This window comes from Moorena sp. SIO3I6 (genome assembly GCF_010672095.1).
This window is the reverse complement of sequence record NZ_JAAHHU010000004.1, coordinates 230,687-288,357: the sequence shown is the minus strand read 5'-3', so window position 1 is coordinate 288,357 and position 57,671 is coordinate 230,687. Positions and strand designations below refer to the sequence as shown.

Below are 57,671 nucleotides of genomic sequence, written 5' to 3'. Positions count from 1 at the left end.
TGGAAAAGGGGAGCATATCTGAGGCAAATTCCTCAGCAGCAGGTTCGCTAGTTGCGGCGGGACAAATGATATCTAACTTCCTGGCACTTTTAAACCGGGAAAGTTTAAAACAAGTAGTCCCAGATGTAGAAAGCTCACTCCACATCGTCAATCAAACCCTGTCGATGCTGGAAGCTCTACTGGAAAACCAAGATTTTGAGAAGGTTCTCCTGGAGATTTTGACTGCGATTACTATCAAGACGGCAGAGTTAATGAAGGCCGACCGAGTAACAATATTTTTTCTGGATGAAGACAAGAAGGAACTTTGGTCGGTAGTGGCAAAGGGAGAGGGAAACAACACCTTAGGAGAACTGCGATTTCCAGCTGATCAGGGCATTGTTGGTGAAGTAGCTACTTTCAAACGGGTGGTTAACGTTCCCTACGATTTTTATGATGACCCTCGTTCTAACACTGCCAAAAAGTCTGACAAAAAAACTGGATATCGCACCTATACCCTGCTAGCATTGCCCCTGTTGAATCGACAGGGAGATTTAGTTGCCGTAGTCCAATTACTCAATAAGGTCAAAAATTCCTATACACAGAACGCTTCCTTAAACGATAAAATTGACCGACAGGGCTTTACTGAGGAAGATCAAAAACTGTTTAAGAATTTTGCCCCTTCGATGCGGCTGGTTCTAGAATCTTCCAAGTCGTTGTACGGAGCTACCCAGAGACAAAGAGCAGCAACAGCACTGATCAAAGCTACAGAATCCCTCAATCTCAGCAGTTTGGATCTAGAAGAAACCCTCACGCGGGTGATGGATGAGGCGAAAACGCTGATGAAAGCCGACCGTAGTACCCTGTGGCTAATTGACCGAGAGCGTAATGAACTGTGGGCGCAAATTCCCCAAGCGGATGGTTCCTCCCAAGAAATCCGGATCCTAATGGGGGTTGGCTTTGCCGGCAAGGTAGCTCAAAGCGGTGAAGCTCTAAATATTCCTTTTGACCTATATGATCATCCCAATTCTGACAATTCTAAAAAAGTTGATCAGGAATCTGGTTATCGCACCTGTAGCCTGTTGTGTATGCCAGTGTATAACTCCAATCAAGAGTTAATAGGTGTAACCCAGCTAGTCAACAAGAAAAAGACCGGTGATAATGATCCTTACAATCCGAATGATTGGCCTGAAGCTCCGGAATGCTGGCAAGCAAGTTTTAATCGGATTGATGAAGAATACATGAAAGCCTTCAATATTCAAGCTGGGGTAGCCATACAGCGAGCGAAACTGTTTGCCACCATCAAACAGCAGGAACAAATTCAGCGGGATATGCTGCGCAGCCTCAGTAATGGGGTTATTTCCACCGATAAAACCGGTAAGATTATCGCTACCAATGAAAGTGCCAAGAAATTGCTGGGGTATGACCCTGGAGACAGCTTGGAGGGGTTATCGGTTAGTCAGTTTATTAACATCAAAGGGGGAAATTTTGCTCAATGGCTCCAGAACGCTTTAACTGCCAAGACAGCAAAAGACAGCCGTCAGTACTACCCCGACCAAACCCTGATCTCCCAGGGGTTAGAATCAAGCAAGCATTGTGTGAATCTTTCGATTAACTCTATTGCTGATGCCAGCGATCAAACCCATGTCTATGCTGCATTGGTAGTCATGGATGACATTAGTGATGAAAAACGCCTCAAGACTACCATGTATCGCTATATGACCCAGGAGTTAGCAGAGGAATTACTTAAGCTTGATGACCATAAATTAGGAGGCGATCGCAAAGAGGTATCCGTTCTGTTCTCCGATATTCGTGGCTATACTGCCTTGACCGAAAGTTTAAAGGCAGAAGAGGTCGTGCGTATGCTCAACGACTATTTTGAGTCGATGGTGGATGCAATTTTTGAATATAAAGGTACCCTCGACAAATACATTGGCGATGCGATTATGGCTGTTTTTGGTTCGCCCTTGCCCCAAGAGGATCATGCTTGGAGAGCAGTGCAAACAGCTTTAGAGATGCGCCGCCGTCTCAAAGAGTTTAATCAGCAACGTGTTGAAACTAATCGAAAACCTTTAAAGATCGGCATTGGGATCAACTCCGATAGCGTCATTAGTGGTAATATCGGTTCAACTAAACGAATGGAGTTTACCTCTATTGGTGATGGAGTCAATTTAGGTGCTCGCTTGGAAACAGCTAGCAAGCAGTACGGTTGTGACATCCTAATTAGTGAAAATACTTACAGAGCCTGTCCTGAACAGATCTTGGCCAGGGAATTGGACAAGGTAATTGTTAAGGGCAAGACCAAGCCAGTATCCATTTATGAATTGGTGGGTCTAAAATCTGAACCGATTTCGGAGTACAAAGAACGAATCATTGAACATTACGATAAAGGCCGTCAGTATTACCTCCAGCGACAGTTCGCCCAAGCCATGGGTGAGTTTGGCACCATTATAGAAAAATATGACAAAGATGACCAAGCCTCTTTATTGCACCTGAGCCGTTGTCAGCGTTTTCTTCAAGAACCTCCTAAGGATGACTGGGATGGTGGCTGGAAGTTGTTAGAGAAATAGTCGTTAGTCCTTAGTAATTGGTAAAAGGATAATTGCGGGTTATAGCAATTATCAGCAGCGTTTGAGCAACATTGCTTATCCTTTTAAGGCAAAAGGCAAAAGGCAAAAGGCAAAAGGCAAAAGGCAAAAGGCAAAAGGCAAAAGGCAAAAGGTAATACTAAAGAGGGTTTTAAGCGATGCAGCGCCGACCTGAAGGGAGCCAGTGCCTTCATGATGGGCTCCCCCCCATGAGCAACGGTTGTAGTTTCCACGGGGCTTACAGGGATGTAGGGCGGACGCAGGTGACCCAAACAGAACCCAAACCATGAGCGACTGCATCCCTGTTCCCTGTTCCCTGTTCCCTGTTCCCTGTTCCCTGTTCCCTGTTCCCTGTTCCCTGTTCCCTGTTCCCTGGACTAATCGATTAACGATTAGAGAACCTTGTGAGTGTACTCGTGCTGTTTGACATTATCTTCCTTAGTAACAACTCGCTGCATATTTAGCAACCGCTTGCGTTCTGTGGAAAAGTTGAAGTTATCAAACGTTGTGCCGAGGGGAATATGAGCGATCGCTTCTGGACAACTCTTATAAGTGCGTGCAGCGGCGAGAGCTCGGTTAGTAAAATCATCGCAAAACTGAGCATCTTCTGGGAACTCAGCGGGTTTGAGAAGGCTATCCCCTGAGATTACTTTACCTAGAGTCGTACCACAAGCCACTGAGTAAGATGTAGGAACGCTTTTAAGCAATGCTTCTAGGGAGGCTGAGGGGATGGGTTCAATAATTTGAACTTGATGGACTTCCCCCTCTTCTTTGATAAAGCAGGTGGCTAAGCCCACCACCAGGTAGTTATCGGTAGATAAATCGGGAGCATTAGCTAAGGGAGTTACAGCGGTCATAAGACGATTTCAGTAAACGATTTCAAACCAAGATATATCACGCGCCAAGATATATCAAATCAATAGCTTTGGTGGCATTCTATCAGCAGAGCAGGTCAGCTGATACCGATTAATCCAACAGCCGGTCACCTAACTCTTTTCTAAGTCTTTTATTAGAGTGATGGCTTTTTGGGATTAAAGCAACCGTAATATTACCCAACCAGGAACCATATTTGACTGGAGGTGGATGACTTATAACGGATTGAGCTGTTATTTGTAGATTTAAGGATGGCTGGGGTAAACAACCTGGAAGCGTTATGATTAGGTTTCAAAAAGCAAAAGCAGCTTTTGGCTACCTGCCATTATGTGTTTTTGTTTATACCGTTGATGATATGGCGTTGGAAAATATATAGTAAAGTATAATGCTACGTGAACATCATGACATAACACTACTAAAGTTGCGCCAGCAAGTTGGCTTAACTCAGCGAGAACTTGCTGAGGCTCTTGGAGTAACCCAAAAAACCATTTCCATTTGGGAAAGGGGTAAAATGCAGCCTAAGCTCTCCTTTTGGCAGACTAAGTTAATGATGGAAAAGCTCAACTGCACCCTTGATCAGCTAATCATTGCCACTGAGCTGAAACACCAGAATGAAAATGAAATTAAATCACCCCCAGTGGTACCACATAATCCCAGATTTTTCTAAAACTCAAGGGTGGAATCTTGGCCTTTGGCTAGGTCTGAATGATGTACCTTGGGGGGCTGACTGCATATAATGGGTTGACTAGCGTCAGCACTAGGGCGCTAGTCGTTTGAATCTATGAGGATTAGCACAATGCTGGTGCCCTTTGGACAATCGTCCTTTGGAATATAGCTGAGTAAAAACCATGTCGTTACCAAAACTGTTACGAGCACTATGCCCAAGGTTAGCGTACTCTACGATCAAATGTAGTTAATGCTCCTTAGACCAGTCTAAAAGCTGTGGAACTCTTAGTCCCATGGCTTTTTGTTTGTTCTCAACTACAAAACCCCCTTAGAGCTTGGAATCATCCCTGCACGACGAGGATCAATTTCCACAGCCATGCGCATTGCTCTGGCAAATGCCTTGAATGTCGCTTCAATAATATGATGTGAATTGATCCCATCTAGTTGGCGGATATGTAGGGTGAGCTGACTATGGTTAACCAGTGCGACAAAAAACTCCCGCACCAGCTGGGTATCATAGGTTCCGACACGCTGGGTAGGAATTTCTAAGCCATAGCTTAAGTGAGGACGCCCAGAAAAATCTAGAGATACCAGAATCAATGCCTCATCTAGGGGAGCCAGGAAATTCCCGAAGCGGAAAATTCCTTTGCGATCGCTTAATGCTTTTGCCAAGGCTTGCCCTAGGGTAATCCCAACATCTTCGTTAGTGTGGTGATCATCAATTTCTAGGTCCCCATTTGCCTGCACCTCCAAGTCAATCAGTCCATGGGAAGAGATTTGATGCAGCATATGGTCTAAAAATGGGATGCCTGTATTAGCGGTGCAGATACCTGTACCATCTAAATTCAGTGACACTTGTACATCAGTTTCCCCAGTAGTACGCCTGACTGAGGCTGTTCGCGCCTTTAACTTAGACTCTTGGGTGTTGAGAATTATCGCTCCGCTCTCGATCTGCGTCGGGTTATCGCTTACTTGCATTACATCTGTGCTCCTGTCTAACTTAGCTTCATCCGCTCAATTGCCTCACAACGAACATGCGCAGCATGAGTGTGAGATCAATTGCGGACAGGGTTTATATCGTTTATACTAGATATAGTAGGGAATATAAATTAAGAGCTAACCGCCACCTACGTGCTTAAAAATAGAACATATAGTATTGTTCCGGCGGGTCGGGGCATCCTGTGTCGTTAATAAAGTAACCCGTGTATCCGTGCGCCATAGCTGGAGTTGGTAAAAAGCCCACACTGAACCGTGCTTGTCAGTGTGGGAGTATGTCACCTACATCCCCATTATTTCGTAACCAGCGTCTACATATAAAACCTGACCAGTGATGCCACTGGCTAAATCACTACACAAGAAGGCAGCTGCTTTACCCACTTCTTCCTGAGTAACAGTGCGGCGCAGTGGTGCTACTTTCTCTACATGATGAATCATATCCATTATCCCCCCAACTGCTGAAGAGGCTAAGGTCCGGATTGGTCCTGCGGAGATAGCATTGACCCGAATCGTTTGGGGTCCGAGTTCTGCTGCGAGGTAACGAACACTCATTTCCAGTGCTGCTTTGGCAACACCCATCACATTATAATTGGGAATTACTTTAACCCCGCCAAGATAGCTGAGGGTGACAATGCTACCCCCATCAGTCATCAAGTGTTTCCAAGCTGCTGTTAGTCGATTGAGGGAGTAACTGCTAATGTCTAAGGCTAGGGAAAACCCCTCACGGGATGTCTGACTAAATTCTCCCGATAGATCTTCTTTATTGGCAAAGGCTAAACAGTGAATCAGGATGTCCAGTTTGCCCCATTGTTTTGCGATCGCATCCGCAATCGCTTCAATTTGGGCATCGTTTCGGACATCACAGGGCATGATAAGGCTAGGCTCGAGCGGCTCTACCAGGTCTCGAACTTTTTTCTCATAGCGACCTTTTTCGTCAGGCAAAAAGTTCACACCTAAATTTGCCCCCGCGTTGTGCAACTGTTGGGCGATCCCCCAAGCAATGGAGCGGTTGTTGGCGATGCCAGTGACAAAAGCATTTTTTCCGTTGAGATCGAGCATGGTTTTGAGGTTGAGTCGCGCTATGAGTCAGGGTTGAAGGTTAGTTAGCCATCTATGACAGCCCAGTTATTATATCCCTGAATGCAGCAACGTTGAGTTTTTCAGCTCCATCTCAACTAGTAATAGGTAATTGTGAGCCCAAGTCTGGTCAAGTATTAAATTGTTATAATTTTTATTATAAATTTTCAGTATAAACGTTTATTATCGTTTATAAGCAAGCGTGCCAGGTAATAAAACTACCTCTATCGGCGATCTGCAATCACCCGGAAGCGAAATAGCGACTAACTCCCCAAGTTAATAGGGATGGGTTATGGCAAGTTTGGTGAGGTTACTCACCCGACTAGAACCAGGGAAATGGCTATTGTGCACCCCATACCCGTTCGCTCCACACCCCAAACCGGGTCTCCTGTTTACCCTTCAGGCTTACCCCCTGAGGTCAGCACCAATCATGACCCCTGAGGTTTTTAGTGTTTGGTAGCAATTTTTACAAAAAATTAGCTCAGATTGATATTAAGTAGTGGGAATTGACACTCACCGGCCTGTTCGCGTAGCGTGGCCAAAGGCCAAACGCGAACGGCTTTGCCAAAAGGCGCGGGGATTCCTAGATCTACGAGCCGCCGTAAACCGCCGAGTTCCTATTTTTGACGCCGCCAAAAACAAGACAATACAAAACCCGCAAATCCGTGAAAACACCAAATTCCCAGTCAATTCACGACCGACCTAGAGGGCAGTTCTCCTTAGGCGTTCAAGTACTTGTTGGAAGTGCCTTAAAAGTCCGTTTCCCTTCCTTTTCCTCAAGTTCCGGTGTGCCCCACCGTACTTTGTTTTATCTCAAAGGTTATTCTTCTAGGTTCACACGCCAACTGTTGATTGACGATTGGGTTTTTAAAGAGGACTTTCCCAGAGACGAAACCTTAGTAGAGTGGAGCCTTACTACAAAACCTTTTCCCTATGCTGCATAACCTGCCGACTATAAAGGCTCCACTCTACTTACGGTAACTTCAAGCCCTCTAGGCATTACTTCTTTATGGGCAATCAATTGCGGATCTCTCTTCCGGTTGAGCCAACGGTTTCTCAGCCTGTACCTATCTAGATTATACACCAAACAGACGTGGATTTTCAGAAAGCCGTCCTAGAAGGACGGGGTTTTAAACCCAATATTTTTGATAAATTTGTCGATTCCACGATGATTGGTACTAATCGCCGCTTCTCCCCCCAGGGGTTAAGTAAGAATCAAGCCAAGAGCTTGCTAAAATATAGACTAGCAGTTAATACTGTTGGCCTGTTGGCAAATTAGCTCAAAACTTGCCCGGTGCGGTTACAGTCGTCGAATTAAATTCGCCACGGGTCGCACCGCCGAAATTGATGGGCAAGGGGAATTGGAAACGGTTGTAGCAGTTCACAACAAACTAAATAAAACTGTTTAAAATCCGCTAAAATAGCCTAAATATACCAGATTAATGAGCTAATCCGTGGCTTAACATCCCCGGAAGTCTCTTAAATGTAAATAGATAGGGGCATTTGTACAAAGAAATAGATATGGATAGGGTTGTGACGCAGGATACACCACTAGCGGCTGTGTTTCGTCAGATTGGTAGAGGAGCGTTTCCACCAGTCGTAGAAACCTATGAGCGAAGTAAGACGATTTTCTTTCCAGGAGATCCAGCTGAACGGGTTTACTTTTTGCTAAAAGGTGCTGTAAAACTTTCTAGAGTATACGAAGTAGGGGAAGAAATTACTGTAGCACTGCTGCGAGAAAATACGGTTTTCGGTGTTCTATCCCTGATTACTGGTCACCAATCTGATCGGTTCTACCATGCAGTTGCCTTTACAACTGTAGAGTTACTCTCTTCCCCGATTGACCAGGTCGAAAAAGCACTGAAGGAAAACCCGGAATTATCAATGTTGATGTTACGGGGGCTATCGTCTCGGATATTACAGACGGAAATGATGATCGAAACCCTAGCTCATCGGGATATGGAGTCTCGATTGGTGAGTTTTCTATTAATTCTCTGCCGTGACTTTGGGATACCCTGTGGCGATGGCATTACCATTGAACTGAAGTTGTCCCATCAAGCGATCGCAGAAGCTATCGGTTCGACTCGGGTGACTGTCACCCGTCTACTGGGAGACCTACGGGAAAAAGAAATGATTTCGATTCACAAGAAAAAAATTACTGTCCACAAGCCAGTGGTTTTGAGTCAGCAATTTACTTGAAAATTAGTGATTGCAACAACAATAAACCTGATTGCGACCATTAGATTTAGCAATCCGTAGGTTCTCGTCAGCAGATCGCAGTAGGCTTTCCCCTCTATGGTCGTCCGTATGGTTAAGGGAAGCAACACCCAAGCTAATGGTAATTCCGAGCACCAATCTTCCATCAATCTGAAACGGTTGATCGCTAATAATATGTCGCACTCGATTAGCCACTGCTAGGGCTTCTTCACAGTCAGTGTGACTAAGAATGATCACAAACTCTTCTCCACCATAGCGAAAGAGGGAATCTTGAATTCGTAGGTTATGTTTGAGACGACTTGCCAGTAGCTTGAGAGCGCGATCGCCTACCGGATGTCCGTAGTTGTCGTTGATGGACTTGAAATAGTCTACATCTAGGATAATCAGACTCAGGGGCGTTGATTGACTAAAGGCATTTTCGACTTGTCGGGGTAACTCCCATTCCATTGCCCGACGATTGCTCAATTCTGTCAAGGGATCAACCAATGCTATCCTAGATAGGAAATCATTAGTGTGCATTGCTTGCCGGTATAGTCGCACTCCTCGTAACCCTGCCTGAATTTGTGCCTTAAGCAACCGATTTTCTGCTACAGCTATGGCTGAGTCTTGATTACTGATTGAACTGATCCGTAAGTAGGCATCTGCACCGTTTTCTAGGGCTTGAGCACATTCTCTTAACTCCCAGTTTGGGTCTCGGCCCATTTTTGTAATCGCTATTTCGGGCAAGTCATTGATCAAAATGCAGTATATCCAACCGAGCAGCTTTTGTTCTTTAATATGACGACATATTTGTAAACTAGCCACCTGGGTTGCCTGCAAAATTAAAATAGCGGGTTGTCTAGTCTTGATGAGTTGTATGACATCATCAAGTTCCCAAGATACCTCGACAGTGCTAGACCTTATATAGCAAGTCCGCTTCACAAATGCAGTGATAAACTGTTTATTTCCTACTACTAATATAGAAGTATCGTTTTTATTTATAGTTAGCTCTACAGAGCTAATACATTCACCAGCAATTAATAATCTTAACACTGCTACTTCTTCAAGAAAGTATTAGCTAATACGTTTGGCTCTAAATTCACCAGTCTATGGGATTGGCTATGGGATAGATAGATTCTAGATAACTAGATAAATTTCTCCTATTGCTGACTATCGTTTGGGAGCTCAAGTACAGTTGGATCAGTTACCAATTTCCCATTGCCGATTCCCGATTCCCCGATATGGATTGTGAATCACGAGCTGTGGAACTCTTGATAAATTAGGTAATTTGATATTATAACAATCATTTTTAAACTATCTTATTGTATATAGCAATTATAAATAGGTTGTGAAATATCAAGCGGCCAGGATGCCAATAATACCATGATTTTGGGTTTATAGATTTTCACAACTCGTTTACAATTGTTATATCGTTTTTAGTTTAACTAGTTTTATTGAACATAAACCTGAATAACAATAAAAATTAGTTTAATCCCCGATGAATCCAAAGCCAACTTAGGCACAACTTAGGCACAACTTAGGCACATCTTAGGCACATCTTAGGCACATAGTTAATTAGGGGTTACTCAGCCGAAGCTGAGCACAGGGATTATTCTATTTATACTTTCCTCTAATACTCTCTTGTTTTTATCACAAGTGGCAGTAGCAATTTCCTGGTATCCAGGTAATTTTTCTAAATCTTTATCGAAGATGGTGAAAACACCTAACTGTTCAACTGAGTGAGAGCATTATTATTCCCACTAACCTCTAATATCAAGTCAGGTTGAATACCCATAATTAGAGGGAGGGTGGGGAGATGGGGAGATGGGGACCCACCCCTAACCCCTCCCAGGAGGGGGAGATGGGGAGATGGGGAGATGGGGAGATTTTTATTAAGGGTAATTATTTCGACATGATCTAAAAAATTTCTTGCAGCCGGAGAGCCTGTGGTCTGCTGCTTAATTAGGATGAAAACTAGCTACAGAATTTATCCCTGTATTTCCTTGAACTCAATGACCATCTTTGTTCCCACCTAAGATAGACTACATTCCCTACATCGTTAACCAACACCTAAGCTGGTATTCATTTAAATTCCATTGTTCTGACAGCAGGTGAGCAAGGGAGCAGGTTTTTTTATAACTGAATAATATCCAATTTAAATGCGCAACACCTAGTTAACCAACACCTAGTTAACCAAAATAATATAACTTACTGATGTATTGTCGTTCGCGTAGCGTCGGCTTTGCCGAAAGGTTAATGTTTGAAGGTTGATAGTCAAAGGTTAACCATTAGCCGTTCGGCAATTTTGATTAAGCTGTCACCCATCTAATTTGCATACTTAGAACGAGGGGGAGAGTGGCAGAGGGATTGACGACTTTTTCCGTTCGCGTAGCGTGGCCATTCGCACCTCAAGCAGCGTGGCAAAAGGCCAAGCGTGGCCAACGGCCAAGGCCTTAAGTAGCAAATCGGCCAATCAAATCACACTAGCTTACTTGGTAGCTTACTCCACGGTGTGACCGACAGTCGTTATGATCTGTCTAATTGAATCTTCAGAGGCTTCGGTTTCAACTCTAACTGTCTTTGATGTTACATCCACTGCGACTTTAGAATCTGGCTCCTGTTGGAGTATACCTTCGGTAATGGTCTTAGCACAGACATCACACGCAATACTGGGAACTTTTAACTGTACTACTGCCATAGTCAATACTCAATCAGTTTTTCTGACACCGGTTAATCAGCTTCCCCTTAAAGCTCGCAGCCCAAGCTAGCAAGGTTAATGCTTACCAATAACTTAGCTCGATTGACGATAATACTCAATGGGCCTAGCCAGGATTGACTAGACCCATTCGAGTGGAAAAAGACAAATTTTCAACGAGTTAACTTTCTGACTACCAGTTTTGAATCACTACTATGGTTGGCAAACTACACAGATACACCTAATACTACATCTCACACAGTCGTGTCTTTCCGGACTTTGGTTTGGCTTACTCCAACTTCTGTTGGTTTTTGGCCACTTGATGCTATGTTCGATTGGTGCCTACTGTGGCTGGGTCATAGACCGCTAGAAATCATCTTATCTATGCCCATTTAGGTTTTGGCTTCAGGTTTTTCTCTGAAGGATGACTTCCACTCTTTAAATCTAACACGACCTTCTGGAGATTCCGAATACTTGTTGTTAAAGTTAAGGAGTCTTTACAAACTGCAACGATTAGATGAAAAATTATGAAGGGTCTGGGATTTCCCCAATAGGTTGCACCAATACTCAAAGGGCCTAGCCAGGATTGACTAGACCCATCTGAGTGGAAAAAGACAAATTTTCAACGAGTTAACTTTCTGACTACCAGTTTTGATCACTATGGTTGGCAAACTACACAGATACACCTAATACTACATCTCACACAGTCGTGTCTTTCCGGACTTTGGTTTGGCTTACTCCAACTTCTGTTGGTTTTTGGCCACTTGATGCTATGTTCGATTGGTGCCTACTGTGGCTGGGTCATAGACCGGTAGAAATCATCTTATCTATGCCCATTTGGTTCTTAGCTTCAGGTTTTTTTCTGAAGGATGACTTCCACTCTTTAAAGCTAACACGGCTTTCTGGAGATTACGAATACTTGTTGTTAAAGTTAAGGAGTCTTTACAAACTGCAACGATTAGATTAAGAAGGTTGAAGGTTGTTCGCGTAGCGTGGCCAAAGGCCAAGGTGACAGGTTGAAGGTGACAGGTTGAAGGTTACAGGTTACAGGTTGAAGGTTACAGGTTGAAGGTTGCAGGTTGAAGGTTACAGGTTGCAGGTTACAGGTTGAAGGTTACAGGTTGAAGGTTACAGGTTGCAGGTTACAGGTTGCAGGTTATATGTAACAGGTTTAACGTTACAGATTGCTAGTTATACATCCGGCTTTCAGTTGTTAAGCCTCTAATCTTCAACCATCCAACCTTCAACCATCAAACCTCCAACCAACCAACCTCCAACCATCCAACCTTCAACCATCCAACCTTCAACCATCCAACCTTCAACCAACCAACCTCCAACCAACCAACCTCCAACCATCCAACCTTCAACCATCCAACCTTCAACCATCCAACCTTCAACCATCCAACCTTCAACCTATCAACCTTCAAGCTATCAACCTTCAACCTCCAAGCATCACAATGGTTTGCTCTCCTATAAAGGGTGGGCTTTCACCTTCGGTTCTATGTCACAATAGATCATAGGTAAATTAATAAATATAGCGATAGGGGTTTACTTCCCATAAGCCCATAGCCTAAAGCTGACTTGTAGAGAACCATGCCCGATATCCCTAATTATTTGCGCGGTAACGAAATCCGGCAAACTTTCCTCGATTTCTACTCCCAACGGCAACACAATGTATTGCCAAGTGCTTCGTTAGTACCGGAAGACCCGACGGTGTTGCTGACAATTGCGGGAATGTTGCCGTTTAAACCGATTTTTCTAGGACAACGTCAGTCGGAATTCCCTCGCGCCACCACCTCCCAAAAATGTATCCGCAACAANACCTGGTCATACAATTGTGACTGTACTTTGTGATGGCGGTGGTCGTTATCAATCACGGCTATTCAATCGGGAATGGTTGGTATCTAAAGGACTTTCTGTGGGTGATTGCACCTCTTGAGGAAAAAGGCTCAAGGGTTCATAATCTTTGTAAGTATTCAGCCAATGGCAACGGGAAACGGGGAACAGGGAGCATAAAGGACTTCTTGACACTTTTTACCAATCTTTAAGCATAACACAAATAAAAACAAATAAAAGTACCCTTTCGAGTACTGTCACAGATGCCAGCAAACTTGGTATTGTAATTGATATGGATCAATATCAAGCCTTGCTCTGTGAGCACCTTGAGCACCCTAGGCACCACGGATGTCCCTAAAAAGACACCTACAGACACTGGTGCCAAGGCTTTCGTAAGCATTCAGCCGTCAGCTGTCAGCTGTCAGCTTATTTTATTCAAAAGCACCGATCTAGTAGCGTGGGTGTAGCCCATAAACTGTTCCCGTAACGTAGCCATTCGCGTAGCGTGGCCAACGGCCAAGGCTAATGGCTGATAGCTGATAGCTGATAGCTGAGTGCTTACAGGCTTTCCACTTTGGAAAGACACCTCAAGTAAACTGAGCTTTTGGTTATCAGTCGAACCTAAGCTCCTTGGCTGTAGGGGCATAGGGGCTGATACCTGTTTGCATAAAGTGTAGCATGGGCGTCGCGCCTTAGCTGAACGCTCAAACTCGATCAGTGTCACAAATCAAGACTTAATTCTCATTATTTATTAAGAATAATCATGAGGCTTCTTCAAGAAAAACTGAAGTAATAAGCCTCAACTTGGTATGTTGATTTTTCTAGAGGAAGTACACCAGATGCAAACCCAAGACCTCCTAAAATCCCCTAATCGTCAAAAATTTGATGCAGTAGTTGATTCTAGCTGGAAACAAAAAGAAAACTCTGAGGTATATACATTTATTAAACGCCAACTCAAGTACTTCAATCTTGAACAGGAACTTGATATAGGCCAGATACTTTTTGAAGGCTGTCTTCGTGGTGTTAGCAAAATTGAATCTGGACAAGATATTCAAGACCCCTCAGACTGGCTAAAATCTACCTGCTTCTACATAATCCTAGAGCATATCCGCATCACTTACGTCTACAGCAGTTCTGACTGGCAGCTGACTACAAGCAATTGGGAGCAAGCATCGCCGACCCACGCCATGGGCACCTACAACTAATGTGGCAACTAATGTGGCAACTGATGTGGTAATTCTTTGATGATCATAAGGGCTATAGTCATTAGGGTCACTCTTGGACAAATGTAAGTAGGGGCATACTAAAACACCGCTATGGAAAGATTTTTTATGCCAATTTGGCAACACAGCTCCGTAACCTCATTGTTTCATGGTTATACCCTTGATCAATTTATTTTCCCCTACCTACTTATCAATGTCACAAATCGAGACTTAATCGTCACTAAGTGAGTAATAGTGATCATAAAGTTTCTCAAATACAATTGAAAGTCAGGGGCATTATCTGCTTTTAGTTTTACTGAGTAACTACACTATATGCAACCTATAAAACCTCCAAAGTCCCCTAATCGTAAACAATTTGATGCCGCTGTTAATTCTATTTTAAACCAAAGAGATAAATCTGGACTTTTTGCATTTATTGAATTCCGACTCAAGCAGTTCAACCTTGAACACAAATTTGATATCTTTGACATCTTTATCGAAAGCTATATTCGCGGAGTTAGCAAAATTGAATCTGGACAAGATATTGAAAATCCATCAGCTTGGCTAAGAACAACCTGCTTAAATGTGATTAGAGAGCATTTTGCCAAGAAAGGAAAGCATTGGAAAAAAGAACGTGAGTTTAGCTCTATAGAATACCAGATTAGCTCCAATGATGGTTCCGATTATTTATCGGATGAATATGTCAAGGAAATACTGTCAGATATTAGACAACTAGTAAGTCCTCTAGATTTTGATATTTTTGTGTTACGAGTGATGGAGGAATTGTCCTGGATTCAAATTGAAGAACGCCTGAACTTGGCAAGTAATACAGCCTTGCGAAAACGATATCAGCGTATGAGGAAAGTTTTGAGAGACTATTTTTTTGATATCGACAACTCTATGCTCGAAGACTATGGCTTATCCTGAAAGGCAACTTCCGACAAGGGCACAGTGAATAGAAGAGAATCCTTGAAACTTCTTAATCAAGTAAATTTGGTTAACTTGATTTATGTCCAGGTATAGCAAAGGGCTGACGGGCTAAAGGTTAAGTTAATCAAGGGCTTGACAACGGATTCAACGGTTGTATTCAGTTTAACCTTTGAAAAAAGCTAAGTCTACTGCCTGACCAAGTATAGTATCTCCGGTAGACCCGAAGTCCCTAACTTTACCCGTTTCCTAATTATCAGAACCGATATACCATCGTCAATGAATATCCACCAACGCGATTAAGATGGCGTCTAGACTTAGCTTCCACAAATCCAAAACGTTGATAAAGATTAACTGCAGGATTATCTAGCCGCACACTCAGTGATATGGCAGGAAAGTTTCCTCGTGCAACTGCAATAATTTATGTTAAGAGCTCCTACTTTGCCCCAGCCAGCTACGTACTTAAGCAGAATAGGGTGCGTCTTTACAGCTTTCCGCGAGGTTTCATGAGCCGCATATACCAGCATTTGCCACAAAAATGGTTCATCTTCAGGCATAACTGGATTGAGCGCAAGTTTCATATCTATTGCTTAACTGCAACAATGATGGATATTTTAGATCAGGGAAAGCAAATAAAGCACTATCCTTGAATGTATCCTTATCAATGAAGGGTCAAAGAACTGAATTCCATTTTGTTCATAGGTTTTGTAGTCGATCTCAGATATTTTATGAAATCCTAATCTTTCGAAGATTCGACACGAAGACTCACTTGCAGCACAGACCTTTATGAAGGAAACTCCACTGTTTTTAGCAGATTTTATGACTAACTGTGTTCCCAGTCCTTTTTTACGGTAGTTTGGCGCGATCGTTAATTGAAGAAAAGATATACCAGCCTGATTTGGATCAGTGATATCCTGGCCTAAATCTGCGAAGAAACGATGTCGCTTTTTTAATCCTGTGGACTTTTCAATTAGTTTCCTCTCTAAGGAGACTGTATCAATATTGGGATATGGCTCACTAAGGCGGAAACCAATTATTTCACCGCTACTCGCACTTTCAATAACCAAAGAGCATGGATTGGTGATTACAGAAGGGTGCGTGTGTGTCTGAATAATGTATTCGATCAATTCCTGTTTTGGAACAATTTTAGAGGCTACCATCAATTGAAACTCTGGATCATCATTAACCGAAACCGAGGTTAGGAGATGGGAGATACCTGGTACGTCAGCCAAAGTTGCATTGCGTAATATCTCTGTCATAGATAATCGCCCTAAATTAAATAGATCATGTCATTTTTGTTTTCGGGGCTTAAGTAGCGGTCATGAGTTATTTTAGTACATTTGTTCTGCGAAGACCTGCTCCCTGGCCCATTCCCTATGCCCAATCCTAATCAAGCAATCCCAGAAGATTTATGACCAGCATTAAGAACAGCGTTAATTACTTCTTTTACATCTTCAAGTTTAGCATTGGGGTTCAGTAGGGTAAACTTCAAAAAAGTATTGCCATTAAACCGTGTCTCACCAATAACTATGCCTTCTCCCATCAGAGTCAAGCGAATTTTTCTATTTATAGTATCAATATCTTTATTACCAATAGGTTTATATCGAAAAACTAACGAAGAGAGTTCTGGCTCATTTAACAGTTCTATCTGATCCAATCCCTTAAGGTATAAAGCAACAGCACGAGTAAGATCAAGTAAACCTTGAAGTATATCTTCTATACCAGACTGTTTCATCCCTTGGATCGTGAGCAGAAACTTCAAAGAATCAAACCTCCTAGATGTTTGCAGTGACTTCTCAACAAGGTTCTTCATTCCCACCTCAAAATCTTCTTTTCGATTCAGATAGTCTGACTCAAAATTTAGATTTTGTATAGATTCCTTCTTGTTGCAGAGAAATAAACTTGAAGAAATGGGTTGAAAAAGCATTTTATGCAGATCGATAGTAATAGAATTTGCCAAGGACAAATAGCGAGTCCACTTCACTTTTGGATTAAATATCATTGCTCCACCATAAGCAGCGTCTATATGGTGCCACATGCGGTATTCCTCAGCAATTTCAGCTATTTCTTTAATCGGGTCAACACTTCCATAGTCAGTTGTGCCAGCAGTAGATACAACACAAATTGGAATACAATTATTAGAAATATCTTTGACAAGCTGTTCTTGGAATTTTTTTAGATCAATTTTGAATTGTCTATCAACATCAAGCTTGACAACACTCTGTTCACCTAGACCTAATAACCAAGCACTTTTTTCAATTGTAAAATGAGAAACACTTGAACAGTAAATTCTAAATTTACTTTCTAGCTGACCTAATGACTCTCGCCTTGAATCAATATTATATTCTTGCCTCTTGATATCTCTAGCCAACAATATCCCCATCAAATTTGATTGACTTCCTCCGGAGGTAAAAACTCCATCAGAACGATGGTTTTTACCAAATATATTCTGTAGAAAAAAGCTAACGACAAGTTCATCAATTTCAGTGGCAAAAGGAGCTTGATACCATGAATCAAGGGAAGGATTTAAAAGCCCAATCAGATATTCCCCAATAACTGTTTCTATAGATACAGTACTATGAAGGTGAGCCATGTATAAAGGTGAATATATATTGACTGAATGCTCAATATATAGATTAGATATATCTTCTATAATAGAATCTAGACTTTTATCCGACTCAGTCGCTAAGTCAATACCTGAGATGAGTTCTTGCAACTGTTTTGGATCGACTCCAGAAAAGCAATGCCTGTCATTTTTTAACCGTTCAGCTAGTATTTCATTGATTCTAAGGATGCTTTTACTGATGGCATCCAATCCTTCACTATTATTGATGCCTAAGAAATGATTAGTTTTCATTAATGAATTTTTCAATTGTAGACACTACAGTCGCTAAACCTTTTTCCAGTTCTTCAATACCGATCGTTAAAGGTGGCAAAACTTTAAGAACTTGGTCGTTGATTCCTGCTGTTTCGATGATTAAACCCTGGCGAAAACATTCTCTGGAAATAATTTTGCTGAGTTTTTGATTAAAGCATTCAATGCCCCAGATGAGGCCACGCCCTCTAACTGCAAGCTTAGTATCAAAGCTTTCAAGAAGCTTAGTTAAGGTTTTTTTAACGATTTCTTCTCTTTTTTGTATGCCTTGAATAAACTCATCATTTACCCAGTAATAATTAAGGGCGGCTGCGGCTGTAACAAACGCAAGATTATGTCCTCTAAAGGTTCCATTGTGTTCTCCTGGAGTCCATTTATCTAAGTCCGGTTTTATTAGTGTTATAGAAAATGGAAGACCAATACCAGAGAGTGATTTTGATAAGCAGATAACATCAGGAGAGATGCCAGAATGCTCAAAGCTAAAAAACGTTCCAGTCCGACCACATCCGACTTGAATGTCATCAACAATTAGGATGATATCGTAATCGCGGCATATACTTTCAATTTCTCGAAGCCACTCATAGCTGGCAATCCGAATACCACCCTCAGCTTGAATTGTTTCTAAAATAACTGCTGCTGGGATATCATAACCGCTACCCCGATCTTCAAGATATTGCCGAAACATTTTCGCAGTATTAACTTGAGGACCATGATATCCGTCATAGGGAATAAAATAGCTGCCAACTAACTCAAGGCCAGCCCCTCGTCTTTTTCTGGCATTCCCTGTAAGGGACAATGAACCAAGTGTCATCCCATGAAAAGCATTGGTAAAGGTGGCAATCGTTGTTCTTCCTGTCACTTTTCTGGCAATTTTGATGGCCGCCTCTATTGAGTTTGTTCCAGTAGGACCGGGAAATTGAACCTTATAGTTCATGTTTCTTGGCTTGAAAATAATCTCATTAAATGCATGCAATAAGTCAGCTTTTGCACTAGTCATTAAGTCAAGACTGTGAATGATCCCATCTTCTATAAGATAGGAAATAAGTTGTTCTTTAATGTGATAATTGTTATGTCCATAGTTGAGCGCGCCAGCTCCACAGAAAAAATCAAGATATTCAGTGCCATCTTCATTAATAAGGGTTGCTCCCTTAGCTTTTTTAAAAACAGTAGGAAAAGCTCTACAGTAACTCCTAACCTCAGACTCTATCTCCTCAAAAATATTCATATTTATTTCTAATTTTATGGAATATAAATTTGGGAATTTTATGTTTCTACAGGAGTTGCCATACTAAAAAAGAGTTTATTCACCATAAAACCATTACTGGGTAATGGTTTCAGTTTAAAAAAACTGCTATACTTATAACTCTCTTGCCCAGTAATGTTTACAGATGGGCTTTAATTTAGCATAGTATCTCCGGTAAAACCGTTTTGACATAAGCTATCACAGTTTAGCAGAACAACTACCGAAAAACCAAAATTATCACAATTTCTTTAAAATTGCTATAGTTATGGCACTTCTCAATAGGCAATTGATAACTACCATAAATGGCTAATAGCTAATCCCTGACGGCTGAATGTTTAGGTTATTCTTAAGGATTTCCAGTGAAATAAGCAAATTTATGACGTAGAGTTTCACTGGTCTCAGGTGATTTCTGGGAAACAAAGATTTCTAAATACTCTTCCAACTTGGCGATTTGGTTTTTATAGGTATCAATATCATTGTCACTCAGCCAGCTAAATTGTTTGGCTATAACTAGATCAGCTTTATCTATCAACACGCTAAGGATTTGGTCAGCTTCAGCTAGTTCGAGGATCTCAGCCATACGGTTGCTGTCTGACACAGACAAACTTGGACGGGCTGCCAGTTGGCAATACTCCAGCAATAGTTCCAATCGGCGTAGATTTGATTGGGTTGGGCTTTCTCTTGAGATCGTGTACATAGAAAATCTGTTCATGTCACACCACTTGTTACTTTGATTGGGCTTCAGTCTTGATTGGGCTTCACTACATTAGTGAGATTTTTTATGTAATTAGGACACGAATCGAAAGGATTTCACAAAAGCTTTATATCTAAGAGGTTTTTTTTAAAGCAACTATGAAGCTTGATCAGGTTGAAGGTTGAAGGCTGAAGGTTGATCAGGTTGAATGTTGATCAGGTTGAAGGTTGAATGTTGATCAGGTTGAAGGTTGAATGTTGATCAGGTTGAAGGTTGAACGCGATTGCGTCGCCATTCGCGTAGCGTGGCCAAAGGCCAAGGCCAAGGTTTAAGAGGTTGAACGCGATTGCGTGGCCTTTTGGCCAAGGTTTAATAACCAGTTAACCTGTAACCAGTTAACCTGTTCCCTGTTCCCTGTTCCCTGTTCCCTGTTCCCTGTTCCCTGTTCCCTGTTCCCTGTTCCCTGTTCCCTATTCCCTGTTCCCTATTCCCTTTGCTATATGAGTTAGAATCTCTACCGTAGCTTGCCCAGTTTTTTGCCAACTAAATTCACTGGCTCTAGCAAGACCTGATTGGCGAAGATGCGATCGCATTTGAGCATCGGTTGCTACTGCTGCCATGGCTGCTGTGATTTCCTCAGGGTTGTAAGGATTGATTAATATAGCGGCATCTCCAGCTACTTCGGGTAAGGAGGAGAGATTGGCTGTAATTACGGGAGTACCGCAAGCCATTGCCTCTAATACAGGGATACCGAAGCCTTCCCAAAGACTGGGGAATACAAATGCGATCGCATGTCTAATCATGGTCGGTAATTGTTGCTGAGGAACATATCCCAGGAATTTGACCTGACTGGATATATCCAGTTCCTCCGCTTGGGCTTCCAGCAATGGTGTGTAGCGTTTATCCGTTGCGCCAGCAATCCAGAGTTGGTAGTCCTTGCAATTGGGTAGAGCAGCGAAAGCCTCAATCAGCCGATGGAGGTTTTTGTGGGGGTCTGGGCGTCCGATGTAGAGAAAATAGGGACAATTTTCCCGGTTTTCCCCATCTTTTTCCCCATCTACTGTATCCAGATAATTAGGACTTACGAAATTTAGTTGGTTTTGCCCCCCTGCCCCCCAATTCTGGGGGGTAATGATGTCAAAGTCCCCCAGAATTGGGGGATTTAGGGGGCACTTGCGTAAGTCCTGATAATAATATTGATTGGCATCGTAAGCCAGTAAGACCGGGGTAATTTTTGCGGCTGGAATCTTGAAGAAGTCAGTAAGGTCTCTAGCAGTAGCCCGAGAGTTACAGATGATGTGTTCTGCTTGAGCAAGAACTTGGGGGATATAGTAGCGTTGGTAGGTAGTTAAGGGTGAGAAACCCTGGGGAAACCGTAACCCAATCAAATCATGAACCATTACCACATAGCGGCAATTGGTGAACAGGGGAGCTTCTGGAACAGGAGAAAACAAAAGATCCGTTCGCAATTTTTTATAAATTCGCGGCAGTTGAAACTGAGTCCACAACAGACGACGAAAATGTCCTTTCGTGCCTTGTTCAGGGCTTAAATTCCCTGGAATTGGGTAGCAAGTGTAGGTAGTAGCACTACAGAAACGGCTAGACGCAGTGGAAGAAATTAGTAAGGTAGGGTCGAGAGCTTTTAAATAAGGAAAAAGATTAGCGGCATAGTTAGCAATACCCGTAGGTTGGGAAAATAGAATCGAGAGATTGACCAACAATTGGCTCATAAAAAAAGAATTAAGAATTAAGAATTAAGAATTAAGAATTAAGAATGAGCTATTTTGAAATTCTATATAAGGCAATAGTAATTATCCTTTTAAGGTAATTATCCTCAAAACAAATACTTTACATCATAAGTGCGATAAACGCTATAATTTTTGTTGACTATTTTAATAAAATTAACGTTTATCAACACCTTTATGTTCCCGATTCCCGATTCCCGATTCCCGATTCCCGATTCCCTACTCCCTACTCCCTACTCCCTACTCCCTACTCCCTACTCCCTACTCCCTACTCCCTACTCCCTACTCCCTTCACAACCAATTACCGACCAGAATAAAAGGTGCCCAAAACAAAGGTTCGTTAAACTTGGCATCTCCAATTAAATCTAGTTGGGCTTTCCTGACAGCTTCTGCTTTGGTGATTTCTGGCTGTTTTAGGTATTCGTAAAACTTGTTCATGAATATAGCAGTGGAATCATCACGCACTTTCCACAATGTCCCTAAGGTAGAACGCGCTCCCGATTTAATCGCAAAACCCGCTAACCCTAACATCGCTTGATCGTCCCCTTTAGCAGTTTGACAAGCACTCAGAACCAGTAAATCAATTTGGTCTTCTCCCAACAATTCTTGAGTACGCAGCAGTTGCTCTAATTCTTTGACATTAATTTTATTTTCCCAGGTTAGTATAAACGTCTCCTCAGCTTTGGAGCTAAACTGACCATGAGTAGCTAAGTGTATCACATTGGAGGTTTTAGTGGTTATTTCCTGGGAAACTCTATCGCTAGTGAAGTCTTGATTGAGCATGACTGAGTCTGGGTTCAACTTTTTAGCAATTTGCTCAATTTCCTGCTTCACCCCTGTAATAGCCAATCGGTTTACCGGGGGCGGAGACAATCACAGCTAAACGTTCTGGCAAAATAATCGGGTAAATTACCGTTGCTGACCTGTCAATCTGATCAATTTGGGCAACATTAGCATCTAAACAAGCTTGCCGGAAAAAGTTATCCAATTCTGCTAATTGTAAATCCTCAATGACCTGGCGTGCTTTTTTTAGATACTCTTGACTAGGATTACCTTCTAGCAACAATTATACCAGTTCTCGGTATACTGGTTCAACGCTTTTTCGGAAGGAAAACTGGATATCTGGATTAATGGAAACCAAATCACCACGCAAAGTTTTTAAGTCTTTGACTGCTTCCGTATAGGCGGCAATTGGACATAAAGGCGTAGTTGGTTGAGGCGAGTTTTAAATTTTTATTCTGGATTAGTACTCGCACTTTCTGCCCGTTTAAAGTAATCTAATGCTACTGAATTATCTCCAGCATCAAGGGCTGTATTGCCTAAACTCAACAGGATAATGCCTAATTGGTTAGTGGCTTCCAGACCCTGAGCAATAGATAAGCTTTCTTCGAGTACCTCTCTAGTAGCTTTTACATCCCCCAACACTTGTAAAGCGATGCCTAAACTTCTGAGCATTCCTACTTTAACGGCATAATTTTATGTAGTTGCTAATTGTTGATTAATCTCTTCCAGTAGACGTTTAGCACGATTATAAAATCCTAAGCTTTGCAGGGCTTAAGCTTGGTTAATTTTGCTAATCAAAGCACCAATTTTATCTCCACCTTGATTATAAGTTTGTGCTTTTTTAAATGTTTCTAAGGCAGATTGGTTTTGTCCAGTGTGGAAAAGGAGTCTGGCTTTGGTATTAAGAATTTGCGCCCACAGCAGAGGATTGTTACTGGTAGCTGATTCGACTAACTTAAGGCTGGATTCAATAGCGGTTTGGGCAAGGTCCCACTGACTGAGGTGTTGGTAAGCTAAGGATAGATAATTCAAACTCAAGGCTTGATGGAGAGAGTCACCCCGAGTTGCGTAATCTTGGGCTGCTTCCAAATTTCCGCTGCTTGGGCAAATTGTCCCCTGTTGAAATAGGCTCTGCCTTGGTTAAGTTGACTAACTTTACTAAGTTTACTGCTAGCCTGAGGAGCTTGCCCCTGCAAGGTCGGAGCAATACTGACTTGGAAGTGGTGAGGGGATGCGATCGCTAAACTAGGAGTAGCTGTCAGTGCTAGCAATAAACTGGGTAATCCGACAGTGACTAAATTTAGGATGGTTTTCATGATTCTATTGGTAATAGATTAATGATTAAAGTAGGGTGGGCAAAGTAATCGCTCTCATTAATACTCATTTGAACCAAACTGTTTTTGCCCACCTTACCAGTAATCAGTTAAAGTAGGGTGGGCAAAATACTCTAATCATTAATATTGATTGGAACCAAACTGTTTTTGCCCACCTTAGCAGTTAAAGTAGGGTGGGCAAAGTCATCTCATCATTAATACTGATTGGAACCAAACTGTCTTTGCCCACCTTAGCAGTTAAAGTAGGGTGGGCAAAGTCATCTCATCATTAATACTGATTGGAACCAAACTGTCTTTGCCCACCTTACCAGTAAAAAGTAATCGCTCTCATTAATACTGATTTCAAGCAAACTGTCTTTGCCCACCCGAAAATCTCCTTGGTGGTTAAAGTAGGGTGGGCAAAGTAATCTCATCATTAATACTGATTGGAACCAAACTGTCTTTGCCCACCCGAAAATCTAATCCTCTTTAATCGCACAAGTTGCTCGCAGAAAATCGAGCGCCTGGTTCGAGTTGACAACAGCGACTAATTCCACATTACCTTCCTCATTAATAATCCAAGCATTAGCTTCCACTATCGGTGCTTTGGTATTAGTGTGTGCTTTACGATCTTCAGCTTCGGGTATGGCGCGCACTATGGATAGATCTGATATATCCCGCACATCCGATAAAATTTGCCCACCGGGTACCATAGCACTAGGGTCTTGGGGGATGCCACCCCGTCCGGTAATATAAAAACTACTGGTAGCAGTCCAACCGCAACCTTTAGCGATTTGTTGAGTGCGATCGCGCAGTTCTGTTGGTAATTCAATTAAGCCGTTAGCGGGATCGGCGTCAGGATTGTTAATGGTAATCAGGCCATCTAGCCCAAACTCAGAACTAGCGGTAATGGCACTATCAGGAAATACAAATAAGCCTTGGGTAGTAATGGTAATATCTCCACCATTGCCTAGATTAGCATTGGCTTGGATCAAGCTACTTTCAATGAGACCTACCAAGGCTAAGGTATTGCCCGGTTGAACCTGTAATTGGGATCCAAGATTACTGCGATCAAAAGGAGTAAAAATACTGCCATTGAGGGTATGTCCTGGACCAACTACTGTAATATTTCCCGGATTTGTTCCCATCTGTAAACCAGGAGTAATATTAATCGTTAATAACGGCGCTTGGTTTGGTTCAGTAGCACTAAATTCAATCCCATCTCCAAATACTACACTCTCGGCAGTAGTGGCCAAAAATGAACCTCCTATATTCAACGAAGCATTTTCCCCAAAGATAATTCCGGCTGGATTAATCAGGAATAAATTAGCGTTACCATTGGCGCGAATCAAGCCGTCAATATTATAAATATTCCCTCCGGTGACACGGCTAAAGATATTGACAATATCCCCAGCATTGTTAAAAAAGGCTGACCCGTTGCTGGGTACAGAAAATTCCGAGAAGCTATGAAATAGATGATCCCAAGTGCGTACCCCTTTTTCAATCAAGAAATTCACCCCATCATCACTAGTCACGGTGGTAGATAAGGTGCCATCACTGCTGATTTGGGCGGTAGCAATGTTGGGGATGAGGATACTAGAGACTAAAATATGGCCGAGTAAATAGCATCGCTGAATGGTTTGATTGTAAGCATTCAGCCGTCAGCCGTCAGCCGTCAGCTTAAAATAAACCTAGAACGATAAAATTTAATAGTTCCAGATTAATCAGAACTGAAAGTCTGGGGAAAATTCCATGACTCGTGGCACAGGCTTCGAACCTGGGATGAATTAGCTGATAGCTGATAGCTGATAGCTGATAGCTGAATACTTACGTTTGATTCATCAACTTGACCCTGGTGGCTGATGTAACTTCGGTTTGAGTGGGATATGGTTATTTTTCCCATCAGCGATGGTTCAACTCACAAATCGTCAGCCGTCAGCTGAACGCGCACGCGTGCGCGTTCAGCTGTCAGCTAAAGTAGCTAAAGTAGGGTGGGCAAAGTCATCTCATCATTAATACTCATTTGAACCAAACTGTCTTTGCCCACCCTACAATCTATGGCCACGCTACGCAAACAGGAGAATTTAATAGTTCGAGATTATAGCACTACCCATTAAGGTGTTTGACATTGATACAAGCTGCCAAAGCTGTTATACCAAACTTTTGCCTTTTGCCTTTTGCCTTTTGCCTGTTGCCTTTTGCCTGTTGCCTGTTGCCTGTTGCCTGTTGCCTGTTGCCTGTTGCCTCTTGCCCTTGCGCGTAGCGCTATATTAGATTACTTCGTACCATACAAGCGATCGCCTGCATCCCCAAGTCCTGGAACAATATAGCCATGGTGATCTAATTCTTGATCAATAGCCGCCGTGTAAATCACTACATCTGGATGTTGCTGTTGGAAATAGTCAAGCCCTTGCTGTGCTGCTAATAAGCAAAGAAACTTAATTGACTTCGGGCTAACTTCCTTGAGTCGGTCAACAGCAGCAACGGCAGTATTACCTGTAGCTAACATCGGATCAACCACCAACACATCTCGCTGAGTCATATCATCGGGGAGTTTGAAATAATATTCGATGGGCACAAAGGTATGGGGGTCACGATACAAACCGATATGACCGACACGAGAGGATGGGATTAGTTCTAGAATACCATCTAACAGACCCTGTCCAGCTCGCATAATCGAGACAATCACCATCTTCTTTTCTGAAGCCAGCATCGGAGCTAGCATCGGCGAGATTGGTGTATTGATTGGTTCATACTTCAGGGGCAAATCCCGTGTTACCTCGTATGCCAACAATAACCCAACTTCTTTAAGGAGTTTACGAAATTTGGCAGTACTCGTTCCAGCCTGACGCATCAGGCTTAACTTATGCTGCACAAGGGGATGGTAAATTACTTTAACATTATTGATCATTAGTGATTGATCATCAGTGATTGGTGGCGACCTATTTGACTTTAACAGAATGTCAGGAACCTGGGAGTAGCGCAAACCCCACGGATTAAATCTGGGGGCTTGTAGCCTCAATACCTGACCAGCTTTTGTCCCAAGTGGACTCCGTTATCAGTAAGTGTTCAAATTCCTACCTTGAGATGCGTCGCTAGTCTCAAGCTCTAGAACCGGGTTGTTAAACATCTGTATCAGGCTAAGGAAGTGCAATCTGGAAAGTACCGGCTGATAACTTTGGCTAAGCGAACTTAACCCTAGCAATAGGAGTAAACGTAATTATGCGCGTATTCGTACTCGACAAAAACAGAAAACCATTAGACCCTTGTAAGCCTGCTAGAGCTAGAATTCTACTCAAACAGGGGAAAGCAAGAGTTATAAAAAGATACCCGTTTACAATCATTATCCAAGAAAAGGAGGTCAAAAACTGTGTAACCCACAAACATCAACTCAAAATAGACCCCGGTGCCAAGACTACCGGCTTAGCCATTGTCCAGGATAATCAAGTCATTTGGGGTGCTGAATTAACTCACCGGGGGTTTCAAATCAAAGATGCCCTTACTTCTCGCAGACAGTTAAGGCGGTCTCGGCGTAACCGGAAAACTCGATATCGCAAGCCCAGATTCCTTAATCGTAAACGTCCTGAAGGTTGGTTGGCTCCCAGCTTAATGTCACGAGTTCACAACATCTTGACTTGGACTAAAAAACTCATAAAATTATGCCCAATAACCGGCATTTCTCAAGAGTTAGTCCGTTTTGATACTCAGAAAATGGAGAACCCTGAGATATCTAGTGTTGAGTATCAACAAGGCACATTGTACGGGTATGAACTGCGGGAGTATTTACTTGAAAAGTGGAACCGTAAATGTGCTTACTGTGGGGCGGCTAACACTCGTTTAGAAATAGAGCATATTAAGCCATTAGCTAAGGGAGGCTCTAACCGGGTAAGCAACCTGGCAATTGCTTGTTATAAATGCAATCAGACTAAAGGAGCTCAGGAAATCGAACAATTTTTGTCGGGTAAACCCAGTATCCTAAAGCGAGTTTTGGCTCAGGGGAAAAAGCCTTTAGCCGATGCAGCAGCGGTTAACTCAACCAGATGGAAGCTTTATGAGGAACTTAAGTCCACTGGACTACCAATTGAAACAGGTAGTGGTGGGTTAACCAAGTACAATCGATGTCGTCAAAACCTCCCTAAAACTCATTGGTTAGATGCTGCCAATGTAGGCCAAGTTGATAACTTGCATATTGAAGATTTTCAACCTCTGTTAATTACAGCTAAGGGACATGGAACTCGTCAAATGTGTCGGACAGATAAGTTTGGATTTCCCAGTCGTTATGTGACCAGATTAAAATTTGTCAAAGGCTTTCAAACCGGAGATATTGTCAAGGCTATTGTCACTAAAGGTAATAAAATTGGAACCTATACGGGGCGGGTAGCTATTCGCCAGACTGGTTCATTCAATATCTCAACAAAAAATGGACTACTTCAAGGAATCAGTCACAAGTATTGCAGCACTGTACACAATAAAGATGGATACTCGTACAGCTTTTAAAGCAAAAGAAGCTGTGTCAAGCTGCTGTTTGTGTAAGGGGATAAACTCCTCCCCATACATAAATGACAGGGGTATCCGTTTCTTCCCTTACCAACCCCAATTTACTGATGATACTATTTCAAAAATGACCGGTGGCGTGGCTAATTTGTATATGGCTAATTTGTATATAAAGTGTGATTAGCACATTAATTATCACAACATCAATAATAAGATAGCATTTCCAAATATATCATGAACCAAAATGCTGATTTATCATAACACAAAAAAATCCTGGCATCCCTCTTTCCTGCTGTTCCCTATTCCCTATTCCCTGTTCCCTTTTTTAATCAATCCTATGTTTACATCTCAAATAAAAATTCGATATTATGAATACTAAATTATTGAGTTATCAGCGCCTAACTTACCTGAGCACTGCGTTGGGTATTCTTTTTCTAGGAGCTTGCACGGGAAAACCCAACCGTCTAACCCAGCAAAGCTTTGAGGTCAAATTCTTAGTCGGTAGCGCCTTAGGGCAATTCTGCGAGCAAGCAGCGGAGCAATTTAACCAACAACAGCCCAAATTAGACAATGGCAAGGGGTTCTTTCTCAGCTGCGACACTAAAAGTAGTAGCGATGTGGTAACTAGTCTGACATCCCTGGCGCAACAACTCAAATCCCGTAGCCTTAAGCGTAATGCGCCAGAATTTCCTACCTTAGTTTCCGTGGATGGGGAAATCTATCATCGTCAGTTAATCGATCAGATCAATCAGATTTTTCCAGGGAAAGATTACATTGGAGAAATTACCGATGCGCCGTTGTTAGCCCATAGCCCCATGGTATTTATGACATCCGCAGAATTAGCCGATGGATTACGCCAGCAACCGGATTTGTACAAAGCCTTGGTGAATACCAAAACCCACCAAGAACTGGATCCCAATAGCCCTCGATTGCCCATTCACCTTGTCCACACTGCTCCTACTGGCTCCAATTCTGGTTTACAAACCTTAGTGGCTCAATTTGCCAGTGTATCTGCTAAAGAACCAGAACAATTGACAGTAGCAGATGTGCAGCGTTATCAGAAACAGATCCAAGCCATACAAAGTAAAGTGATTCGCTATGGTGTCTCTACCAGTTCCTTGGCAAAGGACATGGTAAAGAATGGTTCCTTGTGGGCATCGATTGCTTCAGTGTACGAGTCTTCGGTGATTGCTGCAAATTCCAATCAGCAAGCTGGGCAAAGCCGCTATGAGGCAGTGTATCCCCAGGCCACCTTTACCTCCAATATGCGAGCAATTTTACCCAACGCTCCTTGGGTGAGTAGGCAGGAAAAGGCTGCGGCACAACAGGTGATTGACTATTTGCGATCGCCTGTTGTGCAAAAAATTGCCACAGAACTTGGTTTAAGACCAGGTGTACCAGAAGTGCCATTAGGTGCCAAGTTTTCTGCTCAATTCGGTGTTGACTCCAAGGCCAAATACGATTCCCTGAGTTCCCCTCAACCAGAGGTAGTGGCAGCAATGCTCAAGTCCTGGCAGGAATTTGCCAAAAAACCCTCACAAGTGGTGGTGCTGGTAAACTCTTCCGGTTCTATGTCGGGGAATAAATTAGCAGCGGTTCAAAAGACCTTGCGCGCATACATCGAGAGTTTAGGACCAACAGAGCAAATTGCCCTGATTGATTTTGATTCCGAGATTCGTCCACCAGTATTGGTAGATAGCAGCCCTCAAGGACGCGATCGCGCTATGGCGTTTATTGTTAATCTCAACCCTGAGGGGGGTAATCGGTTATATGATGCTGCCCTGGAAGCCCGTAACTGGTTACAAAACAATTTCCGAGAGGGTGCCATTAATGCTGTAGTAATTTTGACCGATAGCGAAGATTCTGATTCTAAGCTTCGTCTTGAGCAACTGTCTCAAGAACTGGAAAAAAGTGGCTTTTCCAGCGAGAAGCGAATTGCCTTTTTCACTGTTGGTTACGGTAACGAAGGAGACTTTAAGCCCAAAGTACTAGAACAAATTGCTGAATTTAATTGGGGATACTACCGTCAAGGGGATCCATCAACTATTCTTAAAGTAATGGCAGATTTAAAACTGGAGTTTTAAAAAATATGACGGATTAATTGATAATAATTTACTCTAAATTATAGGGCGTTGCTTAATAATGGAATGATTTGAATAGTTTTGTGGAATGGGCATCTGGGTGTAATGGGCATCTTGCCCATTACAATCTGCTGGCAGGCAGGATGCCCACCCCACTCATATTCATTCGAAGATTCAGCAATGCAGGGGATAAATGACGGTAAACAAAAACAACACTCAGGAGTAAGCACTCAGCAATCAGCGCATATGACATAATTGAAACCGATAAGACCACCAAATCGTACAGCAATAGCAGATAATTGATTCTTGAGGACCAATAAATAATAAATAAATGATAAAGACTGCATGGGTGTTTCCTGGGCAAGGTTCCCAGGTACCAGGTATGGGAGTGGACTTATTAGACCTGCCGTCTGCAAAGGTTAAGTTTAAGCAAGCTGAGGAAATTTTAGGCTGGTCTGTCCTAGATATTTGTCAAGGGGAGTCCGATCAGTTATCTCAAACCCTCTACACTCAACCTGCCTTATACGTAGTTGAGAGTATCCTGGCTGATCTGCTCATGGAACAAGGGGAACGACCCAATCTAGTAGCGGGTCACAGCTTGGGAGAATATGTTGCCCTCTACACTGCCAAAGTATTTAACTTTGAGGCAGGGCTACGCCTAGTCCAACATCGGGCTAAATTGATGGATAGTGCTTCTGATGGCATGATGGTTGCTCTGATTGGCTTCAAACGCCCAGAACTTGAAGAAAAAATCCAGCAGATACAGGATGTTGTTATTGCTAATGATAACAGTCCTGCTCAAGTGGTAATTTCAGGTAAACCAACAGCAGTTCAGGATTTGCTGAGTCAGATTAAAGTGAAACGGGCTGTTCCTCTAAAAGTGTCCGGTGCCTTTCATTCTCCCTTAATGGCTCAAGCAGCGGCTCAGTTCCAGGAACTCTTGCTGTCTGTCCCCTTTGCTGACGCCCAGGTACCAGTATTATCGAATGTGGACCCTGTACCCACGGTCGAGGCAGCTACCTTAAAACATCAACTCCAGTCTCAAATTACTGGTTCAGTACGATGGCGAGAAATTTCTCTGAGGCTACCAGTGGAAGGGATTGAGAAAGTGGTGGAAGTCGGACCAGGTAAGGTGCTGACTGGCTTAATTAAACGGATGTGTCCCGAGTTAATTTTAGAAAACGTTAATAGCATTGCTGATCTGCAGCAATGCTTAGCAGTAGGCTAACTCGAAGCCCTAAGCTCAATCTGATTCAGGTTTTGGATGGCGGCGCGCTGCTCTTTGACGCGCCGCTTTGATGGAATCCCCCCAATAGTTATCAGAGTTTAGATATGGCAAGTGTCGGGAGATGGGGAGATGGGGAGATGGGGAGATGGGGAGATGGGGAGAGGGGGAGATGGGGAGATGGGGAGGTGGGGAGATGGGGGGATGGGGAGATGGGGAGGTGGGGAGATGGGGGGCTGGGNCCTGTTCCCTGTTCCCTGTTCCCTGTTCCCTGTTCCCTGTTCCCTGTTCCCTGTTCCCTACAACTGCCGCGAAGTCTAGTTTCAATTCAACTCTTTGGCATCAGCTAACACCGGATTGATATCATACCAACATCCGTGACCATTACAATACTCAAACACAAACAAACTCTTCAACAGGATTTGGTATTCCTCCTCACCCCTGACAGTTTTGTGTTCAGCCACATGTCTGAGCAATTGCCACTCATCCGGTGTAATTGCCCTGCTCAATTCATTGCGACGCTGACTAATCACCCTTTCTACCAAGTTACGAGATAAAGGCAGCTCATCTTTTTTGAGGCAGTTACGGAGCAGCACCAGCAAGTTCCTGACATGACCCCCACTGACTAGACACAGCCGATCCAATGTCTGTGGGGTATCAAACACTTTTGTAATTAAACTGAGCCGTTGCTCTGGCTCTACATTTGGGAAGGCTCTGGCTAAGACCATCTCTCGCAGCAAAGCAATTCCAGCATCACTGGGACTACCATCTGCTTCTTTTACCCGTACCATCGGTAACACTTGGTGCTCACAACCAAAGCGATTCCTGAGGTTTTCTTGGTCATTAGAAAATGGGGTTAATTGGTCTTGAACTGTATTGAGTTCCAGATCTTTTGTGGACAGGAGTTTGTCGTACTCTCGCAATTGCTTAGCTTGTCCGTTTAACTCCTGCTGTTTTTCCTGGAGTGCTTGCTGCAGCTGGGTCACTTGCTGCTGTAAGCGATGATTGTCCAAGCGCAGTTTTTGGGCTAAGGCAAACCATTCACCATCCTTGGCTAACTGTTCCTCAGAAACATCAGCTATCTCAGTGTCAATATCAGTGTTATCAGTATCATCAGTGCCATCATTATCGGCTTCTGTAACTGATGATGCCATGGTGGTAAGGAGAGATTCTATAGTCTGTTCTAGTATTGACTGTTCAATAAGATTATCTATATCATCAGATACTATGGTGAAATCATCAGGTACTGGTGCGAAGCTGAGCATTTTTGGGTTATGGTCGGTCTGCTGCTGATCTGGCTTCTTAGTATCCTGGTTATCCATTTCGGTAGTAGACTCAGGAAGGGGAAGGTTATTGGGGTTTTCAGATTCACTCATTGCTCTTCATCAAGGGGTTCACAATTTCACCATTGGGGCAAGGAGCCAAAAAGTCAATCGCTCAAGATGATTTTAGTCTTGAGGGGCAACTTTGGGTCAAGATGCAGACTCTCGAAAGTGCCGATGGCTTGACATTGACTTAAGTTTGGGCGCAGATGGTTGAGATTACCTTACTACTTACTAACCCAAGAGTAATGCATAAAAATTGACTGGCTAAAAATTTTGAGACAAAAAATGGATGCTGATTAGAAAACAGGAGCTAGGGAGCAACACTTTAATACAAATGTACTATCATTGAGCAATGAGCTAATGCGTTCCCGTAGCGTGGCTGTAGACCAATCGCAATTTCAGTTTTTGATAAATCTGATTACTATATACCGTTTTACTATGAAAAACTAGCAGTATTTTCAATTAGCTATTTTCCAAGAGTATAGATATTAAATTAAGTCATTTATCGTTGATAATAGCATTTTATTTATTCAATTGTCAACTAGTAAAATTTCAATCCCTTCATCTGTTTTAAAGACAGGGCAAGGGATTACAGAGAGGGCAAAGTTTTGCTTGAAATGAGACGAAGGGGGATTGATATGAGAGTCCGAAATAACCCGTGGCTGATAACCAGTGAAAAAAGCGATTGGCCTCTGGCCACGCTACGCGATTGACCTTGGCCTAAAGGCCACGCTACGCGAATGGTCACGCTACGCGAGCGCATAACCAGTATGGGGACGAACTTCTGGTGGGTGAAAGCCTAGCACAATATCTGATTTGGGAACCCCTGCGGCCACCAATTCTTCTGTGATGCCATCTTCGATACCATCCCGTTGAATCCAGATTTTTCCATCAATAATCTGAACGTGGGTAATGCAGGCGTGGACTCGACGTTTGCCATCCCAGCCAACAACCATCAGCAGAAAATGATTGTTTAGAGTATCGGTAATGGCATAACTTTGGATATCGCCGTGACTGTAACTAATCCGAGCGTAACGCTCTAGAATTTCTCGAATTAATCTGGAATACTCATCTAATCTATCCATTGGACTATTTCTTCTCCTTCTGCATCAAAAATTAGCAAATTCAACTGATTGTTATCAATAGCAATTCGAGCAATTTTATCTTGGAAAAAATCTCAAAACAATATAATATTACTTACTTACAAATTTTACACAAACCGGCAGATTTTTCCTATATTTACCTGAATTATGACTCATAACTGGAGACTGGTCAATGGGAGGATAGTTGGTTATGTCCAACTCAGGTTGTCTAGCTGGTTATAACCTAATGAGGTACACATTATTGTTTAACTGTTCCCAGATCCGCTGTTCCCTATTCCCAGATCCGCTGTTCCCTGCTCCCTGCTCCCTGCTCCCTCAAAAAATGCACCTCACCAAATTAAAAAAAACTATCCTAATCAAGCACTAATTAATCCATGGGCAAGTCCCGCAGGAAATAAAAGCAATCACTTTTACTATCCGTTTCCTTGATTCGCCCCAAGTAGCCAGTTAAGGGAGAAGAAAGCTCAATCAATATTTCGTGTAGTTCTGGCTGAGTCAAGGACTGGGGTGGATTGGAGAAGTTATAGGCTCCATAGATCATCTCTACTCCCACCGTGTGATTATCTCTATCGTCAATTAGCTTTTTCACCAGCTGGACAATATGCGATCGCAATTTCAGTTTTTCAGAAATATGATTAATATATTTTTCAACTTCCTGATCAGCTTGACCAGCTATCAAGTAATTCTTTAGTATAATTAAATCAACGGAATTGGGATACTGGCTTTGGAGTTTCACCAGCTTCTCAAGAGTGTCAGGATTAATAATTGCCATACCATGTACAATAGCTGCATCCATAAGTTGTTTAGTCGGCTCACCAGGGCCAATAATTAACTTAGCAGTTTTCTTAAGTAGTTCTTGATTGTTTAAACGTAACGTTCCTAAATTCAACAGTTGTACTGCCGTATCGTTAGGAATTTTTTTCCCAGCCTTGCACTCACCCACCAAAGGATAAGGTTTTGAACAGAATAAATCTAAACCACCAGCACCACCTTTGTGAGCATGGTCGATGGTAAATCCCAGAAACTTAAGGCTATCACGAACAATATTTTCAAAATCTGTTCCAGCTTGATAATTAGTTTTACCTTGATCCAACTCTTTGCTGCGATTTCCCAATGCTGCTATGGTATTTATCCAAGCTAAATCTGGATTAGATGAGGTTAACTGCTTGTTGCTACTCCAGCCTATAAATTTTTTGATCTCTTCGTCAAGGGCTTCAGCCGCTGGGTTAGTAATCGCCAGGTTAGCGATTTGACTCTGTAATTCTTCCAATTCCGGATACAGTGGCGGGAGTCGATTTTCTAGCTGGTGTCGCCGTTGGCTGAAAATGCGATCGCTTAATACTGGCCAATCGTCACTAACCCTAATATTATCACCTAAACTAACAAACTTCCCAAGGGGCTGACTAGTATTATTTATAGCTACTTCAAGCACTTTAGGCAACTGATAGACCCGCAAGTAAGCCAGGAAAATACCCTGTTTTTTCTCAAGTCTTGCTTGTAATCCTGCTGCTGTCCATACCGTTAACGGTGATAAGCTCTCCAAGGATTCAGTTTTATTCAGGTGTTGGCAAAGTTCACACCTAGCCCAAGCCTTAATCAAAACTGTCTCAGAATTCAGTGCCGTTAGACTTTTTTGGGCTATTTCTCTAAAACTAGGGCGATAATAGTGCTCAAGAGACAGGGGATTACTTGATGTATGATTATTACTTGATAGTGTACTACTTGATAGTGTAGACGGATATAGGGCAAATTTCCGCCCTGGATTGATAAATAGCTGAGGGATAGCAGCAATCATTCGCCCTTGGATTAAGGCTTCGATATCTGGTGCTGGTAAAAGGAGAGCTCTTGGAATTAAATCTTGCTGACTCATTATCTTACTGACTCAATAGTAGATATCTATATCACTTCCTATCAATCAATCTCATTCCTGCCTGGCATCGTCAACTTTGTAAGTCTTGTTAACTCTAGCAGTTAAAACTAAACCATCTATAAGAATCTGTGTAGGAACTGTGATAATTTTGTTTTCTTTTCCCTACTCCCTACTCCCTTTTCCCTACTCCCTACTCCCTATTTCCATATCCGCTTTTACCTATTCCCTTTGCTATATAGATCCATTGAGTTAATCATCCTTTAACTTTACGCCTCTTCATCCACTGCCTCTTCAGTAATTTGTCCCGATGGAGCACTCAAAATTTCTCGCAGTAATCGGTTATCTATAGCTAGCTTTGTGTTAGAGATAAAATCTTTAATCTGCTCTTCACTCAACTCATAGTCTTCACGACTGTCATAAACAGCGCGAATCGCAATTAAAGGCTTAACCTCCTCTGTTTTCAACGCTACGGATTTTCCTCCTTGAGCCTTAAGGTTATTCAAAGACTCTTGAGCCTTCTTGGCATTTGGACTTATCGGTTTAGAGCGGACTAAACAACCACGGGTCAGATCATATTTTTTATAATTCCCAAGATGAGATAACCCAGTCGTTACCCTGTTTCCAAAAGATGCTTGGATCACTGCTAGTCCGATTTTGACCGTATTACCTTCTTGTTTACCAACTATCTTGACGCCGAGGTATTTATTTTTTGGTTTAACGGGAGCTTCAATTTTTTCGATTGTGACTCCTTCCACTATCTGTCCTATGAGTTGCTTGAGAGCAAACTTAATAGCGTTAGTTAGTTGAGAGTCATCCTCCATGTACTCTTCATTGTCAATATTGTCAATATTTTTGATCTCGTTATTATAAGCAGAGCTAACGGGATTTATAGGAGGTCTATGGGATGAAACTTGCTGACCATTAGGTAATCCCCAGTTAGTTTGACACCATTGCAGAACCCTTCTTGCTGTTGGTCGTTGTTTCCCCAATTCTTTCAGTGTTTCTTCGGTAAAGGGATAAACCCGCTGAGGAGGAGTCAGTTTATTTTCAGCATAAAACCCTTTTAACCATAGGGAAACTAAATCAATGATCTGCTCAGAGTTGAGATAATTCAACTCAACTACTCGCTCGCCTATTCTGTCAACAACTGCCTCATCCAAAGGTAATGCTCTGATTTGATGTGTCCAAGTGTCAGGATACATAGCAGTCAGAAGCACACCCCGTTTAAGGCTACTGTATAAATCTGTTGCTAAGCTAGCAATAACTTGTGCTCTGGTAAACCCTATATCATTACATTCTATACCATCTAATTGATCAAAACATACCACCAAGGGATTGTAATCACTAATTAGAGCTAAAATTTGACAAGTTATATCAAAAGCGTCTTTGTCATCTTCCGAATCGTTGGGTAAATCCATCTCGTCAGCTTTTTTCTGAGATAAACTTTTCCCAGACAGCCATTTAATAGCATAAGGAGCATGCTGCTTTGATAATGTCCATAAAATCGCTCTGATCAGATCCGGATTGTCGATGTCGGTCTTGATTTCAAGAACTTTATCAGTCAGTTGATCAATTAGCTTAGGATTTTTAGCCAAGGCATTGTGAAATACATTGACTAACTGCTGAGATGTGTAATTTTTTTGCATCGCCTCATTGGCTAAAGCAGTTCCTAACTCTTGCCACTGAGTCACCCCCTGGCTACCAACCTCCTTAAGACTTAATGCCAGGGTCTTCAAAAATTCCGGCTTGATCCGATTAAGGTCATTGTAATCAGTCATGTATACAAACCAAGCACCGCCTTCAGCTTGAAGAATTTGATGGCGAACCCTACTGAGCAAATGAGTTTTGCCTAACCCTTTTTCCGCCTTGATGGTAATGCCAATAACGTGACGCTCCCCGGTACGCACTTGTTCAACTGCCTTAAAAACAGCGTCGGAGGCATGAGCATTGATAGAAGGAACGTCAGGAAATGCTTTTTGCCATACATTTTGCTTCTTGACAACTAGCTCTTTGTTAAAAGGGTTTTGTTTTTTGATGATATTTTGGAGTTGTTCAAGGGGAGATGAACTGTTATTCATGAGCAACTGTTAGTCATTTTGGTGTGAGGAAACGCTACAAACAGTCAACAGAGATTTATTACAATAACCAGGGCAGCCTAGGATTATAGCCGCTTAGCATAGCAGCGTAATCCACTTAGTTCTGTGGTGATGGAATCTTCAATTTTGGATGGATCGCTATCCGGTAAGCTACCACCTTGGAGTTGTAAAATCTCGTTAGCTTGCATTTCCAACAACCACTCATTAAACTGGGAACGACTGACACTATCTCCAATTTCCCGTCTAATCCGATAAATCGGTACGAGATCATCAAGGTTATAGTCCTGATTTAGCTTGTCATACACCTCCAAGACCACCGACTCAAAGGTTTCATAAGAAGCGATCGCATTTTCCCCAGTTTTCCCAGCATCAGCGCCTGCCTCAACGACCTTAGCCACTGAGCTTCTCTCTCTAATCCAATTTAGAACAGCCTTGACATCCTTGGCTCTGACCAGACTACCATCAAACTCAAAATCAGCGCTTTTGATGCCAGCGTCTAGCACTTCCAAGCCTTGCTCTGTCAAAAACACATACTCGATTCGGGCTTTTTTTGTTTTCTTGATCGTCCCATCTGTTTCCAATGTTTTAAAGATGTCAGTATAATCACCAGACCTCTCATTATTCAGTTTCACTGTGTCACTTAAGTCTTTTCTTTTCACTTCCTGCTTTGATCCCCCTAGATCCCACAAGTGTAGCAGCAGGCGAGTTGTAGCTTGGGCTGGGGTTCCTCGTAACCCTTTCTTATTTTCTTTCTTATTTTCGGGTTCAGGGTTTGTGGACATTTCCGTTTGTTCTGTTTGTTCTACTGTTGACATTTCCATTTGTTCTAGGTATTTTTTTACAGTATTTACGTAGATCAGATTATGGCTTGTCACCTCTCTATCCAGTGATAGCCTACCCAATAGTCTGATGCCAATTCGGCACGATTGAGTCAGAAGCCATAAATTTTTATGGCTAGCCTAGCCTTAGGCAAGCCAAATTAAGCCTCTGCCTTTGTATAGCCCTAAAATTGCATTTTGAGGGCTATGAGTCATAGCTAAGTCAATCACACTTCCGCAATCACAATTCCCCATGGGATTGCCCCTTGGGGTGCTGCGAAAAGCGAAATCGTACTCACTTGCCTCTAGGATCAGAATTTCCAAACTATCCAGTCTTTCCCCCCAGAAAGCGATCGCATTTACTGGGAAAATCTCCAATTCTGCTAGCTTGAGTAGAGCAAGGTAGTCGAGTCTCGATATTATATCACTTCTGTTCAGTCCTAGGTTACTTTCAACTATTATTTCTGTGCCCCCTCTGGTTCCTCTGCTCCCTCTGTGCTGATCGGATCACACTTCTCTAACTAAATAGGTTTGAGCCAAATCAGCTGGACTCATGGACTCATAAGGTTCAAAAGGCTGATGAATCCAAGGATTATCTGGCAAATAATCCACATAGTAATCAGGAGCAATCCCAGAACAGGCTTTATACCAGATTACAGCAGTACGAATCTCCTCAATTTCTGTACCATAATGACTATAAAGCCATTTAATCCCCTCTCGTAGACTAATACCAGAATCCACTAAATCATCCACCAACAGGATCCGATTACCTAATTTTGCCGTTGTCATTGCCAGGTGGCTCGAAAACGTAATCGGTCCTCGGATCCGATTGTCTGGTCCGGTATAGGAAGCAGCAGACAGAATCCCTAAGGGCTGATTGTAAATGCGGCAGAGGATATCACCAACCCGTAATCCTCCCTTAGCAATACAGACAATCTGGTTGAAATCCCAATCGGCTTGATAGAGTTTGACAGCTAGCCGTTCGATTTTTTCATAGTACTCTGACCAGGAGACGTAAAGTTCTGACATAGTTCGCGCAATTGATATTGGTTAGGTATTGTTCAGGGAATCGACCATTAGCAAAATTCGAAAACTATTCGACCATTACCAGCGGTTGTTCCGAATTTCCCAAGTTCGGAATTTCCCTACTTATACAAGAAGTCTAATGTTAGAAATGGCTTATGAGTGATTCGTTTTACTCAAAAAATCCCGATCACCACATTGCCTAGCTAAATTATCTTATCGGTTATGAGTGATGTTTCTAGTTCTGATGCCAGTAATCCTGCCCAAGTCTCCGGTGGACTCGAAAAGCTTAACTTTACCACCAAACTAGCTTATGGTGCTGGAGATATGGGTCCAGCCATGACCGCCAATCTCTTAGTCTTTTACCTCCTGCCATTTTTAACCAATGTGGCTGGTTTACCAGCGGGTTTGGCAGGGAGCATTCTGATGATTGGCAAAGTTTCCGATGCCATCAATGATCCCATGGTTGGGATTATGAGCGATCGCACTCGTTCTAGTTGGGGGCGTCGCATTCCCTGGATGCTCTTTGGGGCAATTCCGTTTGGTGTTCTGTTTTTCTTACAGTGGATTGTCCCCCACTTCAGTCATAACAATACTATCAATAACTGGTTGCTGTTTAGCTACTACCTTCTGATTGCTATTCTGTTCAACATTGCCTACACTGCAGTTAACCTACCCTACACCGCCCTAACTCCAGAACTCACCCAAGACTACAACGAACGCACTAGCCTCAACAGCTTTCGCTTTACCTTTTCCATCGGTGGCAGCATCCTAACCTTAGTTCTAGGCGGATTAATTTTTAGTGCCTATGCCGGTGATAGTGGTCAGCAATATCTAGTGCTAGGGTTAGTCACCACCTTGCTGGCGGTGGTGCCGATATTGTGGTGTGTGCTGCGCATCCAAGAACGAGGTGCACAGCCTATATTGGGAACTCAGCAGAAAAAGACTGTAGGAACTCTGCTCACCCTAATTGGACCCCTATCATTTTTCTATGGCATTGCCCGGATTATCCCAGTGACTGCCCAATTATTGGGTGCCACTAGCAACCCTGATATCACTGGTATCTTTCTCAGTCTTCTTGGTTTACTAATTACCGTCTTTGGTATAACTCTGATATTTTCTACCCCAGAACCCCACCTGAAAGATAGCTCTGCTTTCACAGAGCGCTCTGAAGCTGACACTTCAGCCTCCTTATCTTTTTTTGAGCAACTGCGGATTGTATTCAGTAACCAGCCTTTTCTATATGTGATTGGTATTTACCTGTGTTCCTGGTTAGGTGTCCAGTTAATCGGTTCTATCCTGCTTTACTTCGTAGTCAATTGGATGGGATTGCCCGAGTCTACCTTTCCCTTAGTCGCCCTTGCGGTTCAAGGTACTGCGTTATTAATGCTGTTTTTCTGGAAGATGATCAGTGAGCGATTGGGCAAAAAAACCGCTTACTTTATGGGCACTAGTATCTGGGTTATCGCTCAAGTTGGTCTATTTTTGCTACAACCTGGTCAAGTGGCCTTAATGTACTGTTTAGCTGTTATGGCTGGTTTTGGGGTTTCTGTGGCTTATCTGATCCCCTGGTCCATGGTGCCCGATGTGATTGAACTTGATGAATTGACCACAGGTCAGCGTCGGGAAGGGATATTTTATGGCTTCATGGTTTTGCTGCAAAAACTTGGTTTAGCCCTAGGACTGTTTTTAGTCGGTATTGTCCTAGAGTGGTCAGGATTCATCTCATCTACTGCTGGGCAACCAGTCCCCACCCAACCCGATTCCGCACTGCTAGCCATCCGTATCGCTATTGGACCATTGCCAACCCTATTCTTGATTGGTGGTATAGCACTCGCTTACTTCTATCCCATCACCAAGGAATTTCATGCCCAAATTCTCTTGCAGCTACGAGAGCGTGATCAAGCTACTAGGCAAGGGGAATAGGAATTGATCGGTTCTGTTGAAGATCTAGTTTGACTCAGGAGTAGTTTTCTAAAAATAGGAATGGGTCAGCCTGGGGTTAATTTGCCAATCAATGGCAATCAATGATCAAAAAGGTAGATGCGTTATAGCTTGAGTCGTAGCAATTACGATCACCATCTTGGCTTGAGTTTAAGACGCCTGCCATTCCAATTCAGGCAGACTCTCCCAGGCTTGGACAACGAGGTCATTGAGTAATACTCTTTGTGAGTGATCAAGCCAATCGTCTTCTGCTAAGACTTCGGCAGTTAAATCGTCAAGGGACTGTCCCTCTTGACGGGCAATGTGAATGACACCAGCAATCGCCACTACCACCAGTTCTTCATCAACCGGTTGTTGACGTAGGGCGACTATTTCTTGTGGACTGGCTGGAATGGGATAATTCATACCTAACAAACAAGGGCACCCTTGACTATAACTAAACTGAAATCAATGTAAAGTATTTTTACGAATATTAAACAAGTCGATACTTGGAAGCTTAGCGTATTTTCAGCACTGATTACCTCCGTCTCTCCTCTTAATGACATTTATGATCACATAACCCCTATGAAAGAGATTCTGTACGTAGAAATCCCTACACCAGACACAAAGAGTGTCTGCCACTGGTTGCAACAGGAATGGCAGCCTAAGCTCGGGGATAAGATAATCACGCCGGATGGTATCCGTCTGCAATGGGAGACTACTCCTGATGAGAATTCTAATCACAAGACTACAGTTGTAGTTTCTTTGATTCCAGAAATCTCGATTTTTGTGTGGTCCGTGCAGCGAACCACCTACCTCAAAGCCTTTCGTTGGTCCGAAAAGCCCCTGAGCGGCGAAAACCTAATTCTAAGACAGCTGACCCAAAGTCTTCGGGACCAATTCCCCTACCACTATCCAGAACCACCGGATGTAGAGTTATCTGAGCAATCCATCTTTGAAGCATTAGCACCCTATTATCCTCAGACTGTGCACTTTTTCCGGAAAATGCCTAGAGGAGAATATGACCTTAATCGAGTTTATTGGTGGGAAAAGCGCTGGCGTGAGGGGGTTCGTAACCCCCAGCAGCCCAAGCAGGTAGTGTTTAAGGGGTTGAAGGTTGAAAGTTCCCAACAGTTGAAGGTTGGCCAGTTGCAGGTTGAAGGTTCCCAACAGTTGAAGGTTGGCCAGTTGCAGGTTGAAGGTTCCCAACAGTTGAAGGTTGGCCAGTTGCAGGTTGAAGGTTCCCAACAGTTGAAGGTTGGCCAAAAGGCCACGCTACGCGAACAACCCACTAACCTTGGCCAAAAGGCCACGCTACGCGAACAACCCACTAACCTTCAACCATCTAACCTTCAACCTTCTAACCTTGGCCAAAAGGCCACGCTACGCGAACAACCGACTAACCTTGAACCTTCAACCTCTAAGTACGACGTAATCTACATCGGTGGTGCCTTGGGAGTGATCCATGCTGCAACAATGGCGCAGCGGGGTTATCGGGTATTGCTGATTGAGCGGTTAACCTTTGGGCGGATGAACCGGGAATGGAATATTTCACGGGATGAGTTTCAAAGCCTGATTGATTTGGGTTTATTTACCCCAACTGAGTTTGAAGGGATTATTGCTAGGGAATACGTTGATGGATTTAATAAGTTCTTTGATAGCAACAACCCACCCCACTTGAAAGCAGCGATATTGCACACGCCAAGGGTGCTCAATATCGCCATTGATTCTGCCAAATTTTTGCAACTGTGTGGGAAAAAGCTAAAGAGTGCTGGGGGAGAAATCTGGGATGAGACAGAGTTTATCCAAGCAACTATCACCCCAGAGGAAGTTGTGGTGGAAGTGCAACACTTACCGACTAAATCTCACCGACAAGTGAGTGGTCGTCTGTTGGTGGATGCCATGGGAACGGCTTCACCAATTGCTTGGCAACTCAATGGGGGTAGGGCGTTTAATAGTGTCTGTCCTACGGTGGGGGCTGTGATTGAGGGCTTTGAGCCTCAGGTGTGGGATCCCGATTATGGTGATGTTCTCAATAGTCATGGGGATATTTCCCGGGGACGTCAGCTGATTTGGGAGTTGTTCCCTGGTGCAGGTGAGGAATTGACAATTTATTTGTTCCATTACCATCAGATACATCCTGAGAATCCCGGCTCTTTATTAGAAATGTATGAAGATTTCTTTACTATCTTACCGGAGTACCGCCGATGTGATATAGAAAAGTTGGTGTGGAAGAAGCCAACCTTTGGGTATATTCCCGGACATTTTACGGTGGGAAGTCGCGATCGCATTGTGGCCTTTGACCGACTGGTTGCCATTGGTGATGCTGCTTCCCTTCAGTCCCCCTTGGTGTTCACTGGCTTCGGTTCCTTAGTGCGTAACCTCTATCGCTTAACCGATCTCTTGGACACTGCCTTGCGGCACAATCTTTTGAGTGTTAAGGATTTAAATCAAATTCGCGCCTATCAAAGTAATATTGCTGTGACCTGGCTCTTTTCCCAGGGGATGATGGTACCAACAGGTCGTCATCTACCACCCCAACGGATTAACGCCATGCTCAATACCTTTTTTGGGTTGTTGGCAGATGAACCACCGGAGGTACCAGATACGTTTATTAAAGACCGTTTCAGTTGGTTAACCTTTAATCGACTGGCACTCAAAGCAGCTCGGCGAAACCCTGCCCTCATCCCCTGGATTTTGGAAATGGCTGGTGCTAAGGATTTCTTGCTTTGGGTAGGCAGTTACTTAAGTTTTACTAGCAATGCCTTGGTCAGCGGGTTGCTCAAAGGTTGGTTTCCCAGTCTAGTTCGACGGTTACAGCCCTGGCTTGAAAAGCGTTCTCCACGGCTTTGGTTACAGTTGTTGGCTCAAAGTTATGCCATCACAGCTGGGATGGGGCGTCCTGAAAAAGTAAACCGTGAGCTCAAGTTCGATTGAATACTTATCATTGAAGGTTATTCGTTAATGGTTAATTAACGAATAACCAAGAATTAAAATGATGATGAGTAAAAGAAAGAGTTTAGTAATTATCTGTCTAATTTTAATCGCTGTTGTCGGTGTTGTCATTAATGTCAAACTTTTGCAAGTTTGGAACTATAACACTGAGGGACACGATATTTACTATAGCTGGGTAGAAGGGAAGCGAATTTTATCGGGGGAAAATCCCTACGCTAGAGTCTTATCGGGAAATATGAGAGAAAATCAGAAGTATGCTACCTATTTCCCCCTTTTTTATTGGCTTTCAGCATTAACTCAATTATTAGGATTCCAAGACTATTCAGACTGGATTTCCCTATGGCGACCGATATTTTTAATGGTTAATATCGGGATTGCTGGTTTAATTTTCTATCATTTGTATAACCATAACCTATTTATTTTTGGCTGGTTTGCTGCTTTATTATGGTTACTGAACCGATGGACGCTTTATGTGAGTATCGACGCTAACTTAGATTTCCTAGCCATATTTTTTCTGATTCTTTCCCTGATGTTACTGCCGAAACACAAGTCCACAGCTTTCTTGATGTTTAGCTTGTCTTTAGCGATTAAACAAATTGCTATCTTTTTACTACCACTTTATCTGATTTGGGCTTGGCAATCATCAGAGGATAATCCTGTCAAGGATACCTTCATCGCTTTATTGTTAATACTTGTTATCCCTGGGATCACCTCCCTGCCATTTATTTTATGGAATGCAGAAGGGTTCTTTAAATCGATTCTATTTTCAGCCACTAGAAATCCAGACGGACATGTTAATGCTCCTTCCTTAGATGGATTAATTACATTGTCAAATCCTGATTTCGTTGGTATCAAAGCGAAGTTGCCAATGGTGTTGGTAATGAGTCTAGTATTTCTGAGTGCCATGAAGCGACAAATTGGCATCTATACTAGTGCTTTGCTGACCATGTCCGTATTTATTCAGTTCAATTCAGTGATATTTAACCAATATTTTTGTTGGGTGGTACCTTTATTGCCTCTCACTAGTTGCGAGATACTTCTTAAGAAGGATGCCAAATGAGATATCCTTCCGTTAAACGTGATGCTCGGTACGAGCCGCTACGCGAACGCATCAGGATCTCAATAGCGAAACCCAACAAAACCATTGCCAATGTTGGGTTTAGCTACCGCTCCACCGCTGCCTATCTAAAATCAAGGGTTTTAGGAGTAAAGTCAGTCAATCACCGTCTAGCACTAGCCCCCTGCCCCCTCAAGGGTGGAGCTATACACACCAAGTGCGGACCTCAAGGACTCACAGAAAATCATGGATGTGGTGAGCCTAAGTCTGCAAGCTTAGTTTGTGTAGTCGCTACCTATGGGTTACATGCACCCATCCCTTGCCCCATTTATCATCACCCTGTCAGCCGAAACCCTTACTTATACCGCACTTCCGAGGAATTAGTTATTTTTCTACCAGATTTGTTAAGTATTGTGACCTTTCCCATGATATGATTACCTCTGGTTTGTGAAAACAAGCCAGATGACTGGACTAGCATTTGCTGCTACCGGTGAACTTGTCAGATGACCCTCTTGAGAAACCATTGACCATGGAGGAAAACACGCAAACAAGTTACTTGTCCCCTTCAACGAGTTCGTCAATGCAGGAGTATTACCAACTCAAACAAACTCTGTTGTTGGTCACCCTAGTCGCGACAGGGATTATTTTCATCTGTGTGTGGCTGGTTTACTCCCTCAACATTGCCTTAAATTATTTGATCGGGGCGTGTACTGGTATGGTTTACTTGAGAATGTTGGCTAAAGACGTAGAGCGGCTAAGCCAACAAAATAGGCGTCCGAGCATGGCTCGGTTTGCGGTTTTTATTGGGATAATTGTAGTAGCCAGTCAATGGCAAAAATTACAAATACTTCCTATATTTTTAGGGTTTCTGACGTACAAAGCCGCAATTATCGTCTATATCCTGCAAAGCCTACTAAATCCTACCTCTAAGTAAGATTTATTTAAGTCGGATTTCTTGGTAGGATAAACAGACGTTTCACCCTTGACAGAAATCTGGGTAAATCTCCAGAATGGAAATGATAAATTCTTTAAACGTTCTGAATTCTTTACCCCTTGCTTCCTTAGAAGTTGGTGAACACTTTTATTGGCGGATTGGCAATTTAACATTACACGGTCAGGTTTTTCTCACCTCCTGGGTAGTGATTGCTATTCTGGTAGTAGCTTCCCTTGCGGCAACTCGAAATGTCCAAATGGTTCCTGGCGGTATCCAAAATTTGATGGAGTACGCCCTAGAATTTTTGAGGGATTTAGCGAAAAACCAGCTGGGGGAAAAAGAATATCGCCCTTGGGTACCTTTTATCGGTACACTGTTTTTGTTTATCTTCGTGTCAAACTGGTCAGGAGCCCTCATTCCTTGGAGTATTATCGAGCTCCCATCCGGTGAGCTGGCGGCTCCTACCAATGACATCAATACCACCGTTGCCTTAGCCTTACTAACATCCTTGGCGTATTTTTACGCTGGTTTGAGCAAGAAGGGTTTAGGTTACTTCGCTGGCTATATTCAGCCAATACCAATCCTCTTGCCGATCAAGATTTTAGAAGACTTCACCAAACCCCTCTCCCTAAGCTTCCGTTTATTTGGCAATATTCTGGCAGATGAACTGGTAGTAGCCGTGTTGGTGCTGCTAGTGCCTCTGTTTATCCCGTTGCCAATTATGGCGCTAGGTCTATTTACCAGTGCAATTCAAGCCCTGGTCTTCGCTACCTTGGCAGCTGCCTACATTCACGAGGCAATAGAAGTCGAAGGCGAAGAACATTAAGGGATAACCTTATGATGGGAATGGCACGGTAGCCTTAAATTAGGAATAGTTGGAATTGATCACTCCTTCGGAGAATCCTTCTGACTAGTAGCTCTCTATTTTGTTCTTTACTCACGGATAAGAAAAATCATCATGGATCCAATCATTGCTGCTGCTTCAGTTGTCGCTGCTGCTCTCGCTGTCGGTTTAGCTGCTATCGGCCCTGGTATCGGTCAAGGAAATGCTGCTGGTCAAGCTGTAGAAGGTATTGCTCGTCAGCCGGAAGCTGAAGGAAAAATTCGCGGTACTCTCCTGTTAACCTTGGCATTCATGGAATCCCTGACTATCTATGGTCTGGTAATTTCTCTGGTACTGCTGTTTGCTAACCCATTTTCTTAGAACCTGATACTTTATGTAGAGACGTTGCAGGCAACGTCTCTACATGGTAGGTCTGATAAGGTGAATTGTTCGGTTTTATTCCGATTTGGGATTTGTAAAAAATGTTTGATTTTGATGCTACTCTGCCTCTGATGGCATTGCAGTTTCTGGTTTTGACAGTTGTATTAAATACCATATTCTATAAGCCACTGACAAAAACGCTGGATGAGCGTGACGAATACATCCGGAATCAGGAATCTGATGCCAAAAAACGCTTGTCTAAAGCCGAAGAAATGGCTAAAGAGTATGAAGAACAGTTGGGTCAAGCCCGGAAGCAGTCTCAAGCTGTGATCGCTTCTGCTCAAGAAGATGCCAGAAAAATGGCAGCTCAAGCGATCGCTGAAGCCCAACAAGAAGCTCAGGCTGAACGAGCAAAAGCTCAAGAAGAGATTGATCAACAAAAACAGCAAGCAATGGCTTCCCTCGAACAACAAGTGGATGATCTATCTGGCCAAATTTTAGAAAAATTGTTAGGGCCAGCGTTAGTAAGATAAATGGTGGCGTCTTGACCGCCTGACCCATATATTTACTAAAACTCCTAAGAGATTGGCGATGTGGGAGTACTGTCAAACTATTTCAAACTATTAATTATCTTGAGATAATTGTCTTGAAATAATTGTCTTGAGATAATTATCTTGAGAGTAGGTGGACAGGTCATAGCTTAGCAAGATTATGCGTTCAAAACAATTGTAAACGGATATGATGGGGAATTTAGTATTATTGGCAACAGAAGCTCATGGAGAAGGTGGTTTTGGATTAAACTTTAATATTCTTGAAACCAACCTAATCAACCTGAGTATTTTGTTGGGAGTACTCTACTACTTCGGAAGCAAATTAGTGGGAAACATTTTGAGTGAGCGACGCTCAAAAATTGAACAGGCGATTAAAGAAGTAGAAGCTCGTCAAAGACAAGGAGCCGAAGCCTTAGCAGATCAACAGCAGAAGTTAGCTCAAGCCCAAGTCGAGGCAGAAAACATTCGTGCTGCAGCAGAAGTTAATGCTAAAGCAGCTAAAGAGGCAATTTTGGCCGCTTCGGCTCAAGAGATTGAACGGATGAAAGAATCAGCAGTTCAGGATTTGAACTCGGAGAGGGAACGAGCCATGGCCGAACTACGCCAGCGAGTTGCTACTATGGCAATGGCTAAGGTTGATTCCCAACTAAGAGAGACATTAGATAACTCCGCTCAACAACAATTAATTGACCGCAACATCGCTCTGTTGGGAGGTGGCTCATGAAAGGTGGTTTTTTGAGTGGCCAAGTACTCGAACCTTATGCAGAAGCGTTGCTCGATTTGGCTAAGTCCGATAACGAACTCAAAGGCAAACTGAGTGAGGATGTAGATACTCTGCTGAGTCTTTTGAAAGAATCGCCACAATTGCAGGAGTTTTTAGGCTCTCCTGTGGTCAGAGCTGAGGATAAAATCGGGGTCTTGCAACAAATTGCTGGGGACCAACTTCACCCCTACACCATGAATTTTTTGAGGATTCTAGTAGACCGTGGGCGCATTGCGTTTTTGGAAGGCATTTGCCTGAAGTACCAAGAACTTCTCAGAGAGTTAGATCAAACTGTTTTGGCTGAGGTGAGTTCAGCAATAGAACTTTCTGAAGCTCAGCAAGAATCAGTTCGTGAGAAAGTTAAGTCCCTCACGGGAGCCAATCAGGTAGAACTGGATACAAAAATTGACCCGGATGTAATTGGTGGTGTGATCATTAAAGTCGGGTCTGAGATATTTGATGCCAGTCTAAAAGGACAACTCCGTCGCATCGGTATGGCTCTGACCAGTTGAAGTACGTCACGTTGGTTGTTCGCCCCGTAGTCGGTGTAGGGTAAGTTAGTTGGTTCTCTGAGGCTTACCTTTTAGGGTAGGTTAGTTGGTTAAAGATTAACCCCTTGGGACATAACCTTGAACAGTCAACAGTCAACAGTAAACAGTTAATAGTTAACAGTAAACAATTAGTTAGTTAACGATAAAAACACATCATGATTAGCATTAGACCAGACGAAATTAGCAGCATTATTCGGCAGCAAATTCAAGGATATAACCAAGGTTTTGCGGTTTCCAACGTTGGAACGGTTTTGCAAGTTGGTGATGGTATTGCCCGGATTTATGGCTTGGAAAAGTGCATGGCTGGGGAACTGCTGGAGTTTGAAGATGGCACCGTTGGCATTGCCCAGAACTTAGAACAGGACAATGTGGGTGCAGTGCTGATGGGGGATGGTTTAAATATCCAGGAAGGTAGCTCGGTTACTGCTACTGGTAAAATTGCTCAGGTACCCGTCGGAGAGGCACTGATTGGTCGGGTAGTTGATGGCTTGGGTCGTCCCATTGATGGTAAGGGGGACATTCAAAGCACTGAATCCCGTCTGGTGGAATCCATGGCTCCAGGGATTATTGCGCGGCGTTCAGTTTGTGAACCCATGCAAACGGGAATCACCGCTATTGACGCTATGATTCCCGTTGGACGCGGTCAGCGGGAGTTGATTATCGGTGACCGACAAACCGGGAAAACTGCTATTGCTGTAGACACAATCATCAACCAGAAACAGGAAGATGTAATTTGTGTCTATGTTGCTATTGGTCAGAAGGCATCTACGGTAGCCCAAGTGGTGAATACCCTCCAGGAAAAAGGAGCATTAGACTACACTGTGATCGTGGCAGCGAACGCCAATGACCCAGCTACTCTACAGTTCTTGGCTCCCTACACTGGTGCCTCGATTGCCGAGTACTTTATGTACAACGGTAAGGCAACCCTAGTGATTTATGATGACTTGTCTAAGCAAGCTCAAGCCTATCGCCAGATGTCCCTACTGCTGCGCCGTCCACCAGGACGGGAAGCTTATCCAGGAGATGTGTTCTACGTCCACTCCCGGTTGTTGGAACGGGCAGCAAAACTGAATGATGAACTAGGTGGTGGTAGTATGACCGCACTGCCTATTATTGAAACTCAGGCTGGTGACGTATCAGCTTACATCCCGACTAATGTAATTTCTATTACTGATGGTCAAATCTTCCTCTCCTCTGACCTATTTAACTCTGGTGTCAGACCAGCGATTAACCCTGGTATCTCAGTGTCACGGGTAGGTTCTGCGGCCCAAACCAAGGCCATGAAGAAAGTGGCTGGTAAGTTGAAGCTAGAACTAGCCCAGTTTGACGACTTGCAAGCTTTTGCTCAGTTTGCCTCCGACTTGGATGCCGCTACCCAAGCTCAGTTGGCTCGGGGTCAGCGTTTACGGGAAGTGTTGAAGCAACCTCAGAATTCCCCCCTAGCTGTGTTTGAGCAAGTGGCAATCGTTTACGCTGGACTCAATGGCTATCTAGATGATGTGCCTACTGATAAGGTGACAACTTTTACTCAGGGACTGCGGGAGTACTTGAAAACCAGCAAGCCAGAGTACGTTGAGATCATCAAAAAGGAGAAGAAGCTCACTGATGAAGCCGAAAGCATTCTAAAGGAAGCGATCGCAGAATACAAACAGACCTTCCTAGTCTCCGCTTAACAGGTTAAAGATTAGTTTCGGTTGCAGGTTAGTTTCCGTTGCAGGTTGCAGGTTAGTAGGTTGCAGGTTAGTAGGTTGCAGGTTGCAGGTTAGTTTCCGTTGCAGGTTGCAGGTTAGTAAGTTGCAGGTTAGTAGGTTGCAGGTTCTCTAAAACACAGTCAACCTAGCCTACACCGAACGCCAAAGGCGAACAACCAGACAACCTTCAACCCGAGACAACCTTCAACCTTCAACCTTCAACCAGACAACCTTCAACCCGAGACAACCTTCATCCTTCATCCTTGAACAGATTATGCCTAATCTAAAAGATATTCGCGATCGCATTAAGTCAGTCAAAAATACCCGGAAAATCACCGAAGCGATGCGCCTTGTGGCTGCGGCTAAGGTACGTCGTGCTCAACAACAGGTAACTGCCACCCGTCCCTTTGCTGACCGCTTAACACAAGTTCTCTACGGTTTGCAAAACCGGATGCAGTTTGAAGATGCCAATCTGCCCCTACTAAAAGAACGGGAAATCAAGAATGTAGGCTTGCTCGTGGTTTCAGGGGATAGAGGACTATGTGGCGGTTACAATACTAACGTGATCAAGCGTGCCGAAAACCGTGCAAAGGAACTACAGGAGAAAGGGGTTGGCTACAAATATGTGCTAGTTGGACGAAAAGCTATTCAGTACTTCGAGCGCCGCGACCAGCCAATTGATGCCAAGTACACCGGTTTAGAACAGATTCCCACAGCATCAGAAGCATCTATGATTGCTGACCAACTCCTCTCCCTGTTTCTGTCTGAAACCGTAGACCGGGTGGAGTTGATATACACCAAATTCGTCTCATTGATTAGTTCTCGACCTGCGGTTCAAACCCTGCTACCCCTAACAGCTAAGGGACTAGAATCACAGGATGATGAGATCTTCAGATTGACAACTAAAGGTGGTGAGTTCAAGGTGGAGCGGGAGGTAGTCACAAGGACAAGTACCGAGACTTTCCCCCGTGACATGATCTTTGAACAAGACCCTGTCCAAATTCTGGATGCCCTGTTGCCTTTATATCTAAATAACCAGTTACTACGGGCATTACAAGAGTCAGCAGCTAGTGAACTGGCTTGTCGGATGACAGCAATGAGTAATGCTAGTGATAATGCTTCGGAACTGACTGGTAAACTAACCCTAACCTACAACAAGGCACGGCAAGCCGCAATTACCCAGGAAATTCTGGAAGTTGTGGGTGGTGCTGAAGCACTCGGTTAATTTCATTTCATTTAATTTTTTTTATCATCAGCTGCAAAGATTACCTGCGTCTGGAATTAACCAGGCGCATTTTTAATTTTTGCTAATTTTATCAGCAATTATAGTGTTTGTTAAGAAAGGGAATATCGGGTTATATCATATTACTATAGCAATTATTATAGCTATGAGGTACAAAGCGATCCCCCTAAATCCCCCTTAAAAAGGGGGACTTTGAGGTTGAGAAGCGTACCTCATAAATGCAAGAAAAGCTATATAATCAGTTATCAAAAAACTGAGCTTCCTTCTTGTAGGTAATCTCCCTTATCATCGCCTGTTACCTGTTCCCTGTTGCCTGTTACCTGTTCCCTATTATCTACTAATTATAAGTGTTCAACCGAAAATGATATTAGGTCATGAAACAATTATGGAATCGGCAGCCTATTGAGATTAGGCATACAATATTGGCTGCTATTTTAGTATTAGTTATAGTAAGTTTCTTTTATTTTGTAAAATTTGAAGGGAACATTACTGGCTTTTTCAGAATTGGGTCACTATTTCCTATTTCTCCTTATCTCAATAGTGATCAAGTATTGATTTATCAGGGAGAGCAGGGATATGATGGTCAACAGTTTCTGAGTATTGCCCTCGATCCATGGTTAGAAAACTCAGGGACAATAGAAGCCATTACTCCTCCGCAATATCGCTACAGAAGAATTCTTTATCCACTGCTAGGTTATCTATTAGGTTTTGGGAATCCCCAGCTAATTCCCTACGCAATGGTTGGGATTAACTGTCTAGCTATTATTCTCATAGTATTTGTGAGTAGTTTATATTTCAAACGATATAGTGGTAGAACTTGGCACTCACTCCTGGTTCTTTCTATACCAGGAGTTTGGATGGTTTTATCCCTTTCAACAGCTGATTTAATCAGTAGCTTGCTGCTCGTAACAGCTATCTATTTTTATCGCAATGAAAAACCGATTTACACAGCAATAGCCATCGCAGCTGCTTGTCTGACACGGGAGACAATGCTATTAATGTGGTTGGCAATTTTATTAACTAGTATATGGGAGCGCAAAGGTCGGCAGCTGCAACATCTATTATGGGCTTGGATACCAGTAGCTGGGTGGGCTATCTATGTTTTCTATCATCTAGAGGCTCAAGAGAATCTAGAAGGTAGTGAAAATTTTGGCTACCCCCTATTTGGCATAGGTCAAAAGCTGATTAATAGTCTCACAGGGGGACTAGGGGGAAAAAACCTGTTTGAAGCTTATTCATTTGCCTTATTAATAGCAGCTTTTGTAGTTACTATACTGCTAGCCAGTCAGTCCCTGCGGGAAAACAAAGTTATCCTAATCAGTGCAATTATTTATGCTGTGCTATTTTCAATGACTAGCATGACTATCTTAGGGTATTATTTAGATTATTCTCGTGTATACCTAGATATCTATTTCTTATTATTACTCAGCAGCAGTTACTCAAAACCCTATTTAAGCTATTTAAAAAATATCGTCATGGCTGGTGCCAGCTTGGCAAGCATCACCTATTTACTTGCCCATTCGTGAAACAGCGGAAATTCGTAAGCTATCAGCTATCAGCTAATGCGCTACGCCCACGCTACGCGAATAGGTTTTTAAGAAAAGAGGTAAGCATTAGTTTAATCTGAGTTAAGTCTGCTGAGGAGTGACAGCTTACGGCACATCAAGTAGCTTTCGCGTAGCGCATATGCTTACATTTTCATTAATCTATCAACATTAAATTATCCCTAAACAGGTTTATGTTAAGCTGACGGCTGACAGCTGACGGAAATTGTTTAAAGAAAACTCCAACAAAGAAAAAAACTTACTTAGATAGCTTCTTTCATCGCGCTGTAATTATATATTAGACCTCTTGCATAAGTCTCATAAACCGTGGGTGTTGACAAGGCAAAAGGCAAGAGGAAAGAGGCAAAAGGGATAGATTTTGCTTTCATAACCACTGTCAATGTGATCACTGTGGACAGATTACAAAAGACCATTGAGATTACCAGATAGTTTCTGGACAGGATTTGGAATAAGAGCTGCAAGGATTTATCGAAGGATAATAGCCCACATTTGATATCTCATAAAATTAGTAATTTGTAATTATTTATTTGTAGTTAATCATAAATTATAAGTCTTAATTTATGATTCCTAAAAACCAGCAACCACAGCATTTTGAATAACTCTCATATGTGCTCGAACCATTAATAATTAAATTCGCCACGGGTCTCACCTCAGGTACACAGGATTTTTTCCTTTTGCCCTCTGAACTCTTACCTGCTCCCTGCTCCCTAAAACCCAAGAATTTGTACCTGACCGAATTGCCAAACGCTTTAAATGCTTTAAAGGACATGAATTATCATCCAATTAAAGCTTTTTATAAATTCTCTAAGTGAAGTAAATTTATTTCACAACATCTTTAACTAATCGATACGTAGAATTATGCTGATTTTATAATCAATAGCAATTTTTTCGCTTATTATGAATCTATAAATTCAAACATTCAAATTCAAACATTCAGCCATCAGCTAACGCCCTAGGCGCATCTACGCTGACTATATATCAGCCCTGGCCTGAGCTGAATGCTTACCTTTTTTCATAAAAAGGGAAAATTTAACTTGATTAACCATTAGAGGCTGAAAACCACTGTAGTTTTCAGATACAACCTCAGATACTACCCAGGTGTGCATTACATAGCAACTTACGATTAATTAATTAATTAAGGAGGGAACATCAATGGTTTCTAATGATAACTTTGCCGACCGGATATCCTTAAACGGTACACCAGTTAGTACCACAGGCACTAACGTGAGTTTCACTGGGGAGCCAGGTGAGCCGGATCATGCAGAAGTTAGCAGCCCGTTAAATTCTGCTTGGTGGTCTTGGACAGCTGCCGCTGATGGTATCGCGACCATTGATACTTTTGGGAGTGACTACGACACTAGCCTAGCAGTCTATACCGGTTCAGCAGTTAACAGCTTAACTGAAATTGCCAGTAATGATGATAATGGCATGAGTTTTCAAAGCGCAGTTCAATTTACCGTTACCGCTGGTACAACCTACCAAATTGCTGTTGATGGCTTTTCGTCCAACACAGGCTTGATTGATCTCAACATCAACTTAGATGAGGGAGCATCAATCGTTTCTAATGATAACTTTGCCGACCGGATATCGTTAAACCGTACATCAGTTAGTACTACAGGCAATAGTCTGGGTTTCACTGGGGAGCCAGGTGAGCCGGATCATGCAGGCATTAGCAGCCCGTTAAATTCTGGTTGGTGGTCTTGGACAGCTGCCGCTGATGGTATCGTGACCATTGATACTTTTGGGAGTAACTACGACACTAGCCTAGCAGTCTACACTGGTTCAGCAGTTAACAGCTTAACAGAGATTGCCAGTAATGATGATACCTCTGGTTTGCAAAGCCAAGTTGTATTTACCGTTACCGCTGGTACAACCTACCAAATTGCTGTTGATGGCTTTTCGTCCAGCACAGGCTTGATTGATCTCAACATCAACTTAGATATTGATGACACTCTGATTTCAGGAACATCAAACGATGATACCCTGTTCGGCACTGTCGAAAACGATCAGATTGAGGGTTTGGCTGGCAATGACACAATCTTTGGTAGTGAGGGAATTAATACCCTTCTCGGCGGTGATGGTAATGACCTGATCTACGGTGGTTCACAGCTGGATGTGATTCGCGGTGGTAGCGGTAACGATACCATTTTCGCCAGTGAGGGTAATAATGAAATCTTTGGTGGTTCTGGTGATGACATCATCTATTCTGGCTCTGGCAATGATTTCATTAATAGTGGTACTGGTAACGACACCCTTTTCCTAGGGGGTGGTGATGATCTAATTGTCCTCGAAACCGGCAATGGCTTTGATACTATCAATAACTTCCAGCTTGGTCTAACTACCTTTGATGTTGCCAATCCTAATCAGCTGAGCATCGTTGATGGTAATAATGGTGCCGAAATCTCGAGCGGCGGAAACCTCTTGGCTGTGGTGAGTTCGACTCAAGCTAGCACTCTCAACGACAATCTCGATCAGGTGTTTGTCTAGGGTTTTTCTGCAAGCCTGCGGTGGAGCAAAGCTTACCCGAGTATAAAATCATTTTTTAATTAGCATAGTGCGTCTGAGTGAACTCAGGCGCATTTTTGATCAGGGTTGGTCTGCCCAGGGCTTTTGTTAAAAAATATTACAAAAATCGGGCGTTTTGTAGAAAAAAGGCAAATTTAGTTTGATTAACTATTGGAGGCTGAAAAACACAGCAGTTTTTAGATACAGCCTCAGACACCACCTCAGATGTAACTTCAGATACAACCGAGGTGTGGGTTACATAGCAACTGAGGATTCCTTATTAAGGAGGAAACATCAATGAATTCTATCAATATTATCACGGGAACAGCAGGCAATGATAACCTGTTTGGCACTGTCGAAAATGATCGCATTGACGGTTTGGCTGGCAATGACAGGATCTTTGGTAGTGAGGGAGTTAATTCCCTTTTCGGCGGTAGTGGCAATGACGAAATCTTTGGTGGTTCAGAGCGGGATCTGATTAGCGGTGGTAGCGGTAACGATACCATCTTCGGCAGTGAGGGTGATAATGTAATCTATGGTGGTTCTGGTAATGACGTCATCTATTCTGGCTCTGGCGATGATTACATTCGCAGTGGCAGTGGTTACGACACCCTGTGGCTAGGGGGTGGTGAGGATCGAATTGTCCTCGACACCGGCAATGGATATGATACCGTCAACAACTTCCAGCTTGGTCTAACTACCTTTGATGTTGCCAATCCTTATCATCTGAGCATCGTTGATGGTCAGGATGGTGCTGAAATCTTTAGCGGCGGAGACCTCCTGGCTGTGGTGAGTTCGACTCAAGCTAGTACTCTCTACGACAATTTCAATGAGGTGTTTGTCTACTAGGGTTTTTCTGTAAGCCTGCGGTAGAGCAAAGCTTGCCGGAGCATAAAATCATTTTTTTGCAGAATTATTGTTAGATGAGGAGAGGAAGATCACCGAAGTATAATTAGGTGATATTCCTCTTCTTTCCCTTGTTGCGATTTTCACCAATGAATGATATTAT

General features: G+C 42.9%; 58 protein-coding genes and 2 pseudogenes (1 of these 60 cut by a window edge). 31 read left to right on the top strand and 29 right to left on the bottom strand.

Annotated elements, in window-relative coordinates:
- On the top strand, window positions 1–2,546 hold the 3' portion of the coding sequence (locus F6K49_RS03760; protein WP_293094298.1) for an adenylate/guanylate cyclase domain-containing protein. The gene continues 40 nt to the left of window position 1, outside the view; only the last 2,546 of its 2,586 coding nucleotides appear in the window; the start codon falls outside the window, past its left edge; it ends in the stop codon at window positions 2,544–2,546.
- Window positions 2,547–2,850: 304 nt separating this feature from the next.
- Window positions 2,851–2,991: a hypothetical protein gene (locus F6K49_RS03755; RefSeq protein ID WP_293019843.1), complete on the top strand. Its 141-nt coding sequence runs from the start codon at window positions 2,851–2,853 to the stop codon at window positions 2,989–2,991.
- On the opposite strand, the gene F6K49_RS03750 is transcribed toward F6K49_RS03755, so the two are convergent.
- Entirely contained in the window at window positions 2,957–3,421 is a 465-nt protein-coding gene (locus F6K49_RS03750) for a hypothetical protein (protein ID WP_293019845.1), read from the bottom strand. The genes F6K49_RS03755 and F6K49_RS03750 overlap by 35 nt on opposite strands.
- A 401-nt stretch (window positions 3,422–3,822) precedes the next feature.
- Here F6K49_RS03750 and F6K49_RS03745 point away from each other — a divergent pair, with 401 nt between their 5' ends.
- Window positions 3,823–4,104 (top strand): helix-turn-helix transcriptional regulator, encoded by a 282-nt coding sequence (locus F6K49_RS03745; RefSeq protein ID WP_293019847.1) that lies wholly within the window; start codon window positions 3,823–3,825, stop codon window positions 4,102–4,104.
- 314 nt (window positions 4,105–4,418) lie between these two features.
- Here F6K49_RS03745 and hisB read toward each other — a convergent pair whose 3' ends face one another.
- Both hisB and fabI read right to left on the bottom strand, forming a co-directional pair.
- Window positions 4,419–5,081: an imidazoleglycerol-phosphate dehydratase HisB gene (gene hisB, locus F6K49_RS03740; protein WP_293019849.1), complete on the bottom strand. Its 663-nt coding sequence runs from the start codon at window positions 5,079–5,081 to the stop codon at window positions 4,419–4,421.
- A 300-nt stretch (window positions 5,082–5,381) separates the two neighbouring features.
- Entirely contained in the window at window positions 5,382–6,158 is a 777-nt protein-coding gene (gene fabI / locus F6K49_RS03735) for an enoyl-ACP reductase FabI (RefSeq protein WP_293019850.1), read from the bottom strand.
- A gap of 517 nt (window positions 6,159–6,675) precedes the next feature.
- Here fabI and F6K49_RS03730 point away from each other — a divergent pair.
- From F6K49_RS03730 to ntcA, 3 genes are all read left to right on the top strand, one after another.
- Window positions 6,676–6,882, top strand: coding sequence for a hypothetical protein (locus tag F6K49_RS03730; protein ID WP_293080266.1), 207 nt, complete (start codon window positions 6,676–6,678; stop codon window positions 6,880–6,882).
- 553 nt (window positions 6,883–7,435) lie between these two features.
- The gene (locus tag F6K49_RS03725; protein ID WP_293019852.1) at window positions 7,436–7,585 is read left to right on the top strand and encodes a hypothetical protein; all 150 of its coding nucleotides are present in this window, start codon (window positions 7,436–7,438) and stop codon (window positions 7,583–7,585) included.
- 112 nt (window positions 7,586–7,697) lie between these two features.
- Window positions 7,698–8,375: a global nitrogen regulator NtcA gene (ntcA, locus tag F6K49_RS03720; protein WP_293019853.1), complete on the top strand. Its 678-nt coding sequence runs from the start codon at window positions 7,698–7,700 to the stop codon at window positions 8,373–8,375.
- Window positions 8,376–8,378: 3 nt separating this feature from the next.
- On the opposite strand, the gene F6K49_RS03715 is transcribed toward ntcA, so the two are convergent.
- The 5 genes from F6K49_RS03715 to F6K49_RS03695 all read right to left on the bottom strand — a co-directional run bounded on the left by F6K49_RS03715 (window position 8,379) and on the right by F6K49_RS03695 (window position 12,468).
- Window positions 8,379–9,425, bottom strand: coding sequence for a GGDEF domain-containing protein (locus F6K49_RS03715; protein WP_293019855.1), 1,047 nt, complete (start codon window positions 9,423–9,425; stop codon window positions 8,379–8,381).
- Between the two features lie 1,285 nt (window positions 9,426–10,710).
- Window positions 10,711–10,845 (bottom strand): hypothetical protein, encoded by a 135-nt coding sequence (locus tag F6K49_RS03710; protein ID WP_293024932.1) that lies wholly within the window; start codon window positions 10,843–10,845, stop codon window positions 10,711–10,713.
- 27 nt (window positions 10,846–10,872) lie between these two features.
- Window positions 10,873–11,070 (bottom strand): heavy-metal-associated domain-containing protein, encoded by a 198-nt coding sequence (locus tag F6K49_RS03705; protein ID WP_293024934.1) that lies wholly within the window; start codon window positions 11,068–11,070, stop codon window positions 10,873–10,875.
- 824 nt (window positions 11,071–11,894) lie between these two features.
- A complete protein-coding gene (locus F6K49_RS03700; protein ID WP_293024936.1) occupies window positions 11,895–12,074 on the bottom strand; it encodes a hypothetical protein in 180 nt (59 codons plus the stop codon).
- 214 nt (window positions 12,075–12,288) lie between these two features.
- Window positions 12,289–12,468, bottom strand: coding sequence for a hypothetical protein (locus tag F6K49_RS03695; RefSeq protein WP_293024938.1), 180 nt, complete (start codon window positions 12,466–12,468; stop codon window positions 12,289–12,291).
- A 192-nt stretch (window positions 12,469–12,660) separates the two neighbouring features.
- On the opposite strand from F6K49_RS03695, the pseudogene F6K49_RS03690 reads away from it, so the two are divergent.
- Window positions 12,661–12,882, top strand: a pseudogene (locus tag F6K49_RS03690) (alanine--tRNA ligase-related protein); the annotation flags it as partial.
- A 7-nt stretch (window positions 12,883–12,889) separates the two neighbouring features.
- Window positions 12,890–13,006: pseudogene (locus F6K49_RS03685) on the top strand (cysteine synthase A); the annotation flags it as partial.
- Window positions 13,007–13,324: 318 nt separating this feature from the next.
- Here F6K49_RS03685 and F6K49_RS03680 read toward each other — a convergent pair.
- Entirely contained in the window at window positions 13,325–13,549 is a 225-nt protein-coding gene (locus F6K49_RS03680; protein WP_293094296.1) for a hypothetical protein, read from the bottom strand.
- A 163-nt stretch (window positions 13,550–13,712) separates the two neighbouring features.
- On the opposite strand from F6K49_RS03680, the gene F6K49_RS03675 reads away from it, so the two are divergent.
- Window positions 13,713–14,108: a hypothetical protein gene (locus F6K49_RS03675; RefSeq protein ID WP_293043361.1), complete on the top strand. Its 396-nt coding sequence runs from the start codon at window positions 13,713–13,715 to the stop codon at window positions 14,106–14,108.
- 330 nt (window positions 14,109–14,438) lie between these two features.
- Window positions 14,439–15,032, top strand: coding sequence for a sigma-70 family RNA polymerase sigma factor (locus F6K49_RS03670; protein ID WP_293094294.1), 594 nt, complete (start codon window positions 14,439–14,441; stop codon window positions 15,030–15,032).
- 614 nt (window positions 15,033–15,646) lie between these two features.
- Here the strand turns inward: F6K49_RS03670 and F6K49_RS03665 are convergent.
- The 4 genes from F6K49_RS03665 to F6K49_RS03650 all read right to left on the bottom strand — a co-directional run bounded on the left by F6K49_RS03665 (window position 15,647) and on the right by F6K49_RS03650 (window position 19,862).
- On the bottom strand, window positions 15,647–16,291 hold the full coding sequence (locus F6K49_RS03665) for a GNAT family N-acetyltransferase (RefSeq protein WP_293094292.1): 645 nt from the start codon (window positions 16,289–16,291) through the stop codon (window positions 15,647–15,649).
- A gap of 131 nt (window positions 16,292–16,422) precedes the next feature.
- The gene (locus tag F6K49_RS03660; protein ID WP_293094290.1) at window positions 16,423–17,889 is read right to left on the bottom strand and encodes an aspartate aminotransferase family protein; all 1,467 of its coding nucleotides are present in this window, start codon (window positions 17,887–17,889) and stop codon (window positions 16,423–16,425) included.
- Entirely contained in the window at window positions 17,879–19,132 is a 1,254-nt protein-coding gene (gene ectB, locus F6K49_RS03655; protein ID WP_293094287.1) for a diaminobutyrate--2-oxoglutarate transaminase, read from the bottom strand. The genes F6K49_RS03660 and ectB overlap by 11 nt, the downstream gene beginning before the upstream one ends.
- Before the next feature lie 364 nt (window positions 19,133–19,496).
- The gene (locus tag F6K49_RS03650; RefSeq protein ID WP_293094283.1) at window positions 19,497–19,862 is read right to left on the bottom strand and encodes a hypothetical protein; all 366 of its coding nucleotides are present in this window, start codon (window positions 19,860–19,862) and stop codon (window positions 19,497–19,499) included.
- 332 nt (window positions 19,863–20,194) lie between these two features.
- On the opposite strand from F6K49_RS03650, the gene F6K49_RS03645 reads away from it, so the two are divergent.
- A complete protein-coding gene (locus F6K49_RS03645) occupies window positions 20,195–20,353 on the top strand; it encodes a hypothetical protein (RefSeq protein ID WP_293019877.1) in 159 nt (52 codons plus the stop codon).
- On the opposite strand, the gene F6K49_RS03640 is transcribed toward F6K49_RS03645, so the two are convergent.
- On the bottom strand, window positions 20,315–21,574 hold the full coding sequence (locus F6K49_RS03640) for a glycosyltransferase family 1 protein (RefSeq protein ID WP_293094279.1): 1,260 nt from the start codon (window positions 21,572–21,574) through the stop codon (window positions 20,315–20,317). The genes F6K49_RS03645 and F6K49_RS03640 overlap by 39 nt on opposite strands.
- Before the next feature lie 153 nt (window positions 21,575–21,727).
- Here F6K49_RS03640 and F6K49_RS03635 point away from each other — a divergent pair, with 153 nt between their 5' ends.
- Window positions 21,728–21,952 carry a hypothetical protein gene (locus F6K49_RS03635; RefSeq protein WP_293094276.1) on the top strand — a complete coding sequence of 75 codons (225 nt, stop codon included), beginning with the start codon at window positions 21,728–21,730 and terminating at the stop codon, window positions 21,950–21,952.
- On the opposite strand, the gene F6K49_RS03630 is transcribed toward F6K49_RS03635, so the two are convergent.
- The 7 genes from F6K49_RS03630 to upp all read right to left on the bottom strand — a co-directional run bounded on the left by F6K49_RS03630 (window position 21,881) and on the right by upp (window position 26,596).
- Window positions 21,881–22,423 carry a CHAT domain-containing protein gene (locus F6K49_RS03630; protein WP_293094273.1) on the bottom strand — a complete coding sequence of 181 codons (543 nt, stop codon included), beginning with the start codon at window positions 22,421–22,423 and terminating at the stop codon, window positions 21,881–21,883. The genes F6K49_RS03635 and F6K49_RS03630 overlap by 72 nt on opposite strands.
- Window positions 22,407–22,652, bottom strand: coding sequence for a hypothetical protein (locus F6K49_RS03625; protein WP_293094270.1), 246 nt, complete (start codon window positions 22,650–22,652; stop codon window positions 22,407–22,409). Before F6K49_RS03625 ends, F6K49_RS03630 begins: the two co-directional genes overlap by 17 nt.
- Window positions 22,653–22,822: 170 nt before the next feature.
- Window positions 22,823–23,044 (bottom strand): tetratricopeptide repeat protein, encoded by a 222-nt coding sequence (locus F6K49_RS03620; protein WP_229415528.1) that lies wholly within the window; start codon window positions 23,042–23,044, stop codon window positions 22,823–22,825.
- Window positions 23,045–23,143: 99 nt separating this feature from the next.
- Entirely contained in the window at window positions 23,144–23,461 is a 318-nt protein-coding gene (locus F6K49_RS03615; protein ID WP_293094262.1) for a tetratricopeptide repeat protein, read from the bottom strand.
- Complete coding sequence (locus F6K49_RS03610; RefSeq protein ID WP_293094259.1) at window positions 23,407–23,688, bottom strand: hypothetical protein; 282 nt, start codon at window positions 23,686–23,688, stop codon at window positions 23,407–23,409. Before F6K49_RS03610 ends, F6K49_RS03615 begins: the two co-directional genes overlap by 55 nt.
- 476 nt (window positions 23,689–24,164) lie before the next feature.
- Entirely contained in the window at window positions 24,165–25,250 is a 1,086-nt protein-coding gene (locus F6K49_RS03605; protein ID WP_293094381.1) for a filamentous hemagglutinin N-terminal domain-containing protein, read from the bottom strand.
- A 710-nt stretch (window positions 25,251–25,960) separates the two neighbouring features.
- The gene (upp, locus tag F6K49_RS03600) at window positions 25,961–26,596 is read right to left on the bottom strand and encodes a uracil phosphoribosyltransferase (RefSeq protein WP_293070453.1); all 636 of its coding nucleotides are present in this window, start codon (window positions 26,594–26,596) and stop codon (window positions 25,961–25,963) included.
- A gap of 311 nt (window positions 26,597–26,907) precedes the next feature.
- On the opposite strand from upp, the gene iscB reads away from it, so the two are divergent.
- From iscB to fabD, 3 genes are all read left to right on the top strand, one after another.
- Window positions 26,908–28,182 carry an RNA-guided endonuclease IscB gene (gene iscB / locus F6K49_RS03595; RefSeq protein ID WP_293094256.1) on the top strand — a complete coding sequence of 425 codons (1,275 nt, stop codon included), beginning with the start codon at window positions 26,908–26,910 and terminating at the stop codon, window positions 28,180–28,182.
- A 365-nt stretch (window positions 28,183–28,547) separates the two neighbouring features.
- A complete protein-coding gene (locus tag F6K49_RS03590; protein ID WP_293094252.1) occupies window positions 28,548–30,263 on the top strand; it encodes a VWA domain-containing protein in 1,716 nt (571 codons plus the stop codon).
- A gap of 328 nt (window positions 30,264–30,591) precedes the next feature.
- Window positions 30,592–31,488, top strand: a complete 897-nt coding sequence (fabD, locus tag F6K49_RS03585) for an ACP S-malonyltransferase (protein WP_293094248.1) — start codon at window positions 30,592–30,594, stop codon at window positions 31,486–31,488.
- 320 nt (window positions 31,489–31,808) lie between these two features.
- Here the strand turns inward: fabD and F6K49_RS03580 are convergent, their stop codons facing one another.
- Together F6K49_RS03580 and F6K49_RS03575 are read right to left on the bottom strand one after the other, a co-directional pair.
- Window positions 31,809–32,861 carry a hypothetical protein gene (locus F6K49_RS03580; protein WP_293094245.1) on the bottom strand — a complete coding sequence of 351 codons (1,053 nt, stop codon included), beginning with the start codon at window positions 32,859–32,861 and terminating at the stop codon, window positions 31,809–31,811.
- 698 nt (window positions 32,862–33,559) lie between these two features.
- A complete protein-coding gene (locus F6K49_RS03575) occupies window positions 33,560–33,895 on the bottom strand; it encodes a XisI protein (protein ID WP_293094242.1) in 336 nt (111 codons plus the stop codon).
- Window positions 33,896–34,139: 244 nt separating this feature from the next.
- Here F6K49_RS03575 and F6K49_RS03570 point away from each other — a divergent pair, with 244 nt between their 5' ends.
- Window positions 34,140–34,280 (top strand): hypothetical protein, encoded by a 141-nt coding sequence (locus F6K49_RS03570; protein ID WP_293094239.1) that lies wholly within the window; start codon window positions 34,140–34,142, stop codon window positions 34,278–34,280.
- On the opposite strand, the gene F6K49_RS03565 is transcribed toward F6K49_RS03570, so the two are convergent.
- The 5 genes from F6K49_RS03565 to F6K49_RS03545 all read right to left on the bottom strand — a co-directional run bounded on the left by F6K49_RS03565 (window position 34,281) and on the right by F6K49_RS03545 (window position 39,726).
- Complete coding sequence (locus F6K49_RS03565; RefSeq protein WP_293094236.1) at window positions 34,281–35,783, bottom strand: DUF1802 family protein; 1,503 nt, start codon at window positions 35,781–35,783, stop codon at window positions 34,281–34,283.
- Window positions 35,784–36,049: 266 nt separating this feature from the next.
- The gene (locus tag F6K49_RS03560; RefSeq protein ID WP_293065674.1) at window positions 36,050–37,861 is read right to left on the bottom strand and encodes a hypothetical protein; all 1,812 of its coding nucleotides are present in this window, start codon (window positions 37,859–37,861) and stop codon (window positions 36,050–36,052) included.
- An 83-nt stretch (window positions 37,862–37,944) separates the two neighbouring features.
- Window positions 37,945–38,694: a hypothetical protein gene (locus F6K49_RS03555; protein ID WP_293094233.1), complete on the bottom strand. Its 750-nt coding sequence runs from the start codon at window positions 38,692–38,694 to the stop codon at window positions 37,945–37,947.
- Between the two features lie 150 nt (window positions 38,695–38,844).
- Entirely contained in the window at window positions 38,845–39,075 is a 231-nt protein-coding gene (locus F6K49_RS03550; RefSeq protein ID WP_293018176.1) for a hypothetical protein, read from the bottom strand.
- Window positions 39,076–39,204: 129 nt separating this feature from the next.
- The gene (locus F6K49_RS03545) at window positions 39,205–39,726 is read right to left on the bottom strand and encodes a phosphoribosyltransferase family protein (protein ID WP_293018177.1); all 522 of its coding nucleotides are present in this window, start codon (window positions 39,724–39,726) and stop codon (window positions 39,205–39,207) included.
- 219 nt (window positions 39,727–39,945) lie between these two features.
- Between F6K49_RS03545 and F6K49_RS03540 the strand changes: the two genes are divergently transcribed.
- Window positions 39,946–41,646 carry an MFS transporter gene (locus F6K49_RS03540; protein WP_293094229.1) on the top strand — a complete coding sequence of 567 codons (1,701 nt, stop codon included), beginning with the start codon at window positions 39,946–39,948 and terminating at the stop codon, window positions 41,644–41,646.
- 168 nt (window positions 41,647–41,814) lie between these two features.
- Here F6K49_RS03540 and F6K49_RS03535 read toward each other — a convergent pair whose 3' ends face one another.
- Window positions 41,815–42,069: a hypothetical protein gene (locus F6K49_RS03535; RefSeq protein WP_293039139.1), complete on the bottom strand. Its 255-nt coding sequence runs from the start codon at window positions 42,067–42,069 to the stop codon at window positions 41,815–41,817.
- Between the two features lie 159 nt (window positions 42,070–42,228).
- Here F6K49_RS03535 and F6K49_RS03530 point away from each other — a divergent pair, with 159 nt between their 5' ends.
- The 14 genes from F6K49_RS03530 (at window position 42,229) to F6K49_RS03465 (ending at window position 57,511) form a co-directional block, all read left to right on the top strand.
- Entirely contained in the window at window positions 42,229–44,580 is a 2,352-nt protein-coding gene (locus F6K49_RS03530; protein WP_293094226.1) for a flavin-dependent dehydrogenase, read from the top strand.
- Between the two features lie 58 nt (window positions 44,581–44,638).
- On the top strand, window positions 44,639–45,658 hold the full coding sequence (locus F6K49_RS03525) for a hypothetical protein (protein ID WP_293094223.1): 1,020 nt from the start codon (window positions 44,639–44,641) through the stop codon (window positions 45,656–45,658).
- Window positions 45,655–46,089 carry a hypothetical protein gene (locus F6K49_RS03520; RefSeq protein ID WP_293094219.1) on the top strand — a complete coding sequence of 145 codons (435 nt, stop codon included), beginning with the start codon at window positions 45,655–45,657 and terminating at the stop codon, window positions 46,087–46,089. Before F6K49_RS03525 ends, F6K49_RS03520 begins: the two co-directional genes overlap by 4 nt.
- Before the next feature lie 146 nt (window positions 46,090–46,235).
- The gene (locus F6K49_RS03515; RefSeq protein WP_293018260.1) at window positions 46,236–46,589 is read left to right on the top strand and encodes an ATP synthase subunit I; all 354 of its coding nucleotides are present in this window, start codon (window positions 46,236–46,238) and stop codon (window positions 46,587–46,589) included.
- Between the two features lie 76 nt (window positions 46,590–46,665).
- Window positions 46,666–47,415: a F0F1 ATP synthase subunit A gene (atpB, locus tag F6K49_RS03510; RefSeq protein ID WP_293018183.1), complete on the top strand. Its 750-nt coding sequence runs from the start codon at window positions 46,666–46,668 to the stop codon at window positions 47,413–47,415.
- A gap of 132 nt (window positions 47,416–47,547) precedes the next feature.
- Window positions 47,548–47,793 carry an ATP synthase F0 subunit C gene (gene atpE / locus F6K49_RS03505; protein ID WP_070392129.1) on the top strand — a complete coding sequence of 82 codons (246 nt, stop codon included), beginning with the start codon at window positions 47,548–47,550 and terminating at the stop codon, window positions 47,791–47,793.
- 101 nt (window positions 47,794–47,894) lie between these two features.
- The gene (locus tag F6K49_RS03500; RefSeq protein WP_293018184.1) at window positions 47,895–48,326 is read left to right on the top strand and encodes a F0F1 ATP synthase subunit B'; all 432 of its coding nucleotides are present in this window, start codon (window positions 47,895–47,897) and stop codon (window positions 48,324–48,326) included.
- Between the two features lie 208 nt (window positions 48,327–48,534).
- The gene (locus F6K49_RS03495; protein WP_075898224.1) at window positions 48,535–49,068 is read left to right on the top strand and encodes a F0F1 ATP synthase subunit B; all 534 of its coding nucleotides are present in this window, start codon (window positions 48,535–48,537) and stop codon (window positions 49,066–49,068) included.
- Window positions 49,065–49,619: an ATP synthase F1 subunit delta gene (atpH, locus tag F6K49_RS03490; protein ID WP_293018185.1), complete on the top strand. Its 555-nt coding sequence runs from the start codon at window positions 49,065–49,067 to the stop codon at window positions 49,617–49,619. Before F6K49_RS03495 ends, atpH begins: the two co-directional genes overlap by 4 nt.
- A 194-nt stretch (window positions 49,620–49,813) precedes the next feature.
- Entirely contained in the window at window positions 49,814–51,331 is a 1,518-nt protein-coding gene (gene atpA, locus F6K49_RS03485; protein WP_075898228.1) for a F0F1 ATP synthase subunit alpha, read from the top strand.
- Window positions 51,332–51,623: 292 nt separating this feature from the next.
- The gene (locus F6K49_RS03480; RefSeq protein WP_070392134.1) at window positions 51,624–52,574 is read left to right on the top strand and encodes a F0F1 ATP synthase subunit gamma; all 951 of its coding nucleotides are present in this window, start codon (window positions 51,624–51,626) and stop codon (window positions 52,572–52,574) included.
- Between the two features lie 392 nt (window positions 52,575–52,966).
- A complete protein-coding gene (locus F6K49_RS03475) occupies window positions 52,967–54,118 on the top strand; it encodes an AZOBR_p60025 family cell surface glycopolymer formation protein (RefSeq protein ID WP_366514121.1) in 1,152 nt (383 codons plus the stop codon).
- Window positions 54,119–55,309: 1,191 nt separating this feature from the next.
- Window positions 55,310–56,644, top strand: a complete 1,335-nt coding sequence (locus F6K49_RS03470; protein ID WP_293065703.1) for a hypothetical protein — start codon at window positions 55,310–55,312, stop codon at window positions 56,642–56,644.
- A 315-nt stretch (window positions 56,645–56,959) separates the two neighbouring features.
- Window positions 56,960–57,511, top strand: a complete 552-nt coding sequence (locus F6K49_RS03465; RefSeq protein WP_293094212.1) for a calcium-binding protein — start codon at window positions 56,960–56,962, stop codon at window positions 57,509–57,511.
- Window positions 57,512–57,671: the final 160 nt, after the last annotated feature.

Coding starts and splice junctions, on each gene's coding strand:
- F6K49_RS03755 (WP_293019843.1), top strand. CDS start 2,851: ATGAGCGACTGCATCCCTGTTCCCTGTTCCCTGTTCCCTGTTCCCTGT.
- F6K49_RS03750 (WP_293019845.1), bottom strand. CDS start 3,421: ATGACCGCTGTAACTCCCTTAGCTAATGCTCCCGATTTATCTACCGAT.
- F6K49_RS03745 (WP_293019847.1), top strand. CDS start 3,823: ATGCTACGTGAACATCATGACATAACACTACTAAAGTTGCGCCAGCAA.
- hisB (WP_293019849.1), bottom strand. CDS start 5,081: ATGCAAGTAAGCGATAACCCGACGCAGATCGAGAGCGGAGCGATAATT.
- fabI (WP_293019850.1), bottom strand. CDS start 6,158: ATGCTCGATCTCAACGGAAAAAATGCTTTTGTCACTGGCATCGCCAAC.
- ntcA (WP_293019853.1), top strand. CDS start 7,698: ATGGATAGGGTTGTGACGCAGGATACACCACTAGCGGCTGTGTTTCGT.
- F6K49_RS03705 (WP_293024934.1), bottom strand. CDS start 11,070: ATGGCAGTAGTACAGTTAAAAGTTCCCAGTATTGCGTGTGATGTCTGT.
- F6K49_RS03695 (WP_293024938.1), bottom strand. CDS start 12,468: ATGGTTGAAGGTTGGATGGTTGAAGGTTGGATGGTTGAAGGTTGGATG.
- F6K49_RS03680 (WP_293094296.1), bottom strand. CDS start 13,549: ATGCCCCTACAGCCAAGGAGCTTAGGTTCGACTGATAACCAAAAGCTC.
- F6K49_RS03675 (WP_293043361.1), top strand. CDS start 13,713: ATGTTGATTTTTCTAGAGGAAGTACACCAGATGCAAACCCAAGACCTC.
- F6K49_RS03670 (WP_293094294.1), top strand. CDS start 14,439: ATGCAACCTATAAAACCTCCAAAGTCCCCTAATCGTAAACAATTTGAT.
- F6K49_RS03665 (WP_293094292.1), bottom strand. CDS start 16,291: ATGACAGAGATATTACGCAATGCAACTTTGGCTGACGTACCAGGTATC.
- F6K49_RS03660 (WP_293094290.1), bottom strand. CDS start 17,889: ATGAAAACTAATCATTTCTTAGGCATCAATAATAGTGAAGGATTGGAT.
- ectB (WP_293094287.1), bottom strand. CDS start 19,132: ATGAATATTTTTGAGGAGATAGAGTCTGAGGTTAGGAGTTACTGTAGA.
- F6K49_RS03650 (WP_293094283.1), bottom strand. CDS start 19,862: ATGAACAGATTTTCTATGTACACGATCTCAAGAGAAAGCCCAACCCAA.
- F6K49_RS03640 (WP_293094279.1), bottom strand. CDS start 21,574: ATGAGCCAATTGTTGGTCAATCTCTCGATTCTATTTTCCCAACCTACG.
- F6K49_RS03620 (WP_229415528.1), bottom strand. CDS start 23,044: ATGCTCAGAAGTTTAGGCATCGCTTTACAAGTGTTGGGGGATGTAAAA.
- F6K49_RS03610 (WP_293094259.1), bottom strand. CDS start 23,688: ATGAAAACCATCCTAAATTTAGTCACTGTCGGATTACCCAGTTTATTG.
- upp (WP_293070453.1), bottom strand. CDS start 26,596: ATGATCAATAATGTTAAAGTAATTTACCATCCCCTTGTGCAGCATAAG.
- iscB (WP_293094256.1), top strand. CDS start 26,908: ATGCGCGTATTCGTACTCGACAAAAACAGAAAACCATTAGACCCTTGT.
- F6K49_RS03590 (WP_293094252.1), top strand. CDS start 28,548: ATGAATACTAAATTATTGAGTTATCAGCGCCTAACTTACCTGAGCACT.
- fabD (WP_293094248.1), top strand. CDS start 30,592: ATGATAAAGACTGCATGGGTGTTTCCTGGGCAAGGTTCCCAGGTACCA.
- F6K49_RS03580 (WP_293094245.1), bottom strand. CDS start 32,861: ATGAGTGAATCTGAAAACCCCAATAACCTTCCCCTTCCTGAGTCTACT.
- F6K49_RS03575 (WP_293094242.1), bottom strand. CDS start 33,895: ATGGATAGATTAGATGAGTATTCCAGATTAATTCGAGAAATTCTAGAG.
- F6K49_RS03570 (WP_293094239.1), top strand. CDS start 34,140: ATGAGGTACACATTATTGTTTAACTGTTCCCAGATCCGCTGTTCCCTA.
- F6K49_RS03565 (WP_293094236.1), bottom strand. CDS start 35,783: ATGAGTCAGCAAGATTTAATTCCAAGAGCTCTCCTTTTACCAGCACCA.
- F6K49_RS03560 (WP_293065674.1), bottom strand. CDS start 37,861: ATGAATAACAGTTCATCTCCCCTTGAACAACTCCAAAATATCATCAAA.
- F6K49_RS03555 (WP_293094233.1), bottom strand. CDS start 38,694: ATGTCAACAGTAGAACAAACAGAACAAACGGAAATGTCCACAAACCCT.
- F6K49_RS03545 (WP_293018177.1), bottom strand. CDS start 39,726: ATGTCAGAACTTTACGTCTCCTGGTCAGAGTACTATGAAAAAATCGAA.
- F6K49_RS03540 (WP_293094229.1), top strand. CDS start 39,946: ATGAGTGATGTTTCTAGTTCTGATGCCAGTAATCCTGCCCAAGTCTCC.
- F6K49_RS03535 (WP_293039139.1), bottom strand. CDS start 42,069: ATGAATTATCCCATTCCAGCCAGTCCACAAGAAATAGTCGCCCTACGT.
- F6K49_RS03530 (WP_293094226.1), top strand. CDS start 42,229: ATGAAAGAGATTCTGTACGTAGAAATCCCTACACCAGACACAAAGAGT.
- F6K49_RS03525 (WP_293094223.1), top strand. CDS start 44,639: ATGATGATGAGTAAAAGAAAGAGTTTAGTAATTATCTGTCTAATTTTA.
- F6K49_RS03520 (WP_293094219.1), top strand. CDS start 45,655: ATGAGATATCCTTCCGTTAAACGTGATGCTCGGTACGAGCCGCTACGC.
- F6K49_RS03515 (WP_293018260.1), top strand. CDS start 46,236: ATGCAGGAGTATTACCAACTCAAACAAACTCTGTTGTTGGTCACCCTA.
- atpB (WP_293018183.1), top strand. CDS start 46,666: ATGGAAATGATAAATTCTTTAAACGTTCTGAATTCTTTACCCCTTGCT.
- atpE (WP_070392129.1), top strand. CDS start 47,548: ATGGATCCAATCATTGCTGCTGCTTCAGTTGTCGCTGCTGCTCTCGCT.
- F6K49_RS03500 (WP_293018184.1), top strand. CDS start 47,895: ATGTTTGATTTTGATGCTACTCTGCCTCTGATGGCATTGCAGTTTCTG.
- F6K49_RS03495 (WP_075898224.1), top strand. CDS start 48,535: ATGGGGAATTTAGTATTATTGGCAACAGAAGCTCATGGAGAAGGTGGT.
- atpH (WP_293018185.1), top strand. CDS start 49,065: ATGAAAGGTGGTTTTTTGAGTGGCCAAGTACTCGAACCTTATGCAGAA.
- atpA (WP_075898228.1), top strand. CDS start 49,814: ATGATTAGCATTAGACCAGACGAAATTAGCAGCATTATTCGGCAGCAA.
- F6K49_RS03480 (WP_070392134.1), top strand. CDS start 51,624: ATGCCTAATCTAAAAGATATTCGCGATCGCATTAAGTCAGTCAAAAAT.
- F6K49_RS03475 (WP_366514121.1), top strand. CDS start 52,967: ATGAAACAATTATGGAATCGGCAGCCTATTGAGATTAGGCATACAATA.
- F6K49_RS03470 (WP_293065703.1), top strand. CDS start 55,310: ATGGTTTCTAATGATAACTTTGCCGACCGGATATCCTTAAACGGTACA.
- F6K49_RS03465 (WP_293094212.1), top strand. CDS start 56,960: ATGAATTCTATCAATATTATCACGGGAACAGCAGGCAATGATAACCTG.